Source organism: Leptospira ellinghausenii (genome assembly GCF_003114815.1).
Lineage (GTDB): Bacteria > Spirochaetota > Leptospiria > Leptospirales > Leptospiraceae > Leptospira_A > Leptospira_A ellinghausenii.
In genome coordinates this window covers 1-57,671 of record NZ_BFAZ01000003.1, presented here as the reverse complement: position 1 = coordinate 57,671, position 57,671 = coordinate 1, and the positions used below count along the sequence as shown (strand labels likewise).

The window sequence follows — 57,671 nt, the reverse complement described above, 5'->3', positions numbered from 1 at the left end:
TTCCTTAAAAATCTTGTAAGCAATAGAGAGTCCAAGTCCAACACCTTTTCCTGGTTCTTTCGTAGTAAAAAAAGGAGTTTCAATCTGGTGTATGTGTTCTTTTCGAATTCCAATCCCTGTATCCTTTACTTCTATCAGAATAGAAGACCTCTGATATTTGACTGAAACTTCCAATTCACCTCCACTTTCTTCCATGGCTTGGATAGAATTAGTGAGTAAATTAAGGAAAGCTTGGTATATTTTTCCAGAATTGCCTAAAATGTATAACGTTTTGTTTTCAAAGTGTTTTTTTACGTTTATCTTATCTCGCAGATTATGGGATAAAATGGCTAAACAATTTTCTAACATCTCTTCCAAATTAATAACCTCATCGGAAGAATCTACACTTCGAGTGTATTGATTCAAACCTTTAACAATTTTGGTAGTTCGATCAACTCCTACCTTGATTGATTCGAGAAACATCATTGTTTTCTCAGATTTTAATGAGGAATTTTCGATTTCATCTTTTAATCCGTAATAACCTCCAACAATGAAATTCAAAGGATTATTGATTTCATGAGCAATTCCTGCTGAAAGTAATCCTAAAACTTGCCAATTTTTCAGCTTCTATGAGCTGATTTTGTCTATCACTCAATTCCAAAAGTGTTTTTTCTAGTCTGTAAGTACGCTCTTTCACTAACACTTCTAACTCTTCATTATACCTTTCTAATTTACTTTCGTATTCCAAACGCTCTAATTCCGCGGCAATTCTTCCAGAAAAGATTTTAAATAGGGTAAGTGTTTGCTCTTTTTCTAAAATTTCATTCTCATAAAGTGCAACGATTAATCCAATATTCTCTTTCTTGGAATTAAATAGAGGAGAGCCTATATAACCTTCAATGTTCATCTCAACTAACAGTTGATCATTGGGGAATAGTTTTTGTACTTGATTCGGATAATAACAGATTGTTGTATCATAGACATTGGCACACGGAGTCCCTTCTAATGAATATTCTATATTTTCTACAATTTTTCCACGAACACATAGAGAAATGGTTTTTGACTCATATTTCGATTTATCGAAAAGAGCTATAAAAACACTTTCTGCATTAACAACGGAACAAAGTTTCTCTGTAAGACGATTTAGATACTCGTTACCATAGGTATTGGATACAGCTTCTATAATTTCGGATAATATCTCACCCTTTAACATATAAATCTAAAGATAAAAAATCAAATTACAACTTCACTAAAGAACTTCATTATTCCTGCAAAGATTGGTTTTCTTTTGGTTCACTCACCAATGGTAATTTTGTTTGGTTCACATCGAGTAGTGGACCCAATTCGAAAATATTGGAATAACCATACGCTTTTAGAGAATTGTAAGTAGATAAATTTAAGGAAGCCGCTGGGCTCTTTGCTGCAAACGCTTGTTCGTTGCCTTCAAAATTATTATTACAATAAATTAGAATTTTGGATTTTGGTTCTGGGATCACAGTAGCCAAACTGTCTTTGGTAAATTCGGTAAAAGGTAAATTCACTGCACCTTTGATATGCAATAACCGAAACCGATTTTCGCTCCTGGCATCAAGGACTACAACTCCATCTTCAGACATCATTTTCAAAAACTGATCCTCAGTTAGGCGGTGGTTTTCACGTTCTGTTTCAGATCGGTTGACAATTTTTTTGAATTCACCATAGTCGATAAGCCGATTCGGAATGGGTTTTAGTTTTGGTTGTTTTTTCTGTTTTTCAACGGGTTTTGCCAGAAGTGAAACTGTGATCAGTAGGAGAGAAACAATGATGGTTCGATTCATAACTTTACCCATTTCCAAAATCGCTTTCAGTATAACTTCTATTTCTATCAGAACTCAAACCTTTTTTCGACTTGCCAGGGGAATTTAAAGAAATTGAGTGAAAGGTATGAGTACATTACGCGCTGTTATCAAAACCAATAAAGGTGAAATCCGAATCGATCTTACTCCTGACAAAACACCGAATACGGTTGCCAACTTTGTGAATTTAGCACAAAGGAAATTCTATGATGGATTAAAATTCCACCGTGTCATTGCTGATTTTATGATCCAAGGTGGTTGTCCACAGGGAACTGGAACGGGTGGCCCTGGGTATAAATTCCGTGATGAATTTGATTCCAGTTTAAAACACAACAAACCAGGAATCCTTTCTATGGCAAATGCAGGTCCAGGAACCAATGGAAGTCAATTTTTTATCACACATGTTCCGACACCTTGGCTTGATGGAAAACATTCAGTGTTTGGTTCCGTGGTTGATGCCTCTGACCAAGAAGTTGTGAATTCCATCCAACAAGGGGATAAGATTGAATCCATTACGATTGAAGGAGATGTTTCTTCTGTATTGGAAGTGGCAAAACCGTATTTGGATGAGTGGAACCAAATCTTAGATTCTAAAAAATAAAGGTTGTTTTCGTTTCTATTTTCTTTAGTCTAAAGATTATGAAAGAGAAACGGAAACCAAACCCAATCGTCCCAATCAAATTGGCTTCACGTACAATATTTAACCTGAAGCCAACAAAAATCAAACCATCGAAAAAAATCTATTCCCGAAAAGGTAAAACCGACCATTCGGGAATTCTTTTTTTCATATCATTCTTTTTCTAACCAACTTACATTCGTTCCATTTCACTCCAAGAATCCAAATCCAATTCGTCTTCTTTTCCTAAATCAACAAACATCAATCGTTCTAATTCTGAATTCCTTTGTTTGGCAAGGCTAATGTACTGGACTCGGTCTTTACGTAAGTCAAATAGTTCATGGAAGGTTTCATCATCATGTGCTAAGAATAAATTTTTAGCACGTTCCGCTGCATAGGCTCTAGTTCCCAGTATTTTTAAAACATCTCCACCCAGTTTCACAGCGGTTTCTCTCGTTTCGCGGTAAATGAAGGAAAGTCCCATTTCTTTTAAGTCATAGGCTTCCTCGCGATCCCCAGCTCTCGCAACAATTTGTAGATTTGGATAATGGTGTTTTACATTGCGGATGAGTTCGTGTTGTTTTTCAGGATGGTCAAGTGCAGCAATTAAAACTTTTGCATGTTCTAAACCAGCACTCTCCAAAAGTTCAATGCGTGTTGCATCTCCAAAAAATACCTTAAATCCAAATCGACCAAGCATCTCTACTCGATCAGCATCATAATCTAAAATTGTAATCCCAATCCCATTTGATCGTAAAAACCTACCTACCATATTTCCAAATCGACCAAATCCACAAATAATCACTGGATTTTCTTCTTTTTCTAAGGTTTGTGTTGTTTGTTTTTTAGGAGCCTTCGATTGTAAGGCTTCAAAAATTGTTTTTTCGTATAACAAAAGTAATATGGGTGTAAATGCCATGCTGAGTGCCACACAAGCAACAAGGATTACAATTGTGTCCTTATCAAAAATTCCCAAACCTTCGGAGTAACCAAATAAAACAAATGAAAATTCTCCTACTTGTGATAATGCCAATGCCATGTATAAATTTTGGTCCAAGGGAAGTTTAAACAAAAAGCCAAGTAGGAGTAACACGAGAGCTTTTAGAAAGATAATACCAACAACAATGCCAACAATTTTCATCGGGTGTTGGAATACGACAGGAAGTTCCATGGAAGCACCCACACTTAAAAAAAACAAACCAAGTAGCAAACCTTTAAAAGGTTCTATATTACTTTCCAATTCATGACGAAATTCGCTACTCGCAAGTACGACTCCCGCAAGGAATGTTCCAAGTGCTGCAGAAACCCCCACAGAAGTCATTAGGACTGAGATGGCAATCACAAGTAACAAACTTGCACCCGTAAAAATCTCACGGCTTCCAGACTTGGCGATCAATCGAAAAATGGGACTTAAGATATACCTACCGATTAAGATAATCCCAATCACTACAAAAAGTACAACGAGTGTTTTTTGGTAACCAGGTAAATGGTCTACAAGAGAATGTCCATGATCGTTTGTGATCACATCTCCTTCACTTAACATAGGGAAGATAGCAAGTATCGGAATCACTGCCATGTCTTGGAAGAGAAGGATCGAAAACGAAGCTTGCCCTGAAATGGATTTCATCAATCCTTTCTCTTTTAATGTTTGTAAAACAATTGCTGTAGAGGATAGAGATAAGATGAATCCAAGTGCAATCGAGGATTTCCAGGAAAATTGGAAACCTATGGAAAATAAAAACACAAAAACAGTAGTCAATACTAGCTGAAGACCACCTAAGCCGAGTAACCAGAACTTCAACCTCCATAACAGGTTTAATTCCAATTCTAAACCAATTGCAAATAACATCATCACAACACCAAATTCTGCAAAATGCAAAAGGTCTTTTCCCTCCGTTCCCACAAAGCCAAAAACAAATGGTCCAATGACAATTCCTGCTACTAGATAGCCAAGGACCGAACCAAGTCCCAATCGATTGGCAATGGGAACCATAATGATGGCACTTGTAAGATAAATGATTGCTTGAATGAAAAAATTGACCTCACCCATGTTTTGCCTCTAATAATGAAAGAATGAAATTTCGATAACGAAGGGATTCTTTTTGGAAATCTCCTTCTTTTAATTGGAATGTACCTTGGACTAAAAAAGGAGATTGGTAATCCATCTTACAGAGCTCCGCTGTCCTTCGAAAAGGCAAAAGAAAATCCTCAATACGATGTTTATGAAAGCCGTCTTCCTTATATGCATTTTCGGATCCACCTGTGGTAATGGTTTGGATCCATTTTTTACCATTCAATGAATTTCCATTTTTACCATAGGCCCAACCATCTTCTAAAACAAAATCGATCCATTGTTTCATGAGTGGTGGGCAACTGTACCAATAAAAGGGATGTTGGAAGAGTATTACATCATGTTCCAAAAGAATCTTTTGTTCCAACTTGACATCAATCGTAAAATTAGGATATATTTCATATAAGTCTCGTAAGGTGATATTATCGGAGATGGGTATGGAATCTAATAACATTTGATTTGCTTTCGATTTTTCCAAAAATGGATGGAACAACTGGATCAATATTTTTGGCATTTGGATTAAGTCATCAAATAAGAAGTTTGGATGCAAACATTAAAAATATGATTTCAATTGACCAATTCCAAAAAAATACTAAATTCGTCTGTAGTGGGAAATTTATTTCTAATCCTCTTTTTTTCTACCTTTGTATCAGAAGACTTAACCTGTATCACCTCTGGTTTACTTGCGAAAGAAGGAAAACTTCAATTAGTACATGCAATCATTGTGACTGGACTCGGAATCTTTGTAGGTGATTTACTTCTTTATTTGGTGGGATTCTTTTTTGGATCGTATTTAAAATTATGGAAACTCATACAAAACTGGGAATCTAAAATTAGTTCACAAACTCTTTACAAACATTGGCAATCAAAGTTTAGTCTTTCGGTGATGATTTCTCGTTTTTTACCGGGTACTAGGTTACCCCTTTACCTATTAAGTGGGTATTTTAAAATGCCATTTCTCGTTTTTGTATGGAGTAGTTTTTTTGCTGTTTTGGTTTGGACCACTCTATTCGTATCCTTGGTATTTTATTATGGAAAATGGATCAGTGAGTATTATTTCAACCAATCTAATTTATGGACGAGTATTGGAATTGGACTTAGTTTTTATGGGTTCTATCTTTTTTTCCAAACGATTCTCATTCCCGAAAAGAGAAAAAATTTTTTACTCCAATGGAGTAAATTATCTCAATTGGAATTTTGGCCAAGTTCTCTCTTTTATCTTCCACTCCTACCTTATGTCATCTATTTGGCCGTTCGTTATAGAGGAATACGATATCTCACAGCGACAAATCCAGGGATCATCGCCTCAGGGATCGCTGGTGAATCGAAATACGATATCTTAAACCTCATTCCAAACAAGTACATAGCCAAATCATATTTGGTCTCTTCTAGCATAGAAGATCCAGAAAGATTGATCAAACAGTGGCTTACCAAAAACAAAATCAAGTTTCCAATTATCGCAAAACCAGACAAAGGCGAAAGAGGCTTTTTGGTACAAAAAATCCATACTATGAGTGAACTCAAACAAGTTTTACACAACTATCCTATCGATTGGTTATTACAAGAATGGATCGAAGGACCATTTGAAGTAGGGATTTTTTACTGCAGGTATCCCAATGATTCACGAGGAATGATTTTTTCTGTGACTGACAAAGTGTTTCCTGAAATCATTGGAGATGGAATTTCAACATTAGAATCATTGATCGAAAATCATCCCAGATTCCGTTTCCAAATGGAAACTCATAAAAAACACAATTTTGGAAAATTACAGCAAATCATACCACTTGGAGAAAAACAAAGGATTGGTTCCATTGGAAACCATATCCAAGGTTGTATGTTCCAGGACGGAGGTTATCTCCTCACAAATAAACTAAAAACAGAATTGATCAAAATAGGAGACAGGACAAAAGGATTCTATTTCGGTAGGTTTGATATACGGTTTCATGATGTAAAAAAATTCCAAGAAGGAAAAGGATTTAAAATCATTGAACTGAATGGAGTGACAAGCGAATCTACCAATTTATATGATCCCAAGTTTTCAATCAGACAAAGTTATTCCATTTTATGGAATCAATGGAGATTCATCTTTGAGATTGGGTACCAAAACTACAAAAAAGGAATTCATTTTTACCCATATGGAAAATTGTTCCAATTGATTAGAAATCACAACGAGTACCGAAAAAAATTCAGTCGATTGGAAAAAAGTCCCTAAGATAAGGAATTTTATTTCTCTCATAGTACACAACATACAGAGACAATAGGAATACAACAAGGGCTAAAATAAAAAGTAATCCACCATCATTGTGGACAACAATGCCCAAAAACACTAAATGAGATAAAATTGCACCTAACATTAGATTTGATGCCAATAGCGCGCCTAACCAAACCAAACGTGGGAACAATAGGAGTATAATACAAATGGTTTCTAAAATCGCCAAACCGATTCTCCCCCACGGTTCCATCGCAAGAACAGTAAAGATGTACTTAGATTCTTCTGAACCAGTAAATTTAAAATATAAAGTTTGTCCTATGATCAGAACAATCAATGTTCTAGCGATATAAAAACTATAAGGATGGAATAGAATTAATTTCATAAGGAGACCTCTTTGAATACAATTGATTTGATTTCAGAAAACCTTGTCCAAGGGATAAAATGACTCCCTCCCGAAAGAAGATACACTTTTGATCCACCTTTGTATGATTCATGATTCAAAAATCTTGTGTGTTCCCAAGGGACTAGCCCATCCGAATCGCCGTGGATCATGACAACCGGAACCTGAGATTGTCTCAATTCAAGTCCCAAACCGATTAAGTCTTGTTTTAATTGGAACATTTCTTCGTTACTTCGCACCCAAGACTTGGGCAAAATCCATTCAACGATAGCACTCTTTGCAAGATGATTATAAAATCTAAGTTCTTCATATATGGGATCCATTGGTGCCGAGATTAAAAAAACCTTTCCATTCTTTTTTAAATTTTCACTTAGTAAGAGGAAGGACTTCATAGAAACGGGTCCTCCATAAGAATGTCCAACAATGATAATGGAAGTCACTGCCAGTTTTTGGTTCTCTATAAACGATTGGATCATTTCCGAAATAACTTTACCTTGGGCATTCAGACTGGCAATAAATTCCTCTTGTTCTGATAAGCCAAATCCAAGCCGATCAGGAGACAACATACAAAAATGAGTTTGGAAATCCTTATCTTCCAAATAAGGCAAAAAATCGGAACCATTTCCAGGAGACCCATGAACAAAGACCATTAATTTTGACTTCGATTGGCAATCATTCGATAGAGTAAATATGTTTCCTTCTTTCGTTTGAATTGTAAATTTCTCGATCTTCTCCTTTCCTTCTAGATGCGGAACACATTGGAGAAACATTACCTGGATCCAAATTACCATTTGGATCCATTTTTTAGAATCCGCCAGGAGCAAAGGGATTCGGTTATGATTCAACTTCATTTGTATAAAACAAAGCACCCGTTTTATAAAGCCTTTGGAATAATTCGTTGGGAAGTTTGGAGTCGATGGGACTTGCATATTCAGGTAAAAATCCCTTCACCAAATACATTTCAATGTCTGCTTTGTTTTTGATCGAAACAAAACCTCTTGGTTCACATTCGAAGATTTTTTGGACTTCTTCATAAACGGAACGCGAAATATTCACTTCGGCAACAACACCACTACTCTCGAGCCTACTTGCTGTATTTACTGTATCACCCCAAACATCATAGACAAACTTATCACTACCGACTACACCTGCAACAAGTGGTCCAATATGGATTCCCAATCGGATTTCCCAAAAAACTCTACCATGCAATTGATGGATTTCTTTTTGTTCTGCCATATATGACTGGAACCCAAGACCACATAACACTGCATCTACGGCATTCGTAGTATTTTCGTTTGGAATTCCACCAACTGCCATATAAGCATCACCTATGGTTTTGATTTTTTCCATTCGATTTTCTTTACAGATACGATCAAAAGCACGAAAGATTTGGTCGAGTTCGTGGACTAAAACTTCAGCATTCATAGTCTCTGCAATTTTGGTAAACCCAACCATATCACAAAATAGTACGGAAGTTTTTTCGAACCGTTTTGGTACAACTCTTGCTTCTCTTTTTAATTCATCGGCAATGGGTTCTGGAAGGATATTGAGAAGTAAGGCTTCTGATTTTTTTCTCTCTATATTCAAATTACGACTTAGGATAAATATCAAAATCCCAGTCAGAATTTGTACGAATAAATAATTTCCACCAGCATCCATATACCGATCCATTTCAGTGGCATACCCTGTGACCCAATCTTTGTGAAAGTATTCCACTGTATAGAGAGAAGCAGAGACACCAATATAAATAGAATAAACAATCCATATATTATGATTCCGAATGAGGATCAGTGCAATCACAAGCGATGGAATCAAATAATAATGATTCCCACCAATGGATCCGCCATTAAAAAACCACATCGATGCAAGATAAAACAAAATCGTTAAGTTAAAAGGCCAATACAAAATGAAGTAGATACTTTTGACTCGGCTTAAGTAGTACATGACAAGCATGAGAAACCCAGAACCCACATTCAGACAGATGAGAATCAAATAATTCTCTAAGTACAAAACGCCAAAAACTCCCAGTAAATTTAATACTCCATTTACAAGGGATACTGTATTAAATAACCGATGTTCGAGTGAGTGTTTTTTTGGGTCTCCGAGTAAAAGGTATATCCATTTCATTGTAATTGATCAGTATCACCTTAAAAACAAAACGGATTCAACCTTTTTTCAAAATGATTCTTTTTGATTTTTAAGATTTCCAATGATTGTCTGCATAAAATTGTAGTTAAATGATTTTTGGAGACTTCCAATAAGACCTGCAATGGAAGAATGTTCATTCGATGGAAAAAATGAAGAGTGAATGTTGACATTTGTTGGAAACTGTATACTATGAATCACTGATGAAAGTGGACGCAAAAAAAGCTCTGGCAACCTTAGATAAGGCGAGAGAAGAAAAAGAAAAAGGATCCTATGAAACAGCTCTAACTCTTTATCGAGAATACTTATCCATGGTAGATCCTTCCTTCACTCATGGGGTCTGGAATACAATGGCAGAAATCTTATTTGAGAATAAAGATTATGAAAAAGCTCTTTCTCACTGTAATCGTGCATTGGAACTAATGAAAGACTTTATCCCTGCACTAGAATTACGTGCGAAAATACAAAATGCCTTAGGAAATACAACTGCAATGAAAAATGACTTAAACACCATTAACAAACTCAATGCAATAGAACAGGCAAAGTGGGATGACCCCAATCACTATTATCATTATAAGTGAAACAATAAAAAAGCCCCTCCTCAAAGTTTCCTTCGAGAAGAGGCAACCGTCTTAAGGCAACTCTTGCCTTCTACAACTTAAGCGTTATTCAAAAGTCGTAGTACAGAATTTGGTCTGAGGCTGGCTTGCGCTAGCATTGCCGTACCGCTTTGCACGAGAATTTGTTTCGTCGTGAGCGCTACCATTTCCTCAGCCATATCTGCGTCCCTAATCCTTGATTCGGATGCTTGCATATTTTCGTATGCACCCATGAGGCCTTTTGCAGTACTTTCGAGCCTATTTTGATAAGCTCCCATATCTGCTCTCTGCTTCATGATCTTGTTCAAGGCGAAGTCCGCTTTTGCAATCGCTTCGTCTGCTTTTCCAGGTGTAGAGAGTGCAATTTTAATTGCCCCTTCTGACATCTTAAGAGCTTTCGAAGTCATAGTTCCAATGTAGAAACGCTCTCTTTGCTTTGCGTTTGCTCCCATGTGAAACCACATCGATGCTTTCGTTGACTTTCGAGCGAAGTCTCCTTCAAACAGTTTCATTTTATTGAACTCTGCTTGGGAAGCAATTCGATCGATCTCATCCACCAGCGCAGATACTTCTACCTGCACGAGTTGCCTGTCCTCAGGTGTGTAGATTCCGTTCGAAGTCTGGATCGCCAAGGTTCGGATTCGTTGGATGATTTCAGCCGACTGGTCAAGGTAACCCTCTGCAGTCTGGATGAAACTAAGTCCATCTTCCGTATTCCTTTCTGCCTGACGTAAACCACGAATTTGTGTTCGTAGTTTTTCCGAAACAGCAAGACCAGAAGCATCATCACCGGCAAGGTTAATCCTTTGCCCAGTGGAGAGGTTCCTCATGGTCTTATCTACATCCCATTGTGTAAACTTGAGAGCACGATGTGATTGGATCGCACTCATGTTGTGATTGATAATCATTGGCCTACACTCCTTTGTGTATAACCAAGAACGGTTTCTTTTTCGTTCTTAGCCGGACAATCCCTGTCCGGTGTCAAGGATGAGCTTTCATTTTGCCACCTGGCAGGGGAAAGCCGGCTGATTATCTAATTACAACTCTTCAGTTACACTAACCACTCACCTCGTTAACGTGAATTAACGAAGGAGAGAAAGAACTCCTTGTGGACGAACATTCGCCTGAGCTAACATAGCAGTTCCAGATTGAACTAAAATCTGGTTCTTTGTGAAAGCCACAGTTTCTTCTGCCATATCCGCATCACGGATCCTAGACTCGGAAGCTTGGGTATTCTCATAAGCGTTCATGAGCCCTTTTGCAGCATGCTCAAGACGGTTAAAGTAAGCACCTAAGTTTGCTCTTTGTTTGCTAATACGTGTTAACGCAGCATCCAAAGTTCCGATCGCATCATTTGACTTATCAGCAGTTGATAAAGATAAGAGTTCTCCACTTTGACCTTTCAGATTAAGTGCACGTGCAGTCATTGTAGCAATGAACACTCTTTCTCTTTGGTGCATGTTTGGTCCAATATGGAACCACATGGAAGTTGCTCTAGATCCTCGAGCAAAATCACCTTGAAGCAAATTCATTTTATTGAATTCAGCTTGAGAAGCAATTCTGTCCACTTCGTCGATAAGTTGTGAAACTTCGACTTGGATCATTTGTCGATCTTCTTCAGTATAAATACCGTTAGACGATTGAATTGCAAGAGTTCGAATTCTTTGAATGATATCATTCGATTCTTGCAAAAAGCCTTCCGTTGTTTGGATAAGGCTCATACCGTCTTCGGTATTTCTTTCTGCTTGTCTAAGACCATTCACTTGCGTTCTCATTTTTTCCGAAACGGCAAGGCCTGATGCATCATCACCTGCTCGGTTGATTCGCATACCAGAGGATAGTTTTTCCATATTCTTGGAAACTTCCTCGTTTTGGAACTTGAGGACGCGATGTGAGTTGATCGCGGCTAAATTGTGGTTTATGATCATTGGTTTCCTCCTTGAAACTTGATCTGGCAAACAAGAGAATCCCTTCTCTCGCTTTTTTTGTGTCTGGCTTTCAGGCCCCATTGGTGCCTAAAATCTCTATTTATTCCCTTAGTATGTCGGTACTTGGATAGAAGAAATTAATTCGAAGAAATTGGATAGTTTTTGGAGGATTTTGAGATTAATTGCCTATTTTTGGCAATTTTTGGTTACTTTAGCGTTTTATTTTTTTTTTAAAAAAAATCTATTTTTCCCAATACGATCATCGGTATTTCTCCATTTTCCATGAGCAAATTTTGAAAAATGGAGAAAATCCAAAGGGAAACCCCTAAATTAACGAGAGGCGAGAGGAGAAATGGTTTCCCATTGGTAAACGGGATTGAGGTTTCCTGAAAATTTATGTTCGATGGTTTTGACTTCTTTAAAGTTTTCAAAAAGACTTGCATTTAACGCACGTAAGGTTTGATCCATTGCTTGGATCCTTCGTTTATTTAAAACCTCTTCGGATTCTTTGGGACCAGTTTCCGTACTACCAGTGTAATAAGTGATGGTGTCAACGGGTGCATTGGAATTTTCTTCGTCGGCATCGGCCGAATCATCTTCTGATTTGGTGCGAGGTAATCGGTATTTTTCCATGATGGACTCCAATCGATTTGTATTCCAATCAATTACCAATTTTTGATTTTGATCAAGAAACCAAGATTGTTTGATCGCAAACCGAATGTCCAAAAGTTTTTTAGGGGAAAAAAGTTTCCCATCTTTTGCCAATGCTTCCACCGAATCAAAATAAGGTGGTGCACCAACCTCACCTACAATTTGGTAAATGAGAGCAGATGGTTCCTCTTGTTTTAACACCTTTCTGTGGATTGGGATTTGTTCCCCTTCTCCATTGGAAATATAGACAATGATGGATTCCCTATGGTCTAAAGAAGGATAGGAATACAACTTGAAAGGAACGAGCAATCGGAATGGATTTTGTTCTGCTAAGATGAAAAAACTAAAAAACAAAAGTAAACTAAACCATGAACCAAATAAAAAAATAAAATCACGAGTGAGTTTGGTTTCGCCTGTTCCAATTTTATAAAACCGAATGGAAACGATTTTTAAAAATTCCCAATAGTTCTTAAGTAACTCTTTAATCTTTTGCAGATGCGTATTCATGAATTCCTTTAATGACACTCCGAGCAATTTTCTTTTGGAAGGTTTTATCTCGCAGTTTTTTACTTTCTTCAGGGTTTGTGAGATACCCCATTTCCACAAGTACAGCAGGCATAAGGCTTCCTCGCAAGACGGAAAAATCTGCCTTTTTCACTCCTCTAGCCGGAATTTCAGGGCTAAGGGCTTTTTCGTATTGGTTTGCGACTGAATCTGCCAATTTTTTAGAACGCCTTTGGGTCACACTTGATAACATTTGGGACTGGATTTGCGAAACCACAGGATTTTTGTGTTTTCCAATATACCGATTTTCGATGAGAGCAGTTTCCCTTGCGTTTTCTGTACTCGGACTTTGAGAGAGGTAATACACTTCGAACCCAGCAGCTTTTTCGGAAAGAGAAGCATTACAATGGAAACTGATAAAAATCACATCTCTTGTATCAGACAATACACGATTGGCAAATTTTGAACGGTCTTCGAGTTCCACAAATCGATCGTCTTTACGCACCATCTCCACTCGAATTTCAGGGTAATACTTCCGTAAGTACAGATAGGTATAACGAGCAACACCAAGGCTTACTTCTTTTTCAACATACCCAGTCGTATCCGAAGTACCAGGGTCCTTTCCCCCATGCCCTGCATCAATGATGATGGCTTTTACACCTAAGTTTCGTTTGGGGATGGTTTCCTTTGGCACAAGGACAATGAGTTCTGATTCTTTGAATTGGTAACGCACATCATATGCAATCAAATTGAGTAAAATTGTTTCCACTAAATCAAGAGGAAGGTAAACTTCCTCCTCCTTCTTTAAAATGGCTTTTGGGATTTTATAAATTTTACCATCCAAGGTGTAAAAACTACTGCCAATGCGAAATTGGATATTCCCTTGTGGTGTGTAAATGGAACCTACATTGGTGTATTTCTTTAGTTTGGTAGAAAGTTCAGGTAAAATGGTTTTTAAATCTGAAAAACCTACATAATTCCCTTTCCCGTAAAGCGGAAGTTTTGTGACTTCAGCATTTACGAGACATGGGAAAACAATCAGTAAAAGAAGGATTAATCTTTTTTGAAAAATGAAAGGATTCGTTTCCAAATCGATTGTTTCTGTTTTTTGGATTGTTTCACTTCGTTGATATCGAAGAGATTCCGTCTTGGGTCATTCTTTTGAAAAGATTTCCCCTGTTGGTTTTTCTTATGCCCGGGTTTGCCCTTACCATCTTTGGGATGGTGGCCATGTTTGAATTCATGGTGGGTCATCTTCGCTGGGTGTTTGTGATCACTTGGGTGTGCATGACTATGGCCATCTGGATGGGACATCTTCGCTGGTGGGTGTCCACCCGATTTTCCTTTATGGCGATTTCTGTCACCTGACCTATGTTCGCCTCTCTCTCCACCATGTTCTCTGCGATCCCCTCGTCCGGACTGTTCTCCCCGTCTTGGTTTTCCACCCTTTCCGCCACGTTCTCGGTCTTGGTATTTTTTTTCACCAGGAATCACTTCGTCGGCAAACACAGGAGTGAATTCACCTGTTGGGAATTCTAAATACTCTTCTCTGATTTCCGCCACTGGGATTTTCGAATTGAGATACTTTTCAATGCGTTCGAGTTCTGTATAATCTGTTTCGGAACAAAGGCCAATCGATTGTCCTTTTCTCCCTGCACGAGCTGTACGGCCAATTCGGTGCACATAGTTTTCCGCATCTTGTGGGAGGTCATAATTATAAACCACATCGATGTTTTCGATGTCAATTCCTCGAGAAGCAACATCTGTTGCGATGAGGTATTTGTACTTACCTGCCTTAAAATCACGAAGGAGACGAATTCGTTTTTTCTGGTCGAGTTCCGAAGAAAGTCCTGTGGCAGTGATTCCGTATCTTCGTAGTACAGAAACAATTTTGGGGATATTCATTTTGTAGTTGGTAAAAATGATCCCAAGACCTTCGATTGGATAGTTTAACAAGGAATTGACGAGGTATGGAAGTTTTTCTTCTCTCCCCAAGTGCAAAAGAGTTTGGTCGATCCTTTCTGTAATGACTTTCTCAGGATTGATGTGAACTTCGATCGGTTCGTTCAAATAACGGCTTGCAAGTCGTACCACTTCGTAACTGAGAGTGGCACTAAAGAGAAGTGACTGTTTTCTGTTTTTACATTTATGGAAGATGTATTTGAGGTCTTGCACAAAGCCCATATCGAACATTCTGTCCGCTTCATCGAGGATCACCACTTTGATGTTTTCCAAAGAGAGACCATGGTTTTTCACAAAGTCAATGAGTCGACCAGGAGTTGCCACGATGATACAAGCTTTGTTTCCAAGAGCTTGTTCTTGCGATTTGTAATCAGTTCCTCCGATGATGGTAGCCACACCGAAGTCGGTAAACTCGAGTAATTTTTTTGCTTCTTCTGCGATTTGGATCGTGAGTTCTCTTGTGGGTGCGAGGACAAGTGCATACGGAAGTGCTTCCTCTTCCTCTGCAGAGAGAAGTCTATGCAAAGTGGGAAGTAAAAAGGCCATCGTTTTTCCGGTTCCGGTTTGGGCAAGACCAGTGAGGTCATGTCCTTCCATGGCGAACGGGATGGATTTGGCTTGGATGGGTGTGAGCTCTGTGTAGCCGATTTTGTCTAAGGCTTTCTTTAGAGACTCGTGGAAAGGTAATTCATTAAATTTCATATTGGATTTCAGTGTGTTCTTTTTCTGGCAATCAGTTCGATGGTATCACCATAGGCAAATTGGTTTGCGTACAGCCGATACAGCCATTCAGGGAGTTTGCCTCGGAGGCCTAAATCCCGGTAGGAGTGATACGACATAGGTCTAACATAGTTCACGTCAAAGCCAAGGATTGACAAGAGTTTTTTCAAGGAGTGGACTGAGTAGTCAAAAAAGTGGTCAGAGGGATGGGTCATAAACCATTCCTTGGGATTGGTCTCAAAACTTGGCCCAAAACTAGAAGGAACTGCCAAATACAAAAACCCACCAGGTTTCAGCCATGTCTGCAACCGCCTCCAAATCCCTTCGATGTCATCAATGTGTTCAATCACAAAAAAGGCGGATACCACAGAGTAGGATTCTTTCCATGCCCCCTCTTCTATCGAAAGAACAGATGAGCTTTCGACATCGAGACCAAGAGTGTTTCTCGAATATTCCACCTCTTTAGGAGAGAGTTCGAGGCCCTTTGTTTGGTATCCGGCAATCCTTGCTTCGTCTAAAAAAAATCCAGCGGCCGAACCAATCTCGAGCAGTGTTTGGTTTTGAAACGGTGTCCTTTCACTAGGGTCAACTTTTGATACTCCAGAGAGGGGAACTAACTTTGCCAAGTTTGCGAGCCTGCGTTTTGCCATGGAACGAAGATTGGGTTCATCTTCGTAATAGGACTTTTTGTATTGGGACTTGTATTCTTCCATAAAATAGCTGTCCCCGTACTCTCTTTGTTTTGCGGGAATATATCGCAAAACACCCGTATGGCGACAGATTTCGTAATATTCTGGGAATTTACGATGAGGGATAAAATCAAACAAACTCAATAAAAAGTTCTCTTTTTGGATTCCAAAGATTTTTCATACTGAGCTCGAGCGGCTCGTTTGTTTTCATAGGCTTCTGACAAACTGGGATTTAAATCAATCGCGGTTTGGAAACTGGAAAGTGCTCGTTTGAATTCTCCGTTTTTAAAATAACAAACACCTAAATAATTATGTGCTTTGGAGGAAATGGTTGGAGTGACATCAGACCGAGTGATGACCGTTAACTCTTCAATCGCTTTCTCTCTGTCCACAAGGGATCCCGAATCAATGAGGATTTTGGCTAGTACTAACCTTGATTCCATATCCTCAGGATCGATGTGAGTGGCACGAAAGGCTTCTTCTTTGGCTCGTTTCGAAAGGCCAGAGTTCCCACTACTTGCATAACTTAATGCAAGTTTTCTGTGAGCGAGTTTGATTTCTTTTGGGTCTTTTGCATTTTCCAAAACAAAGACTAACATCTTTTCGGCGGCAGGGTAATTTTTGGTTTGGATGTATACATCGGCCAGTTTCAGTCTTGCTTCATAGAGTTCTGGTTTCCAAGCAATGGCTTCTTCGTATTCGGAAATGGCTTCGTTATAAAAACGGTTTTCTAAATAATAATCGGCGATGGCAAGTCTTGAGGGAACATGATTCGGATCCAGGGCTTGGGATTTTCGTAAGGACTCAATCGCCATGGTTGGTTTTCCCGCATGTAAATAGGAAAGGCCCAAATTATAATACGCTGATTGGTTTTTAGGATTGAGAGAGAGTGCCCCTTCAAAGGCCGCGATACTCTCTGAATAACGCTCCATTTCATCTAAGATGATTCCTAAATTCACATACGCCGTTTCCGAATAGGTATCTCCCGGGGTGAGGCGGATGATCCTACGGAATAGACTTTCTGCCTCAACGAGTTCCCCTTTTTTATAGTAGAGCTCGGCAAGAGCAAATAACGAGTCGACATCCGATGGTTTTAAGAGTAACGCTTTTTTTAATGCAGTGATCGCCATATTGGTTTGTCCCATGGACAAAAACGCATCGGCAATATAACGATAGACTTCAGGTTCGTTCGCATTGGAATCGAGTGCTTTTTGGAAGTATTTGGCCGCCTCTTCTGGGACTTTTTTCTTTAAATACACCAAACCTAAGTTATAGTAGGCTTTGGCATCTCCCGTTTTCAGGCGAATCACTTCTCGGAAATAATACTCTGCACGGTCATAGTCTTCTCTTTGGTAAAAGATAGTTCCAAGGTGGCCATAGGACAAAACAGCTGTTTGGGAATTGGGAGCTGTTTGTACCACTTTTTGGAACTCAGCGATCGCTTCGGCAATATTCCCTTGTTTCAAATAACTGATAGCAAGATTGTAAGTGAGGGTGACATCACTTGGTGCCAAGGCTTGCCCCTCTTTATAGGCTTCAATGGCGCTTGTCGGGTCCCCAATTTCTTGGAACAGATTTCCTTGTAAGAGAGCGACACGGTAGTCGTTAGGTGCAATTTCTTTGGCACGCTCGGCAGCACGCCTTGCTTCTTCAAATTTTCCTGCGTGTTTGAACGCTAAGGACAAATTATAAAAGGCAAAATAGTTTTTGGAATCGTATTGGATGGCTTTTTCCAAACGTTCGATGGCATTGATGTAACGCCCTGCTTCATCATACATCACCCCAAGAACTGTGAGGGCAATGGATTTGTCTTCGTCACTGCCAGGGGAATTGAGAAACTCTTCGCAAACAGTGCCCACTCGGTTCACATAACGGTTGTGATAGGCATTGAGACAAGCTGCAAGTTTTGGATTCACCGAATCATCCGGAAGATAAGGTTTATCCACAAGTAGATTCAGTGCTTTTTTATCTGTAGGTAAATCTTTTAGAACCTTGGCAATTTCTTCTGGATTTTGTTTTTTTTGCAAATACCAATAGTAGGCTGCTGTTAAAAACCCGAGGATGAGTAAAACAAGAAACGACCAAAACAAAAACGATAAAACTGGTCGCCTTACGGTTGTTTCTGATTCGTAAGTCGTTTCTTTTTCTTTTCCCAGGTTCCTTAAATATGGATCTTCCTGGTAATAACTTGGCTTGGAGGTTTGTTCCTCAATGCGAAAGCGGTTTTTTTGGATAGGATCCATTTCTTTTGTTAGTGGGACTCTTTTGTTAAGATCTCCTTCTTATAGAAGGCATCGAGTAGTCCGTTGATGAATTGTGCAGATTCGTCCGTTTCAAATTCCTTTGTGAGTTCCACCGCTTCATTGATGACAACAGGTGCTGCAAGGAAAGGTTCCTTTTGCAAACTTAGAATTGATAAACGTAAAATACAACGATTGACAACGGAAATACGCGAAAGTTCCCAATTCTCCGAATACTTCTTAATTAGAGTATCGATCGCTTTTCGATTTTCGACCACTCCTTTCACAAGAAAGACAGCATAATCCTTTTCTTCTCGGGTGATTTTTTTGTCGTACCAATCAAATTTCATGGCACGATCGGGGTCTGTTCCCACTAAGTCAATTTGGTAGAGGCACATGAGGGCAAGGCTACGCCCACGGTGTCTAGAACTCATCCGATCTCTTTGAAAAGATTTGCCATTTCAATGGCTGTAGTGGCCGCTTCGTATCCTTTGTTTCCCGCTTTGGTCCCTGCTCGTTCAATCGCTTGTTCGATGGATTCTGTGGTGATGACACCAAAGATCACAGGAACCGAGCCGTCCGCGGCAGATCCCACTTTTGCTGCTTCCCCAGACACTAAGTCATAGTGAGAAGTGGCTCCACGGATCACAGCACCGAGGCAAACGATGGCAGAGAATTGGTACTTTTTCGATTGTAAGACTCGTTTGACAGTTTGCGGGAGCTCAAATGCTCCTGGAACATAGATGACGGTCACATCAGAGTCTTGGACTCCATGTTGTCTGTAAGCGTCTTTTGCCCCTTTTAAGAGGGACTCGGTAATGAATTCATTGAACTTTGAAACGATGACACAATGTTTTTGTCCGTTTCCGATTCGTGTGCCTTCCAATAAAGCTGTCATGTATCCAAGTTCCAAAACTGGGGTTATTTCGCAAGACGAATGACGAGGGTAATTTTGCCATCCGGATTTTCCACGACTTCAAAACCATCTCGTTCCAGTGCCTTTTTGGCTCGGTAAATAGCCAAATTCACAACATTGGTTTTGTCTTCCGTTTGTTTTTGTGGTTCCCGTTTCATAGGCCCCCCTCTTACTCTTTAAGTTCGGAGTCGGACATAGTGAATCTTAAATACCAATGACTTTACAAGCGAGAATTGTTTTCCTCTTATGTCATATAGGATGAAAATGAAGAAAAAGAAATCTGTTAAGAAGGCCAAAAAGAGAAAACCGGTTGTGTACACCGAAAAGGATTTTATCGTAAAACCGTCTTCAGTTCCCAATATTGGTATGGGACTTTTCACCAAACAAACATTATACAAAGGTGATACCGTTGGTTATTACATGGGTAAAATCATTACCGATGAACAAGCGGAATCGAATAAATATGTAGATTCAAAATACCTACTTTGGATCTGTAAGGATTGGTGGATTTACGGGGAAGGACGAGAGTCAAATTACACTCGTTATATCAATCACTCTTCCAAACCCAATGCTGAACTCATTACCTCTGTTCGTTGGAAAACTGCTAGGTTTAAGGTCTTAAAAACCATCAAAGAAGGCGAAGAGATCTTTTTTGATTATGGAAAGGATTATTGGGATAATGTAGATTTCAAACCGAAGTGATTCGGTTTTTCACTTGGTAGAAAGAATTAAAACCCGCAAAACAGTTTTTATTTTGCGGGGGAATCTATTTTCGATTTTGTTTTATAAAATGCCTTGGCCGAATCCAGAAGGTTTTCGAGTCACCTCGGCTTTATCAGCTCGTTCCAGAGTTTCCACATAACGAATGACCGAATCATCCATACGGAATACTCCTTCCTGGGTTTCGCGGTGGTTCCATTGGCAGAACACAACATTTGCCAATACGAACAGTGCGACGAGAACTAAGGGAAAACGGTAAAAATTCGTCATACATACCCTCCGATCTCTTCCAGTTTCCAAAACCTAGTTTTTCTAGGCAATTTCTTTTAGAATGATTCTAGCGAAAATCTTCGGGTCTGATGTCCGGGAAGGCATTATTTTCGGCTTCGGCAGCCTCCAAAACGGTCAGGTCAATGGGACCTGTGAGCATGGCCTCGAGAGTGAGAAACAAATTGGTGTGCACATTGGTACGACGGACTGCATACTCCACCATAGTTCCCGTTTTCATGATAAAGGCCCAGTCACTGCTTTGTAAGAGGAGGAGTTCCCTTCCCATTTGTTTTAAGATGCGGATTTGTGTTTCTGTTCCCGATCCAAATTCATGAACTCGTTTGTGCATCCGAATGCTTAGGTCATGGATGAGGGGATAAATCCAATCATTGGTATCATTCAACCAAACATCGCCATACCCATTTTCCCCCCAACTCGACATCTTCATTTCCACAGATTGTACCCTTGGTAAGTCCCTTGCCGCTTCCATAGGATGGGAAAGTATGATGGTGTTTTGGTTGAAGTGGATTTTTTTGAATAAAAATTCGATGAACTGTGGGCCTTCATACCACCAGTGACCATATAACTCTGCGTCATACGGAGAAACGACCACTGACGGTTGTTTGTTTGTCGCATACAAATGTTCTGCTTGTTTGATTCGATTGCGTAAAAAATCTTCAGCATGGTTTCCCGCAGCTTCCATCGCCCAGTCAGGGTGGTAGTATCCTTTGTCCCCCGTTTTTCCTGTGATGCGGTAGTATTTGATACTGGTATTGATGCGGATCCCATTCGAATGTAAGTAAGGAGAGATATCTTCCCAAGGAAGGTCGTGACCGATATCACGGTAGTATTCGCGGTAACGGAAGTCCCCTGGGTATCCATCAATCGAACTCCAAACTTGTTTGCTACTCTCGGGGTCTCTGCCAAACGCAAACACTCCATACCCCACCTCCACGGGAGCATACACTCCAAACTTGGGCCTTGGGCTTGCATGGGTAATGCCATGTGTGTCCACAAAAAAATAACGAAAACCCTCGCGGTCGAGTTCCTCTTCTAACGATTCTGTGTAACCACATTCCGAAAGCCAAATCCCTTTTGGATCCCTACCCCAAATCCTACGAAAGGTCCTACGTCCATTTTTCAACTGGGAACGAAACACCGACTTTTCCGAATCATAAAATGGTAAAAAGGCGTGAGTGGCAGGGCTTGTCATCGCTTCGAGTTCACCCGATTCGATAAACGGCAAAAACAATTTTGTCAAATCTCCGTTTGCCTCTTCGAAGATGGATTCCGTGTCTAAAAAATGTTCCAGATACCGTGTTGCTAAATAGTGTAAATGCGGATCCGATTTTGTTCGTTTGGTTTCATGATTTGCAAGTGAGATTAAGTTTTTGATGTACTTACGAAATTGATTTTGCAAGTACGGGTCAACTAACATTTGTGAGAGAGTCGGTGTAAACGACATGGTAATCCGAAAGCGAACTGATTCTTTTTTTAAATTTCGAAACACACGAATCAGAGGGATATAGGTTTCGAGGATGGCTTCGTTTAACCAATTTTCTTCAATAAAAGGAGTGTCATAACCAGGGTGTCTAACAAATGGTAGGTGGGCATGCAATACAAAAACCAAATGCCCCTTGATCGAATGATGCATCAAAGAATTCCCTTTCCTGAACCCGACCCATTGGCAAAGGGAAAATTTTCATTTGGCAACGAATCTTGGTTAGCCTGCTTGTTTCTTGGGTTTACATAATATCCACTTGCATTGGTTTCTCGAAAGTAAAATTCGCCACTCGGACTTTCTGTTACAAGTCCTGCACTGATCCATTCGGGGTGGATCCATTCTTTGTCCAATCGAAAGGACTCAGTGCCCAGTGGTAAGTCTTTCCCTGTGGAATGTAAGGAAGAAATTTCCTTTTCTAAATAAGAAACAAAAATGGTGCATTGGATCATTTTTACAGGAAACATAAACTTTAAATAGTAAGATTCTGTAAAGGGAGGAAGGTCGTACCATTCCACACGGTCACTCCCAAAAACGTTTTTGTATTCTACTTTCAAACGAAACTTTAAAACATCGGTAGTTTGCACTTGCAATTCCTGAGTGATGCGTTTTAAGGTGGTTTCTGAAAATTTCCAAAATACAAAGGCTTCTTTGGGGGATCGAACAAGAACCTTAATTAAATCTTCTGTTGGATAACTAGGATGTTTTGTATATTTGGAATCATTGTAAATTTTAGGAAGATTGTTTGGTGGCAAAGATCGTGTTTCACTCGGTGGTTTTACGAGTTCTTTTTTAGGAAGTAGCTTGGATTCATCTTTTGCCTTAGGTTTTGCAAGAGATGCCGATTTTTTTTTGGCCACTTTTTTTTTGGCGGCTTTCTCTTTCTTTTCTTCCTCTGCCATGCATACAAGGAGTATGCCTCGAAACACTCACCTTCAATTCTTTTTTATTTGACGTTAGCTTTTTTTCCAAAATACAATCATTCCATACCAAATTGGGACAAACTATGAAAATCAATTATACTTGGAAACACTTAGACCGATCCGAAGCTGCTGAAAAATATGCAGACGAAAAACTAGAACGAGTGACAAAATTCGTACAAAAAGTTGTCTCTTGTGAAGTTTCCTTTGAAGCCATCCACGGAGAAATCAACGCTAACCTCAAGTTACACGCTGATGGAAATAATTTTAACGCACACAACCAAGACAAAGACATTTATGTTTGTATCGATGGTTTAGAAGACAAAATCATCTCCCAAACAAGCAAACACCACGACAAAAAAAGCCAACACTAATCTCTAATGATCCAGAAGTCGGAAGAAGCACTCACCTATCTTGGAAATGGTGAGTTTCAAACAGCTAAATCTATCTTTTCTGTACTTCTGGATCGTGATCCCGAGGACATAGCTACCATCAGTGGATTTTATATCGCTAGTTTTTGGGACCACAGACTCGATCTCATTTTAAAAACAAGGGAAGGAAAGGAACGGGGTAAATTACTCCTCCAACTTTTTTCTGATTTTGAATCGGAGGTGCGAAAACGAGGGTTTCAAAACACCGACAGTTTTATTGTCACACAAGATTGTATTTTAAAAGAAGCAAGAGACCATCTCAAACTTGCCTACCAATGGGAAGGATCTAATGCTCTCGACAAAGAGTTGCTAGGTGACCTCGCCCGTAGTCTCATCAAAATCCAAGACTATTCGATGGCCATTGAAGTACTTTTATATGGTGGGAATAAACAATCTCCTGTTCTTTTGTATTATCTTGCAGAATCCCAGGTGATGACTGGAAAAGAAAAAGAAGGTATCGATAATTACCGCATTGCCTTTTTAAATGACCCGCAACTCTTTCCTTATACCATTGTACGCTGGCCACCGTTACTCAACCTCATTGAAAAAGCAAAATCCTTTAGCCAAAATGAGGAAGAAATGAAAGAACTGGTGCCTGTGTTTGCATGGAGAGAAGGACTCTTTGTCACTGGTGACAAAAAAGAAGAAGCCACCATTCAGATTTGGTTTAGTGAATTAAAACGCCTAACAGAGAGTAAAAAAAGGAGTGGAGGGAATTTCCGATTGGAAGCAAGGATTGAACAATTTGCCCTTGCCATCCTCAAAAGTGCAGACGACATCCGTTCACGGGATGCCGTTTTGTTTGCTAAAAACTTAGTTTAATCTTAGTTTCTAATTTATCTTTCTATGGATTCAATGAGGAGGTGGAGTTCTTCCGCCGCAGCATCCCTTCCTGTTTTTTCATAGTATAGCTCTAGTTCGCGAAGTCCATACACAGAACCTGGTGCCGAACGTAAATGATCGAGTAACACTCGTTTTTGGTAAGATTCACTTAAATCAATGCTTGTTGGTTCGTATTGGTAATTGTTTTGTTCAATCACAACACCAGCAGAATCATTTTTTGTGAATGAGGTTTCCGATTGGGAACGGTTCAAGAGAACAAATACCAAACTCACTGCCATCACAGCAGAAAAAGAATACTGCACGGTTCGGTTTTCAATGAGATCCCGGAAGGAGAAGGAGGTTTTTTCTGTGGGACGATCGATGGAAACTGATTCTAAGAGATTCAACAATCGGACATCAAAGTCATTTGACATTCGAGGCAGGATGGTATCTTCCTTTTCCTTGATGTGTTGGAAAAGAGAACAAATCTTATTCTCTAAAACCACTGAATCCGTGTCTTCTGGAAAGAGACCTGGGTATTGTGCGCGAAACCAATCTTTTAAATTCATAAACCTATTTTTCAAAGAACCCTTCTCCTTTTTCATCTTTCTGGATGAGGTGCTTTAAAAACTCCTTCGCCTTAAAGAGACGACTCTTAACCGTTCCTACATTACATTCCATAATCTCAGCAATTTCGTTATAGGAAAGGTTTTCAAAATAACGAAGTTCGAGGACTTGTTTGTAGGAATCTTCTAAGAGTGCAATCTTACTCATTAGATAACTTGATTCCTCAGAAAGTTCCAATTTTTTTTCATATCCGACACGGGAATCCACAAATTGGTTATCACCTGAGTCATCCATGGGTTTTTCACGCCCACGTTTCTTCTTGGCAAGTAGATCCTTGGACTTATTCACCACAATGCGGTAGAGCCAAGTGTAGACACCTGCCTCAGCACGGAAGTTTTGAATGGATTTGTAACCTGAAATGAGAGCATCTTGGACAATGTCTTCGGCGTCATCGCCGTCTTTGACCATGGAAACTGCTTTTCGGAAAAGTCTCTCTCGGAATGGAGAGACGAGTGTCATATAGGCAGTCGGGTCCCCTGCTTTGATTTTTTGGAGGAGGATTTTTTCCTTCTCACGCAGGGTCATGTTTTTGCCTTCTAAGGGTCTTGGCATCAGAACCTAGAATTTCGAAAGCGATAAATCAATCAATGTTTTTCGGATTCGTTTGGCAGTTTAGATCCTGTGGAACATGGTCTCTAAGTCTTTTCGTGTCAGTTTGATGAGGGTAGGTCTGCCGTGAGGGCAAAGGGAGGGATTTTCGCAGTACGATAGCCTTTGTAAGAGTTCCCCAATAATGGGGTCTGATACTTGGTCCCCTTTTTTAATGGCTGACCGACAGGCCACACATTTGGCCATCTCATCATACAACTCTTTCTCTTCTGGGTCTTTGGACTTGAACCGCTCCCAAAGGTCGAGGATGGTTTCTGTTTCTTTCCCGGGATCGATGTAAGATGGGACCTCTCGGATGAGAATTGTACCTCCCGAAAAAGGTTCGAGGGTGATCCCAAGTTCACTAAACCTTTGTTTTTCAGCGATCATCTCTTCGGCTTCTTCTTTTGTGAGCTCGAGACGGATGGGAGTGAGTAGGCTTTGGGATTTATAAGCTTTGGATTTGAGATCCCGTAAGACTTCCTCATAACGGATCCGTTCGTGGGCCGTGTGTTGGTCAATGATATAGAGTCCATCTTCGGCTTCCGCCAGGATAAAGGTTTCAAAAATCACACCGAAGTGTTTTTTCGGAACAAACAAATGGTGTTTGGATAAGTTTTCACCTAACAAATGTAAGTTTGTCCCAGCCCCAATCCCTTCCAGAGAAAATCCAGACCTTCCTTCGATAGAACTCGGACCTAAAAGCGGACTTCCTTCGGTTTGTGTCCCCCAATAAGGTGAGGTCCCACTGCCCAATCCACCTTCACCAAACGAAGAATCACTCCTAGCCTTGTCATAGGGAATGGGCATCGATAACCTTCGGCGCATTTCTAAAAATTCCACGGGAGTGGAAGTGCGTAACACCTCAGTGATTCCTTGGAAGAGAATCCCTGTAATGGTTTCTTCCGATAAAAACCGAACTTCTTTTTTTTGTGGGTGAACGTTCACATCCACAAACTCACGAGGAAGGTCAAAAAACAAAAATGCATAGGGAAAGGCACCACTAGGTAATAACTCTCCATAACAACGTTTTAAAATCTGAGCAGAAAATTTGAGTTCCACCGAACGGTTGTTCACGAAAAAGAACTGACCCGTCCTTGATGATTTATAAAAATCCGGATGGGAGATAAACCCTCGTAAGGTCATTCCATTCCGACTTGTATGGACAGGCAAAAGATGGTCACGGAGATTTTCACCATACACAGAAAGGATTCGTTCCAAAGGTTCTTCCTTTTGGACAAAAAAAACTTCCTTCCCATTTTGTACGTACCGAAAGCTAATACTCGGTTCTCCTAGTGCCATTGTCTGCACTCGAGTTCTATTTTTTTTCTCCTCCCCTGATTCGGTTTTTAGAAATTTCCGTCTAACGGGTGTATTATAGAACAAATCTTTAATTTCAATTTTTGTCCCTTGGAAAAAAGGGATCTCTTCTTCGGAAACAATTTTCCCCTCTTCTACCACCACACGGTTTGCGGTGCGGTTTCCTTCGGTACCCGATTCAATCACAAGCCTTGCCACAGAAGCGATGGAGGCAAGTGCCTCCCCCCGAAACCCAAAGGTAAATAGGTGTTCTAAGTCATGGAAGTTTTGGATTTTACTTGTGGCATACCGTTTGATGGCAAGAGGTAGATCCTCTTTTGTGATCCCATGTCCATCGTCGGAAACAAGGATACGGCCAAGGCCCGCACTTTCCGTTGCGATTTCAATTTTGGAAGCTCCTGCATCGATGGAATTTTCGATGAGTTCTTTTAAGATGGAATGTGTGGATTCAATGACTTCTCCCGCTGCAATTTGGTTGATGAGGTCGGGAGAAAGGGAATGGATGATGCCCATATAGGGCAAGCTTGGGAGGGGAAACCTCCCTTTCTATTACATTTTAGTGGGACTTACAAGAAGAACAAGTGCCAGAAACCACAATGTCAATGTGGTCTGCCACAAATCCCATCGCTTTCCAGTCTGTACTTTCGTCCAGTTTGAGTGCAGGAACGTCGAGGATGGTTCCACAAGAATGGCAAATCAAATGGGAATGGTCGTCAAGGAAGGCATCATAACGAACAGATTCCGATTCAATATTGAGTTTGTTCACGAGTTTATGGCCTACTAAATACTCGAGTGAGTTGTAAACAGTGGCAAAACTGATTTTATCTGCTTTGTCCCTGACCGACTCAAATACCATTTTTGCGGTAGGATGGTCGTGTCTTTCTTTCAGGTCTTGTAGAATCAATTCTCTGTGTTTTGTCAGTGCTTTCATAGGAAATCCCTTTCCCTAATCAGACTCTTAAAAATAGTGTGGGGTCAATTGGAATTTCGATTTTAGAATCCTTCCAGAAATTGATATTTGTCAATACGGAGCCATTATGCCAGTAGCCACAGACCAATTTAAATCTTCTCTTTCCCATTGGGCATCAGGAGTATCCGTCATTACCTATGCGTCAAAGACCATAAAAGGGGGAGTGACTGTTTCCAGTTTTTCTTCTGTTTCCTTAGAACCACCGTTAGTTTTGTTTTGTCTCGCGAAACATTCCAAGGCGAAAGAAGCCATCGAAACGGCTGGAAACTTTGCGGTGAATATTCTTTCTTCCGAACAAAAACAAATTTCCGCTGATTTTGCTTCTGGTTCTCTGGACAAAGCGGTTGTTTTGGAAGGCCTAAAACCAGGAACTCTTTCCACCGGAGCTCCCATCTTAGAGGGTTCCTTAGCTTCTTTGGATTGCCTGGTGCACCAAATCATCGATGCAGGTGACCACTGGATTTTCCTCGGACTTGTGGAAGCTGTGGCCACAAAGGAAGGTTCACCCCTTCTCTATTTCAATCGCAATTATAGAGAACTCATTTAAGGATATACCATGGAAAAAGAGAAAGTCAGTCTGGAAGAAGCAAAGGAACACGGACTTACCGAAACTGAATTTGTTGAAATTCAAAAAATCTTAGGAAGAATTCCCAATTCAACAGAACTTGGAATTTTTTCCGCCATGTGGTCGGAACACTGCTCTTATAAAAATTCTATCTTAAAACTAAAAACCCTTCCCACCAAATCAGACAAACTCCTCGCACAAGCTGGGGAAGAAAACGCGGGAGCCATGGACATCGGGGATGGACTTGCAGTTGTTTTTAAAATTGAAAGTCACAACCACCCTACGGCCGTTGAACCATACCAAGGTGCTGCAACGGGTGTTGGTGGGATCATGCGTGATATTTTTACGATGGGCGCTCGCCCCATCACTTCCCTCAACTCACTTCGGTTTGGTGATCCTAAAGAACCTCGCAATAAATACTTACTCACTCGTGCCGTAAAAGGGATTGGTGATTATGGTAACTCTCTCGGAATCGCAGTGGGTGGAGGGGAACTTTTTATCCACCCTACCTTTACCAAAAACCCACTTGTCAATGCAATGACTGTGGGAATCGCCAAACACGATGAAATGGCTTCTGCCTCGACCAAAGGCCAAGTGGGAAACAAAGTGTACATTGTTGGTGCCACAACTGGCCGCGACGGGATCCATGGTGCAAGTTTCGCCTCCAAAGACCTCACCAAAGAATCAGAAGAAAAACGTTCTGCAGTACAGGTGGGTGATCCGTTTATGGAAAAACTTCTAATGGAAGCATCCCTCGAAGCCATCCAAAAGAAACTCCTTGTGGGAATCCAAGATATGGGTGCAGCAGGGATTTCTTGTGCTACATCTGAGATGAGTGCCAAAGGGAAAACGGGAATGGATGTGGATCTAGACAAAGTCCCACTCCGCGAACAAGATATGAATGCATATGAAATCATGTTATCGGAATCCCAAGAACGTATGCTTGTGATCCCTGAAGTGGGCAAAGAAGGAGAACTTGTTTCCATCTTCCACAAATGGGGGTTAAATGCTGTTGAGATCGGAACTGTCACGGGTGATGGAATCTTACGCATCCGTAAAAACGGAAAACTCAAAGCTGAAATCCCAGCGGAATCACTTGTACTCGGAGGTGGCGCCCCAAGGTATGTGAGGGAAGAAAAAAGACCGTCTTACTTAGATGAGGTGATAAAATTTGATCCAAATAAAATCCCTGATCTAAAACCAGACACAGTCCCTCAAGCTCTCAATAGCCTACTTTCTTCTCTAAACATCAGTTCCAGAAGGCCACTGTATGAACAATACGACACAGAAGTGGGTCTTGTGAAAGTGGTAGAACCTGGTGAAGACGGTGGTCTTGTTCGTATCCCTGGAACCAATAAAGGAATCGCTGTTGCAACAGACTGTAACTCACGTTATACGTATTTAAACCCATACGAAGGGGCGCAAATTGCAGTTTGTGAATCAGCAAGAAACGTTGCCGCGACTGGTGCTGAACCTTATGGAGTGACAAACAACCTCAACTTTGGAAATCCATACATCCCAGAAAACTATTACGTGTTCAGTGAATGTGTGAGAGGCCTTGGGGATGCATGTCGTTTTCTTGGACTCCCTGTTACGGGTGGAAACGTTTCCTTTTACAACGAATCCCCTGAAGGACCTGTGTTCCCAACACCTACCATAGGTATGGTGGGAGTGATCGACGATGTATCCAAGGGACTACGCACTTACCCCAAAACAAACGAAGTGGTGAAGTATGCACTTGTTGGTGATTTTTTACCTACGATTTCTGCCTCTGAGTATTTGTATAGATCCCAAGGTCTTGATACAGGCGCCATTCCGAAAATTTCGTTAGCAAAAGAAAAACAAACCATTGATGCCCTGATCCAATGTCGCAAACAAGGACTTTTGACGTCCGCCAAAGACTTGTCACTCGGTGGTCTCCTTGTAGCGCTCGCAAAGATTGTGATTGTTGGGAAAAAAGGAATCGAAGCCAATTTAAATGAATTACAAACAAAAATCCCAAGGTTAGATACTTTGTGTTTTGGTGAAACAGGTGCAAGTTTTATCGTGAGTTATCTACCAAATGATGAATCAAAAGTGAAAGAATCGTTTGAAAAAAATGGTTTGTCATTTTATTCCTTGGGAACATCAAGTTCCAAAAATTCCCTTTCCGTCAAAGGAGAGGGTTTCCATTGGGAATGGACTACAAAATCGCTAGAAGTAGAATTTGAAAGTGGATTAAAATCCTATTTCGAATAGACAAGTTTCAAATTGCAGGAAGGATATGCCAGATGCGTGTTCTTCCTGTTTGGTTCCTTTTTCTCATTTTCACAATCCAATGTACAAGTCTTGCGAAACGCCAAGACTATGAAGATTCCCTTCGTTCTTACAAAAAAGCATCAATTGACAATGCACTCACAACATTACCTCGAAACGAACGAAAAGGTTTTATTGCCATATTAGAAAAAGCTCATCTTTCCTTTCTTTCTGGAGGAAAAGAATTCCGTGACTTGGAATCTCTCGCGGAAGCAAGTAAAGAACGCTTACGATTTAGTGCTTCTAGAACTCTAAAATCATTTTTTTATATGGAATCAGAAGATGGATATTATGCATCAGAAGCTGAAATTATTTACTTACACATCTTACTTGGACTCTACTATTCACGAGTCGAACAATATGAAAATGCCAAAATCCAAGCAAGGTATGCAGGCAATTTGTTAAGTGGAGAATGGAGCGCAGAAGGCCAGTTTGATGACCCCACTTTACGGCTTTTACTTGCTACTCTATGGCTTTCAACGGGTGCAAGAGAAGAAGCGATGGTAGATTTTCGGAGAGCCACTCAAATGAAACCACAATCTTCATCCATTCGTTCGTTTGCAAACGAGATGGTTCCAATAGACGGTGAGTTTATCTTTGTCTTTGGTGGTCCAGGTGCTGAACCAGAAATGGACCCTTCTGCCAATCTCAATTTTATCCGTGGTCTAAGGAATCTGAAGTTTACAACTTCTGGAAAACAAAGTTCCCTCCTACTTGTCGACAAATCCAAATCCATCCAATTGAGTTTAGAAAAAGGAACATTAGGATGGTACGAACGCCATCTCATCCGCGACAATGAAATCGCAGAACTCGTCCAAGATTCTAAATATTTCCAATTGATGTCTGCTACAGCGATTAAGGAAGGAACAAAAGGGACACTTAAGATCACAGGTTCCATCCTTGCTGGTGCCACCATAATTGCTTTAGGAGCAGGTATGGTATATGTTGGTTCAGAAGTTAGTTCGGGTGATGTTGTGGCATTTGGTCTCATTACCATGGTGGCCGGGTTTCAGCTTGGTCGTGAATGGATTGGCAGGTCCATCCACCAAACCAAAGAAAATATCAAAGAAGACTTGGATGTATCCAATGAATACAGATATGTCCGTTTTTTCCCTGAATATGTTTGGATTGGTAAATCAAAAACAAAACTTAATGAACCAATCCTTACTTCAAACCAAGGACCCGTTACCTACCACCTTACGCCCGCTATGGGAAAAATCAAAGTTAGGTTTGGATTTGTACCTGATGTTCAGAACCCATAACCTTCTACTCGGCTTTTTTTAAGAAAGTTGGTTTGTTCACTCCAAACGATTTGATTTGTTTCCAAACTCACAAGAAAAAGAGTCACAGTAATGTATTGAATTTTTGTTCCTGATTCAAAATTAACCACCTCATTGATTTCACCTTTGATTTGGTGGGATGGTGACTTAAATTTTCCAACTGCCAAACGAGAATCAGATGAAACCATTCCTGTTTTTCCAAATGCCATTTCCTTGGTTGCATCTTCACGAACAGAAGTATCAACAAAAGGAATTTTATCTTTTGTAAGTTGGTTTAGAATTTCATTGGTAATGAGTTTTGTATCAATATGTTCCGACGTACTATTTTGTAATTTTCTCCATTCCAAAAAACCAGTCTTCATTTCTGTTTTATAATATACTGATAAGGAATGACTCATACTTTTTACAGTTTCTTTTACTTCCACAACGCCCCATTGTTTGGTGGCCTTAGCGTTTTCTGGTTTTTGGTAAGATGCCCCAGTTGAACAGCTAACAAGAATAAACGAAACGAAAAAAATCAAAAATTTCTGATGCATAGGTGTTAGTGTGGGATAGGAATTGGAGTTTGGCAAGAAGTTTGCGGTGGTATCCCCGCCCGATTTTGGGTGGGGAACTGGACCCGCCACCCAATGAGTCTTCTCTACCATGAAGTCCCATTTTTCACAATTGTTTCCCTTCATTTTCCTGTTTTTTTGAAAATTTGTTCATCTTTTGGCCGGCGTATGGTTTTGGCGCCTCATTCGATCCACCACCAAACCATTCTCGTGAAAGGACCAGGCTACTCCGGGGTGCGCGTTCGCTCCCGTCTGCCTAGGGCAGACCAAGCCCTCCATATCCTTGGCGCAAACTCAATTTCCAAACTTTTGTTTCCAAGTTTCGAAGAAATATTGTCTTGAAAGTTTTACTTCCAGTGGCATACTTCAGCATTAATATATGGGCAAATTCATCGTTCGTTTCAGTTTATTCCTCATCCTACTCGCGATTCTGTTTGCGGGTTATACTTGGCTTACACTCACTTGGAGTTATTCGGAAGGGGACCGTGCCGGTTACATCCAAAAACTCTCCAAAAAGGGTTGGGTTTGTAAAACTTGGGAAGGTGAAATGGCACTTGTGACCATGCCAGGCACGATGACTGAAAAATTTTATTTCAGTATCCGTGATGAATCGATTGCCGAACAATTGAATGGTTCTATTGGCAAACGTGTGGTATTACAATACGAAGAACACATTGGTGTTCCTTTCAGCTGTTTTGCCGAAACCAGGTATTTTGTAACGGGTGTAAAAACTGTTGGAGAAGTTCCACCTCTCTAAGTTTCCTCACACAAACGACCACCAAACGTGCATTCATCGATGTTGGTCGTTTTTCATTTTTCTTTTTACATCCAATGTTTATTTTCATGTTTCCATTCCACCTTCTACTCGATTACTTCCCTTCAAACATTTGATTTTCATTGAGTCCACTTGGATTCGCTCTGGTTTCAGAACTGATCTTAGCTATTTTTTTTGGATTATGTCTCTTTAAATCCTGTCCTTCGGATTTTTACAGGGAGTGAAAAAAGATAAGGAGGAAAATTTCACTTTACATATTTTTACTATACATATAAGTAGTATCATGGATCTCGCGGAACAAACCCACTACTCTTCCACAAATATCTACGAACCCATCCAAAACTGGAACCAAAAGGATTTGGGACTTCTGACGGGAGAAAGGGGGATGTACAAACTTGCCCACTATTGGCAATACGCACTGGTTTGTTCTGGTTTCCAGGTGTTTAACTTGGATTGTGCCATCCGATTTAATCCCTTCACCATCACAGAAGAAACAAGAAAACAAAACCTCGCACCAGAACCTTTTTTAGAACAAATTCAGATCCAAAGGGCCTTCACCCCTTACCAAATACTAGACGCTCTGCAACATATTTTGAAAGAAAAAAGAGAAAACACCATCTATTTCTTGTTAGCCCCTTGTAAACAATTTTTGGATGGAGACGTAAAAGATGACGAAGGAATTTATTTATTAAATTTGATGCTTGGTTTTATTGAAAAATTTCCAACAGAAAATGTCCCTCTCCTTATCATTGAATCATGGACCTATTCTCATAAAAATTTTAAAATTTTTTTCCCAAAACTTTTACGGGCTTCTCAAACCCTATGGGAACTCAAAACAGAAAAAGGACTCTCAAGGATCCGCACAAGAAAGACATCTATCACTGGAGCATAAAATGGGCAGAACCATTTCCCCTTATTCACGTCAAATGTTACAAATCGAAGAAAACTTATCTGATTTCAGAAGAGCACTCAGGAAAGTGGACCAAGAGATTTATGATGATCTCATTCGAATAGCCAAATTACAGGTGCAAGCTGGTGTGATGGCGTCACTCCCCTATCCAATCGATTCCATGCTTTTATCGATGATGATTGAATTAAAAAAAGAGTTAAATGAATTAAAAAGGAAAATTCCGGAAGAAACTAAACTATAGCGAATATTAATTCCCAAAACATACTTCTGAAATAAATTAAAGTCCAACTCAAAATGGAAACTTACAATGGTTATCTATTTGATATCTATCATTCAGAACAAAAAATTTACATTTGGATCAAATCTGACTCAGGTGAATTAAAACTATTTGTTGATGAATACTTTCCCGTCATTTATGCAAATGCTTCCCCCACTATTTTAAAAAAACTAGTCAAACGATTTTATGAATTAGATGCCTTAGCAGAAATTCCAAACTTCACAGAAAAAACACTGTTTTACCAAAACAAAACAATACCCGTTTTAAAACTTGTCATATCGAAACCACAACTCCTTCCTAAAATCACAAACAAACTTTTTAACCTGTATGGTAAATATGATATCTACCATTCCGATATTGAAATCACAACAGGGTACATGGTAGATAAAAATATTTATCCTCTTTGTTATGTTACGATAGAGTATGAAGTTTCTAAAAATAGATTAAATCAAATCAAAATCATTAAATCCCTCACCGAAATAAATGAGTTAGACTATGAAGTTCCAGAACTACGTGCAATTTCTCTTTACCTAGAAAAAAGCCATAGACACCCCTTCAGTGAAAATAACTTAATCATCGAAACTTCCAATGAAAACTACAATATCCCCACGGGCAATGGAATCACACTCATCAAAAAACTAAACGAAATCTTTCTAAAACACAATCCAGACATTGTTTTATCATCTTTTGGTGACCAAGTCATTTTTCCCTATTTATTCAAAACAGCCCAAGAAAACCACCTAACCACTGAATTCGATAGAGATAAAACAAGTTTGATTAGGCGTTCCATCCAAACACAGGGAACAAGTTTCAACACTTACGGCACCATTGTATACAGAGCACCTTCCTATCCATTGTTTGGTAGATGGCATATTGATTCCAGAAATAGTTTTGTATACAAAGAAGCAGAACTAATCGGAATCATTGAACTTTCTCGTATTTCTAGATTACCTGTTCAAAAAATGGCAAGAGCTTCCACGGGAAAAGCACTCACTTACATTGAAGTTGATGTTGCCCTTCGTAAGAACTACCTTGTGCCATGGCAAAAAAGTGCTCTTGAATCAGAAAAATCTGCCTTACAGTTGTTAAATGCTGACAAAGGAGGGCTGGTTTTCCAAGCTGATATATCAAATGGATTTGTATTAGAAAACGTAGCCCAACTCGATTTTTCCCAAATGTATCCGAGTATCATGGTAACTCATAACATCTCACCTGAAACCATCAACTGTCTTTGTTGCGAAAACTCAACCGACATAGAAAAGGTTCCTTCACTTGGTTATCGAATTTGTTCGAAAAGGAAAGGCATCGTTTCGGAAGCATTGGCTCACATAGTCCAAAGACGAAATCACTATAAAGAACAAAAAAAAAACAATCATCCCAATGCCATTAATATCCAATCTAAACAATCAAGTTTAAAATGGATGTTAGTAACCTCTTTCGGTTATTTAGGTTACCGAAACGCAAAATTTGGAAAACTCGAAAGCCATGAAGCCGTCACAGCTTTTGGCCGAGAAAAACTGATCACCGCCAAAGAAGTATCAGAAGAATATGATTACAAGGTTGTACATGGAATCACAGATAGTATCTTCATTCAGAAAAAGGATCATAGTCCCATTACTAAAGAAGACCTAACATTCCTTTGTTTAGAAATTGAAAAACGTACAAAAATTCGAATGGAAGTAGAAGGGATTTATTCTTGGTTATGTTTTCCACCTTCTACACAAGATGAAAAACTACCAGTAGCAAACCGTTATATGGGAAGATTTACCAATGGTCAATTCAAAGGCAGGGGAATCATCACAAGAAGGAAAGACTTTCCAAAATTAATTCGTGATGCGCAAAACCAAATGATCCAATGGATGTGCCAATTCAAAACAATTGATGAAATGCAAAAAAAAGAATCTGAAATCATGAAAATCTTTTATCATCACGACAACAAACTTGTAACAGGCGACCTTAACTGGAAAGACTTGGTAATCCAAAAATCGACTTCAAAAGAACCAGAAGATTATACCGTTGATGCACCTAGTACCATAGCCGTTAAAGACCTACTTAGTATGGGTGTTCGTGTCCAAGCTGGTGAAAAAATCAAATACATTGTAATCAACCAAAAATCTGAAAAAAAAGGAGAGAGGTATCTAACTTTAGAACGAATGGAAAAAAAACTAAATCATAATGAAAAAATGAATTCCACCAGAAAAGAAACCAAAATGGAGCCTCTCCCAAGAATCAATCCTGAAATAAATCGATTCAAGAACCAAAAACACCAAGAAGATGAGAATGTAAGAAATCCTACTTCCCAAACAAAAGAAAAGAAAAACAGGATAAGCGAAAATACTACAATCTTACATTCAAATGGAATTGATCAGTTTCTAAGCAATCCACAAAACAACTCTACAAATTGGATTCCAAATCTAAAAAAAATGACCAACCAAACACCAAAATATGATGAAAAATACTACAGAAATCTATTAGTGAAATGTTTCAAAGAAATTTGGATCGGAATCTCCACTTTCAAAAACTTTGATATTCTAATTAGCGAAGAAAGCTTTTTGCCCTTCTCATTTCAAAAAGATGAAAATTATACCAAAACCATCAATAAAGCAAACTCCATTTTTATTGCATAAATCACAAAATTTTTTAATAAAATAACTAAAAGATTTTCTTGTTAAATGAGAAAAATCACCGCCAAACAAAAAAATATTTGAACTCAAAATATTCGAATCAAGAATCAGATTCACTTTTTACTCAATGGGACTGAGGGGGCGAAGCTATGCCAATCCCTAAACCAAAACGCAGACAAGCGGCTTATTATGTCCCATTAAAAGGTAAGCGCTAATTCTATACAAAATTAGTACCAAAAATACAATGCGAATAATACAATAACTATGATTGTTAAACGAAATACAAAAATCACACAAAGAAATAAAGCTAACCACTAAAGCGCTTTATAAACAATAAAAAACTTTAAACGCATCACAGAGATCATTCGTTAATTGCAATGTCCAAAAAGTGATTTAGAAGTTTCTGTTTAAATTTTCGCTGTTTGTGAAATTTCATGTTCTTTGTCATGCTGTGAGAAAGCCGAGTTTGATTTTGAATGGTTATTTGAAGAGATTTTATTAAAGTCTTTATCTTGTTTTCGTCTTTCTCATTATTCAATTACTTTGCTTTTTTCACTCACAGTTCTGTTTTAATATGCTCTGTTTGGGATATTTCAGCGAAAATTAATCAAAGACAAAGAGTCGACTTTATTTATCTCTTACCAATATTTTTGGACTTGATTCTTTCTTATTTTTATCTTTTCTATAACTTGGACACTGCAATTAACATACGCTAACCGCTGCGCTTCGGGACTTGCGCCCTCGCTTGGCCTTCGGCACATAGGCTTTCTGTCACTCGTTTGCATACGCAAACTACGTGCCAGTCCCTAACGCCTCTGCGAGGCTCAGGGTCAGCCTACGTCTGTTAGCTAGTTCGTTATACGAAATCACGAAAAAAATATGAAATACAAAGCCATTAATAAATTGATAAACAAAATTGAAGAAAGTTCTGATTTAAAGTCTGAAGAATCACTTAAAAAGTATTTTGATACACGAAAAAAAAATATTTCAGTTTTAGGCTTCGACATCTACCATTATAGCCAATATAAAAATCAAGATCAAGATATCATTCCATTCCTATTTGATGATCTTCTTAGAGAAAGTAGCATTTTTGCGGCTACATTTGATTCTTTTATTTTTCAAAAGGAAAAGAAGGAAATCTACACAAAATTAATTTCTACCGGTGATGGTGGATTCTTAACGTTTGAAAATCCATTAAACGCATTAATATTTTTACTTTATTTCAATATTCAACTTAAGTATTTTAATTCATTTCACCGCATGGAAAAAATAAGAAAAATGTTAGGACCTATTTCTATTAGGTATGCTATAACTACAGATTCTATTTTTGGATATGATCATAACATTTTTGGACCCGCTATAATAAACAATGCAAGAATAATGAGTGGTGATAAATTAAATAGATTAATTATAGATAAAAAAACACATGAATGGTTTGAAAAAAATCTATTTGGCCTAGAAAATCTACCAAATATCGATATACCCTATCTTAAAAATAAAAACTTATATAAAAAATATAATGATTTAACAAAAAATTGTTGGTATATAACTCACAATATCAATGAGAGAAACCCAAAAATTATCAATGTTGATGTATTAAAAATCGGAGAATCGGAAATAAAAAAGACTAAATTGGATACTTATAATGTTATAGTAACATATAAAGCGAAGGCTTTCAAAAAATATGACATTCAAGATACGGAAGAATTTAATAACATCACTTTAAATCTAGGTAACTATAACACTACTGGTCTATAATTCGTGACTTCGTATAACAACGGGGAAACGCTGCGCTTCGGCACTTACGGCCTCGCTTGGTCTGCGACACATTCCCTTTCTGTCACTCGTTTGCATTCGCAAACTCCGTGCCAGTCCCTAACGTCCCGTTGGGACTCAGGGTCAGGGAACGTCGTCTCCCCTAGTTCGTTATGCGCAATAATTTCAAAAAAATATAATGATTAAAAAAATTAGATTACTTGCTTTACCAATTGTTCTCTTATTTGCTTCGCCAGTATTTCCAAATGATGTTGAAAGAAAAAAATATCACTTCCTCATTTCCCCTTGGATTATTAACACTACTTTTGATAAACCATCAAGAGAAACAGAAAGTTCCGTTAATTTACAATTTCTATACGGATTTACTAATAATTTCTACCTTGGAGTAACTTATTGAATTGGAAAAAATAGTGAAAAAAGTCTAGAATCTATTCCTACTAGCTCTTATTCTACAACTAGATTATACCAATTTTCTACTTCAAAAAATTCTGAAACTTTTACTTTGAATTTACATTATTTCCTTTGGAAATTCATTTATACTAGTTTCAACATTGGAATTGAAAAAGGATTTTCAGTCGAAAGAAACAATTTTGCAATCATTCGAGCTAACAATATTACTCCCCAACCATTTTCAATGAAAACAATCTTCGATGATAGAGTCTTTAGTTCTCTCGGAATTGGATTTAGGCATGAAGTAAGTAGCTCCATTTTGATTGCTTTCGAATATCAACGTGGATACATTGAAGCTGGTAAAATTAACCAACATTTTACTTACAATCCTGATTACTATGGTAGTAACTTACCTTATATGCTCGAAAATTATCTTTTTGATAACTTTTTTAATGATAGATCATTAAGAAATTCCATTTATCAGCAATTTTATCTATCAGCGGGATTGGCAATTTGATTCTATTAAAGAAATTACTGCGCATAACAGCACCTTAACGCTTCGCTTCGGGACTTCGCCCTCGCTCGGTCTGCGACACATAGGCTTTCTGTCACTCGTTTGCATCCGCAAACTACGTGCCAGTCCCTAACGTCCCGTTCCGGGACTCAGGGTCAGCCTACGTCGTTAAGGCTAGTTCGTTAATTGCAATGTCCAAAAAGTGATTTAGAAGTTTCTGTTTAAATTTTCGCTGTTTGTGAAATTTCATGTTCTATGTCATGCTCTGAGAAAGCCGAGTTTGATTTTGAATCTTTATTTAAAGAGATTTTATTAAAGCTTTCATTCTGTTTACGTCTTTCTCATTATTCTAATACTTTGTTTATTTTACTCACAGTTCTGTTTTAATATGCTCTGTTTGGGATATTTCAGCGAAAATTAATCAAAGACAAAGAGTCGACTTTATTTATCTCTTACCAACATTTTTGGCCTTGATTCTTTCTTAATTTTATCTTTTCTATATCTTGGACACTGCAATTAACATACGCTAACCGCTGCGCTTCGGGACTTGCGCCCTCGCTTGTCCTTCGGCACATAGGCTTTCTGTCACTCGTTTGCATACGCAAACTACGTGCCAGTCCCTAACGCCTCTGCGAGGCTCAGGGTCAGCCTACGTCTGTTAGCTAGTTCGTTATACGCTATTGCAAAAGGAATAAAATGGAAAATCTGAAAATAGAATACATATTATATACATTAACATTTACAACCTTAATATATATAGTATTTAAGTTATCAAAACAATCTACAAAGCAAAACGAAACTAAAATTCCAATTCCGAATCCTTTTCGAATTCGTGGAAAAATTGAATTATCTGAATTACAAAAACTTTTGACAGAAATTAATGATATTATTTTCAAAATAGAAAAAAATACAGACGAGGATCCAAAGAAATTTTGGTTAAGAATAAATGAATTAATAACAACTATACCAATACTTTCTCCTTATGATAAACCTCCATTAATCAATTTTGATGAAGAAGTAAAATCAGAAGACTTAAAACTATTCAAAATATACCTTAATTCTAAAAAGGAACTAATAAGTGATCGTATACGTTTAATTGAAAAGAAAGGCGAAAATAAGACCGTTGATATTAACGGCGAAGGAAGCCTCTATTCTCTAGAATTAATCCTTAAATATTTTAATAATCATATATCAAGATTGGAAGATGAGATCAATAATCTAAAATTCTACTCTTACATTTCCGTACTATTCGGGAACATACTATTTATTTTTGGAATTATTGTGATATTTACTAATTCAAGTAATCTTATTAATTATATGGAAAATGGAAAAATTTTTGAATATCAATATTTTGACAATTCACTCTATGTATTTACACGCTATTTCTTACCTTTCATATCAAAAGGTATTCTAGTTTTAATATTAGAATATTTGTCTTACTTTTTTCTCAAATCTTTCTTTGAAAGTAGAAAACAGGAAAAATATTATTACGATAAAATAACAGAAGCAAATTTCAAAATGTACGCCTTACTTGCAACTTATTATACAGAAAATGAATCAATATTCCAAGAAGTCTTAAAAGAATTAATAACTTCAGAAAATACAATGAAAAATAAGGAAATTGCCTAATTACCATTTGCAACAGCGTATAACAGCACCTTCCCGCTACGCTTCGGCACAAGGCCTCGCTCGGGCTGCACCAAATTGTCCTCCTGTCACTCGCTCGCATACGCAAGCTACGTGCCAGTCCCTAACGTCCCGTCCGGGACTCAGGGTCGGACAACTTCGGGAAGGCTAGTTCGTTATACGACATTTTCAAAATAAATCTAAAAAAAATATATATGAAAAATAAAAATAAATTCTTAATAATAGCGCTACTCTCATTTAGCTGCGTTAGTTATCAAAATTTCAATGATTATAATAATGAAAACAGTAAATACAATTCTAATTCTAAACAATTAGTTCTAAATTTTAACAACTTTGAAAATTATCCACTTCTTCTTGATATCTATTTCTATAAAATGAACTGGAAGAGTGATACAGAATTCGATTGTTCGGATTTATTTCAGGAATTACATATTAATCAACCCAAAGATTTAATAATTCCTATAGTTGGTGATACTTCTCTATGCGCTCAAATAACTTTAAAATATAACACCCTTAGACCTTTTCAAAAAAATGAATCTGCTATTTTAAACTTAAATTTATTTAATAGAAAAGACTGTCTAAAATTAGATTATAAGTCTGATCTTTACCCTCAGAACTTAGAATGCAAATATTTAGATTTCTCTAAAAATTCGACCAAAATTATTTTTAATAATATAATTTATCAAAAAATAGACATAGATAAAACTTTTCTCACTTATGGACTTACTTTCTTGTCTCTTGTCGCGCAAACGCCAACTAGTTATCTTGCACCTATTCCTATGTCTATTTCTGGATACAAGACTGTTAAAAATTCAATTCACTTTGTAATTGAAGAAATATAATTTGTAAAAATTATGCAAAAACACTACAAATTGAAAACGTCGTATAACAGCGACTTACCGCTTCGCTTCGGCACAAGGCCTCGCTCGGGCTACGCCAAATCCTCCTCCTGGCATTCGCCTTGCTTACGCAAGCTACATGCCAGTCCCTAACGTCCCGTCACCGGGACTCAGGGTCGGAGGACTTCGGTAAGTCTAGTTCGTTATACGCCATTTGTTAAAATATATGGAAAAATACAAAATAAATGAAAAAGATACCAAATTTATACATAATCTTTTTCCAACTCCTACACAGAGATGGAATGAATTAATCAAACTTTTTACATTCCATGTAGAAAAGGATTTTGGTTATTATTACCTTGCATCAGTGTGTGCACGAGATATTGCTGACACATTACAATCTTGTTACCATTCTTATTTTGAAGCTATAAAGGAATATTTAATTGAAAAAAAATCTAAATTGAATGGAGAAAATTATGAAAGAGCCGCTATTCACAAAATGCGGTATTTCCTTGATTATGCGATAATTGCCCTTATAACAACGCAGAACCATCTTTCATCTGGATATTGGCATCTATATTTTAAAGAAAATCAACCATTAGAATTTAAATACAAATCGCCTAAAGACATTTCAAAAGAAATCAATGTTTTAGATTCAAAAAGTTCATTTTACAATTATATTATTACAATCAATAAAAAACCGGAGTTTATAAATTTAAACGAATTTAGAAATACATGGCTACATAGAGGAATTCCAATAATAAATGGAGAATATCGATTTAAGAGAAAAAAACTATGGGAAGAAAATTTTCATGAAGGTCAAATTGGCTTATATAAACAGAAAGAAGGAATGTATATGGTTGAATACACAGAGCAATCAGATAATACAGTAAAGAATTTAATAAGAAGATCTTCGAATTTATATAAATTTACTCTCGAAAACATAAATACATTTATTGCTGAAATGGAAAAAGAAAAATCTAAAATTTACCAATAAAAACAAACGGCGTATAACAGCGGGGAAGAATCGCCACATCCGTGTGGCGTTTGTAAGAAATCTTTAAAAAATAGAAACTTGACAAATATACAAATCTTGTATATTATGGAAAATTATGAATCAGACAGTTAATATCTCTTTCGAAAAAGCACTTTTAAAGGAAATTGATAAAATTGCAAAAAGAGAACATAGATCCAGATCTGAACTGATTCGTGAGGCAGCAAGGACTTACATTGAGAAAAAATCTAAGTGGCAAGCTATCTTCGATTACGGTACAAAGTCAGTAGAAAAATCAAATCTTACAGAAGCTGACATTTTTGGAGAAATTAAAGCTGTTAGAAAAAATAGAAAAGCTTCTTAATGCTTAAAGTTCTCTTAGATACAAACATTTACATTTCTGCGATTTTATTTAATGGAAAACCTAAACTAGTTCTACAAGATTTAATAGATGAAGTTTTTGTTGGATATATTTCAAATGAAATTCTCGATGAAATTGAAGAAACTTTAGCTAAACCTAAGTTTAAAATTCCGAATGATTTTATTCAGTTTACTATTGAAGAAATAAGAAATGTGACCACTATTATTAAAAATAAACCTTTAAAGGATTATTTAAATTTAAGAGACAGGGATGATTTTCATATTTTAGAAACTGCTTTTTCAGCAAAGGTGGATTTCATCATTACTGGAGATAAAGACCTTCTTACTCTCGAAAAAATTAAGGGTATAAAAATCATTACGCCTGATGAATATTTAAAAATCAAAGAGGAAGTTAGCTAAGATTGCGACATCCGTGTCGCTTCCCCGCAACGTCGCATAACAGCAACTTTCCGCTTCGCTTCGGCACAAGGCCTCGCTCGGCCTGCGGCAAATTGTCCTCCTGGCATTCGCCTTGCGTCCGCAAGCTGCATGCCAGTCCCTAACGTCCCGTTGGGACTCAGGGTCGGACAACTTCGGAAAGCCTAGTTCGTTATACGCCATAAAAAATGAATAAAAATATTTTTAACGAAGAAGAACTAAATTCCATAATTGATTCATTTAATTTAGAACTAGATAAACTACTTAAACATGATTATGGTAAATCGGAAGAGATTGAATTTTTAGCCACCCACCTGTATATTGAACAAATTACTTATTATGCAATCGGTGCAATTGATAACAAATTAGAAAAACTAAACACATTGAAACTTAGCTTTAGCAAAATAATTCAATTGCTCGAATTGATTTCCGAAGATATTCCATTCATTAAACGCTATATTCCTTTGATAAAGGAGTTAAATAATATTAGAAATGAAATAGCTCACAAGATTGGCTATTCTAAAGAGAAAACTTCAAATTTTATCGAGAAACTCTCAAAATTCAGATATTCTTCATTTAAAAACCCTAAAAATCTTATCAAAAAACAAACTGATTACTTAAAATTATTTAAAATCGACTATGCTTATAACGTCGTTGTTTTCACTGTAACCTCCGAAAAACTTCATAAAAAAATTGAAGATATGGACAAAATTTTAAAAAATCCATTCAAAGATGTTGAAATATTATAAATTTAAACATTCTTTACAAAAAGATAGCCCTCTTCAAAATTTTTTGATTAATAGTTCACATACTTTAAAGAAAATTATCTATTATTTATTTTCTGACTCAAAATTCACCTTCCAAAAATAAACTTTTAAAAGATGATGGGATAAAGATTCTTCATAACAATTTTTTACGGCGTATAACAGCGGGGAAACGCTGCGCTTCGGCACGAGGCCTCGCTTGGGCTGCGCCACATTCCCTTTCTGGCATTCGCCTTGCTTGCGCAAGCTACATGCCAGTCCCTAACGTCCCGTTCCGGGACTCAGGGTCAGGGAACGTCGTCTCCCCTAGTTCGTTATGCGAAATAAACCAAAATAAATCCAAAATGAAAAAGAAAATTATTATATATATTTTAATTTTTGTAAACGTGAACTGTTTGTCTCGTACTGCAACTCGGTTAAAAGAAACTCCTTTAAAAACATTCGAGAATGATTTCTCTTTAATTAAAATTAAAGTACAGAATCCTGAAAATCATAAATTGAATATCCAGTTCTATATTCAGGATAAAGAATCTTTCGACAAAAATGACTCACAATTCTTGCCTATTTATTACTTTGACGAATCATTTAAAGACAATGAAATTTCTTTTTCTATTCCAAAAGGAAGTTATTATGGATTTCTGCAAATTACATCGAAAAAAAATATTCCTTTATACAAAAGTATCTCAGGTTCAAATATACTATATTTCGGAATTAACAAGGATCTAAAAAGAAATAAAATCGATTACAAGATATGTGAAAAAAAAATGCCGAACGGGTCTCGATTTTCCGAAATAAGCAATTGCAATTTCCTTAATTTCGAAAAGGAAGAAATTTCTATTAATTATTCCTTAGGAAACCAACTTGAATTTAATCTATCAGATTCTATACTAAAAACCTGGTTTAGTTTTTCTTACGCTTTTCTGCAAGGACCTCAACATTATCCTTATGCTCTATTTTTAATAATTCAAGTTCCATTTGGATTCTATTCAGAAAATTTACTCATTTCATTAGATAATTTAAACAACTTTTAATTATTTACTTTGTCCGAACACTTGGTTTACTTCGCATAACAGCGACTTACCGCTTCGCTTCGGGACAAGCCCTCGCTCGGCCTACGGCAAATTCCCTTTCTGGCATTCGCCTTGCTTACGCAAGCTACATGCCAGTCCCTAACGTCCCGTTGGGACTCAGGGTCAGGGAACTTCGGTAAGTCTAGTTCGTTATACGTAATTCGAAAGAATATATTTAGAATCAACAATTATGTGGAAAGAAATAAAAAACGAAGAAGATATCAATAACGTAATGATGCTATTTAAAAACTTTCACGATAGCTGCATTCGAGACATTTACATTTCTACAAGTGATTATGTAGATAATGACCTAAATATGCATTTTGATAATGTATCAACAGCCTCTATAATTTTTCAAAATCAATCTAAAAACTACTCGGTGTTAGAATTAAAATTTGAAGGGATAAACGATTTTAATTATAAACCAATGAATCATCCTTACAACGGAGTTATATATGACTCAATAATGAAATTAGAAAATGAATTATTCTATTGGGCTGATTCTAAAGACTGGGAAATAGAAGATATTGATTCAATTTGGTTTAGCGGTAAGAAATTGTTCTATAGATTTAGGAACGATATTTTAGGAAATATTAAAAGATTGGAAGTAAACTAAGTAAGCTATGCTTCAAAAAATAAAAAAAAGGAAATCAAACTCTTAATAAACGCAAAATCGAAACTAAATTTAGTTTCCCTATAAAATTTCAAAAAAGTAAGTCTTTTTTTAAATGAGGAAAACATAAGTTTCAGGAAAAAGCTAATAATTCAAAATAATGGTAAAATTAATATTGGAAATCTATAACTTCCGAACTACGTATAACAGCATGTTACCGCTTCGCTTCGGCACAAGGCCTCGCTCGGGCTACGCCAAATTCCCCTTCTGGCATTCGCCTTGCGTTCGCAAGCTACATGCCAGTCCCTAACGTCCCTTCGGGACTCAGGGTCGGGGAACTTCGGTAACACTAGTTCGTTATGCGAAATTTGTTGCTTCAATTGAATTTTTTAAAAAAGTTGTCAAGGTGCGTACCCTTTATTTATTTGCCGGTCCAAATGGAGCAGGAAAAACCACAACCGCATTAAAACACATAGAAAAGGATAAAGAAATCACTTTCGTAAATGCTGACATAATAGCCCAAGAATTAGATCCGAATGATGTGGAAAAGCAAGCAATCAAGGCAGGTAGAATTATGCTAAGGAAATTAGACAATCTACTTGATAGCGAAGAAGGTAATATTGCCTTCGAATCAACTCTTTCTTCGCGCTCATTTGTTAATTTTATAGCTGAAGCAAAAAATAAAGGGTTCCAATTCGTACTTTTATTCATTTCGCTTAAAAATTCCGATTTGGCTTGTGCTCGAGTTCGCCAGAGAGTTGAAAATGGTGGGCATAATATCCCTGAAGAAACGATAAGAAGGAGATTTAAAAAAGGAAGGGAAAATCTAAAAAAATTGTATATACCTCTTGCAGATTCCTATTTAATCTACGATAATTCAGGTAGGGAGCCAATCTTGGTCTCAGAGTGCTTCAATAAATCTGAAAATATTATTAAAAACGAACACCTTTACAATTCGATCTTCAATGAAAAGGAAGAACAATGAATAATTTCCAACTACAAGAATCAGTAACAATTTTAAATAAATTAAAGGAAAGCATTCAGGAAGGGGTAGCACAGGCTATACATACTCACCAACTTTCAAATCAAAAAATTGTTTTTTTACAAAACCAAAGAATCAGAACTGTCGCCTATAAAGTTGAAATGTATAAAAGTAAGGATGGATTTTACAGCTATCGCGTAATATCAAGTGATCGAGAAATTATAGAAAAGGGAAAAAAATACAAAACTCGTTCAGAATGTTTGCGAGCTATTCGAAATTCAAGAAGACAATCCAGGAAAAGCAATTTTCGTAGAATTCCATTTAAAACAAACTTCGCATAACAGCAACTAACCGCTGCGCTTCGGGACTTACGCCCTCGCTTGGTCTGCGACACATAGGCTTTCTGTCACTCGCTTGCATACGCAAGCTCCGTGCCAGTCCCTAACGTCCCGTCCGGGACTCAGGGTCAGCCTACGTCGGTTAGTCTAGTTCGTTATACGACATTAATTAAAAATTTTCTCGGAGAAAATAAATGGAAAAGCCTACCAAAAAAATTAAAGTAATAGGTATTCTCTGTATTTTATTAGCAACAAATACGAGTATCTATAGCTCAGAAATTAAGAATATTTTTGAACAATTGAATTTAAAAGCAGATGATGTTATAAATATCCAAGCCGAAAAGCTGTATGAACTGAAAAAAGTAATTAATATTTCAAATATGAAACTGAGTCGGAAACAGATAGACCTTTTAAAAAAGCTAAAAGAGATAAAGGGAATTATAGCATACAATACAGATTTCTCTGATACAGGAGTAGAATTTCTTACAAATTACAAATATCTCATCGCCTTGGATTTAGAATCTTCCAAATTCAATAAAAATGAAATTAGTAAACTTTCAAATATAAATTCTTTAAGAAATCTTTCACTCAAAAACCTTAACTTAAATGATAATGATATCAATTTCTTAAAGGATTTTAAAACTTTAGAAATTCTAATTTTAGATGACAACCCTATTACCGATTCGCTATTATCACAATTAAATTCAACTAAATTAATTGAATTATTTATAAGTAGAACAAAATCAAAGTGTTTGTTTTTAGATAAAAATTTAAGTCTTAAAAACTTAGAAATTCTCTATTTCAACGAAACTCCTATTGAAAAGAATAATCAACCGAACTTCTCTAATCTACAAAAATTAAAGATTATTTCTTTTTATGGAACAAGTATAGATGATAATTCTATTAGAGCACTTGAAAAAAATAAAAAATTAAAATACATAAATTTTAGTGGATCTAATGTTTCAGCTAAAGGACTAGAATCAATTTTACATAAAACAACACTCAAGGATTTATCATACAAAAATTCAAAAATATCGGAATCAGATTTTCAGAACCTTCAAAAGAAATATAGGGTTAAAGAAACTGAAATTTCCCACGATTGTTGTGAATCATTCATTTACCAGAAATTTTCGCTATTGAATAATTAACGTCGTATAACTACCGCTTGCCACTTCGCTTCGGGACTTCGCCCTCGCTCGGCCTACGGCAAATTCCCCTCCGTCACGTCTCTTGCCTTTGCAAGATACGCGCCGACGCTAACGCCTGCCCTGCAGGCTCAGCTCCGGGGAACTTCGGCAAGCTAGTTACGTTATACGATATTTGCAAAATTTAATTTCTAGAAAAAAAAATATGAAGTAACAAATAAAATAATGTCTATTAACTGGGAAAATATCATATCTTCAATTATAGGATCAGGAATAATTCTTGGTTTATTAAAACTTTTTTTCACACAATACATAGGAAATTTGTTTAATTACTCTCTGGAAGATCATAAACACAAACTTAGTGCTACCCTTGAAGAAATTAAACACCAATTCGAAACAGACCTAGTTCAAAAAAGAATCTATATTGAGAAAAAAAACATTGTCTATTCTGAATTATATTCACAACTTCTAGATAGTTACTCAAATATCAGAAGTCTATATGGACTAACTAGAAGCTTAACATTCGAAGAATATTCAAGGAAAGATATAGAAAATTTTCTTCAAAAAAGAAATATAGTAGATGGTAAAATAAAAGAAATTATTGCAACTTTTGATGAGAATAGAGAAATTTCAATCGATAAAATGAAAAAATATTTACGAATGCTAGATTTCCAAGAAGCAAGGTCAACATGGAATTCATTTCATTCTTACTATTTAAAAAATGAACTCTATTTAAGTTCAAGTATCAATAAATCTGTTTTTGAATTAAAGAAAAGAATTCATAATCTGTTGCTACTTTATGAACAAGCAAATAATTTTCCCGGTTCCTTAAGCTGGACAACCGATATCGCTCCACTTGAGAATGAAATCGATTCGGAAATTGAAGTAGTATTAAACAACTTTAAAACTGAACTACAAACTATAAATTAAGTATTAAAATATTGCAAACATCGTATAACAGCGACTAACCGCTTCACTTCGGGACTTACGCCCTCGTTCGGTCTCCGACACATAGGCTTTTGTCACTCCTCTTGCTTACGCAAGCGTCGTGCCAATCCCTAACGTCCCGTTCCGGGACTCAGGGCCAGCCTACGTCGGTTAGTCTAGTTCGTTATGCGTAATGTCTCAGAAACATTGAAATTCAAAATCCAAATGATAAAGAATAAACTTCCTTTTCTCTTTTTAATTTTCTTAAATTTCAATTGTTTACATATAGTGCCTAAAAAAGAACTCAATTATATTTTCTTGAATAACTTACAGCCTATATACAAAAACACCATTATTATATATAAATACGATTATCTTAATTTATATAGCTCAAATCCCTATATAAATACTCAAGATTTTTCAAATCGAATGGAGGAAAGTATCCGAAAAGCCTTTGAAACAAAATTTCGATTCGAAAATTTAGCTATTGTTGATTCTGAATCTGAAGTAATTGATAAAATTTATACCTTAACCAAAAATCAAAACGTTATTTATTTAAATATTACAACGAATATAAATTCGAATAATGATTATTCTATCAAATTCCTGAAATTTTTAAATACTATATCATTTGGGACAATTCCATATTGGAAACATATTAACTTTGATATCAAAATTAACTCCATGATATTTCATACATCTAATGAATATTCTTTTCAATATTCATTTATAGAATGCGGTGGATGGCTTACATTGCCATTCATAATATTCTATGAAAACTATTGGGAATTAAGAAATAAATATCATAATTCTTCTTTTCCTGCACTAGAATACATGTTATCTGACTCATTATCTAAAATTCCATCAAAACAATGAGACACTACGCATAACAGCGCCTTACCGCTTCGCTTCGGCACAAGGCCTCGCTCGGCCTTCGGCAAATTGTCCTCCTGGCATTCGCCTTGCCTTCGCAAGCTACATGCCAGTCCCTAACGTCCCGTTGGGACTCAGGGTCGGACAACTTCGGTAAGTCTAGTTCGTTACACGAAATTGGTTTAAATCTAATCATTAAAAATGAAAATTCAATATGCCTCAGATTTACATTTAGAGTTTCCTGAAAACAGAAAATTCCTATCAGAAAACAACATTATACCAAATGCTGAAATTCTAGTTCTGGCTGGTGATATAATTTCAGATAATAATCGAAAGAATGCTGATACATTTTTTGAAAATTGGACAAAGCAATTCAAGTTTGTTATTCATGTCCCAGGAAATCATGAATTCTATTCTGGAGAAGTATTATATTCTTATCCAAATTACTATAAAGAGATATCGAAAAATTATTTTAAAATAAACAATAAGACTATCGAAATTGAAAACGTTAGATTAATCTGTTCCACGCTATGGACAAATATTCCTATAAATCTTAAAAATGAATTCGAGACAAAAAGTAACGATTACCAACTAATCAAATACTCTAAAAAACAAATTGAAAAAAGATTAATCACCATTGAAGATACGAATCTTTTTCATGATATTTCTGTTAAATTTATTGAAAGTGAACTCGCAAAGCCATTCCAGGGAAAAACAATTTTGGTTACTCATCAACTGCCAAGCTTTGAATTAATCCTAAATTCTGATAAGAATGAACTAATTAATCACTATTGTGCAACAAACTTAGAAAACATTTATGCTAATAACAATATTGATTTTTGGATTTTTGGCCATTACCACAGAACTGTTAACAAAAAGTTGTTAAATACTACATTTGTTTCTAATCCTCTCGGATACATGAATGAAGACCAAAAAAATAACTTTTCTAAGTCTGCTATTATAGAAGTTTAATCATCAAAAAACCAACTTCGTGTAACAGCACCTTAACGCTTCGCTTCGGGACTAACGCCCTCGCTCGGTCTGCGACACATAGGCTTCTGGCACTCCCCTTGCCTGCGCAAGTGTCGTGGCCAGTCCCTAACGTCCCGTAGGGACTCAGGGTCAGCCTACGTCGTTAAGGCTAGTTCGTTATGCGCAATAGCTAAAATTAAACTACAGGAAAACTATGAAACAGAAAACAAAATTGTTATTAATATCATCTCTCTTACTTTTTATATGTTCAAAATGCTCTTTAATGAATGCTTCCGTTGCATATGAATATGAAAATCCTATTTATAACCCTGCACCTTCTCGGAATATATCTATTTCTTTTACAAAATCAGATGACCATCCTGATGCATTTAAAGATGGCATGTTCATCGAAGGAATGAAAAAAACAGGATTGGGTATTGACGGGGGACATGTTTTTACTAGACCAAAGGGTCCTGAAATCATAAAAAATGCTTTCATTACTGAACTAAAAAACTTAGGTTTCCAAGTCTTTGACGAGTCTAGAACAAATATACCAGAAATTCAAATTCAAGTGAATCAATTTTTCATGGAACCGGAAATTGGAATCTTCTTTATTGATATTATTTCTGTTATTGATATTAATGTTCACGTAATCCATAAAAACAAAATCTACAAACGAAGATTTAAATCTATCGGTGAAGTAATGAATATTCAGTGTTACGATATATTATATCCTATTGCTCTTGATAGAAGTTTAAAAAATCTTACTAAAAAAACTCTACCTGAAATTGTAGATTTAATTAATCAAATACAAATGGAGAACAATGCATTATGAAATTTGTTATTTTTAGTTTACTATTTTTTTCACTACAAAATTGCCTCTATAATTTGAAACATATAAGCAGAACCGATAAGACTGAAAGCAATTGGACGATAGAAGAGAAAAAAACAACAAAAAGTAAATAACGCTACTGCGCATAACAGCGTCTTCCCGCTACGTTTCGGCACAAGGCCTCACTCGGCCTACGGCAAATTCCCTTCCGGCACGCTTCTTGACCAGCAAGAAGACGCGCCGACGCCAACACCTACTTCGTAGGCTCGGCTACAGGGAACTTCGGGAAGACTAGTTCGTTATGCGAAAGTCTGCATACTTATGAAACAATACAAAATTCCAATAGAATCAACAGAATTGCCAAATTGGAAATTCTATTGTAATGAAACTTCATACGGAGTTTATCATTGTTTTGGTCTACGAAATTCAGGAAATGAAGTATCTTGCTATGGAGAAGATTATAATGGAACTTTTTTAAAATGCGTCGAATTTGCCAAATCAGTAGAAGAAAATTTAAAAAACAATTCTGACTTTTAACTAAAAATCTTTTTTAAAAATATATTCTTAATAAATGAATTATTTCAATTCAAGAAAAAAAGAAATTGAATTCCAAAAATTAAATCGCAATAAACTGCAAAAAGAATTTTTTCCATTAGGATACAATATTATCTACGATAATTCTAAATACAATAAATCAAATACGAATAGATGGATATTCAAAATAACCTTCAAAGGCAATACCACAGTAGAAATTTTTAATGAGAATTGGCGTGATTATACTTAATTCTTTCGAATTAAAAAAGACAATATTAAGCAAAACTTTATTCGCATTTCTGAAAATAGCAATCTGAATGAAGAACTTAAAAATCTGAAAACTTAATTTTAACGAAGGAAAAACAAATATTATAAATTGTTAAAATTTGAATGAATTAAATTTACCAGTTTTACAATGCAGACCTTCGCATAACAGCGACTAACCGCTGCGCTTCGGGACTTCGCCCTCGCTTGGTCTGCGACACATAGGCTTTCTGTCACTCGTTTGCATCCGCAAACTGCGTGCCAGTCCCTAACGTCCCGCTGGGACTCAGGGTCAGCCTACGTCGGTTAGTCTAGTTCGTTATACGATAGTTGCAAAATATACCTAAAAAAGGAAATAGAATGATGAAATTCTTTGTAGAAATTGAATTTAAAAGTAATGAGGAGTTATACTGGTTTCCATTTTTTATAGAAACACTTTCTGAAAGCGATGCTGACGATTTTATTGAACGACATGTAGCGAGTTTAAGTGAAAAATATATAGTTACATATTTTGGTAAAGAATTGTTTATCGAAGGAATCAACTCAGAACGACTCAATAAATATAGAAATACTGCTTTTAAAGGTAAACCGAACTATATTCAAATCAAAGGTTGGATCCTTTTAAATTCAAAGGATAAATCAGTCGAAACTATACCCGAAATGACTTTTAGTGAAGCATTAAAATTAGAAATTTGGGATACTGGAAAAGCTAAAGCCCAGGAAATTAAAAGAAATATTTTTCCAGTTCAAAAAATTACTTTAGATAACAAAAAAGAAATAGAAAATTCAGAAGTAATAGTTATAAATATATTCTTAAAATAAATAAATGATTGAATTTATAAACCAAAATTCAGATGTTATTTCTGCATTATCATCTTTACTCTTATTGTTTGTGACAATAATCTATGTAGTCATCAATAGCTTGATGCATTCAGAAATGGTAAAAAGTAGAGAATTAATGTTAAAACCAGATTTATCATTACGATTCGAAAGAATAAAATCAGGTTTCATGAAAATCGTTATAGAAAACAATTCATCTAATGACATCTATAATCTAACATTCGTAGAATACCCTGAAGAAATGACGGGTATAGTCGGCAACCCTCAACCTGGATTTATTAAAGACGGCATTAAATATATGGCTTCAAAACAAATCTACGAATCATTTTACATAAATTACCCTTATTTGGTAACTAGAAAACTCCATAATAAAATCATAAAATTCAAGATGAACTATTCAAATTCTTCAGGAAAAATCTATACTAAAGAAATAGAAATAAACCTTAGTTTGTTTTATGATAATACAAGCTTTGAAAATTAATAGAAATATATAATTGCAACCATCGTATAACAGCGACTTACCGCTTCGCTTCGGGACAAGCCCTCGCTCGGCCTCCGGCAAATTCCCTTTCTGGCATTCGCCTTGCTTACGCAAGCTACATGCCAGTCCCTAACGTCCCGTCGGGACTCAGGGTCAGGGAACTTCGGTAAGTCTAGTTCGTTATGCGCAAAAGCTTAAATATATTTTAAAACAAAATGAAAAATCTTATTAAGGTAACATTTCTTTTTCTAATCTTCACTTTTCCAGTATTACCCGAAAGTTTCATTCAGAAACAGGAGAGATTTAGAGCTGAAACAAAATATTCTACGTTTATTGGAACAAATTATCTCGCTAATTCATTATTAGGCGCATTTCTAAGTGTAACTTACACATTAAATAGTTCTTTTGAAATCGGCGGATCTATTCAATTTTCAAAATCAAATAATTTTGATGAAATTGGTGTATTTCCGATAGCAGGTTACAAAACTTACACAAAGAATACTGAAAATTCAGGAAAAATATTTTTAAATTATTTTATTCTTGATTCACCTTTCTTTTTTAATTTATCAATTGGATATTTGCCAAACGTGACTTCAGGGCTTAAATACATGTTCTATGAAAATAAACAAAACGCAGAACCTGTTTTTAATTTCAATAAATCAGAATTTTCATTAGAACCTACTTTTTATATTTCTCCTGGATTAGGTTATAAATTAATCTTTGATGGTGACTATTTCTTTTACTTCTCCGTAGGCTCTATGTATTTCAATAAAAGGGAAGTCTCAAAAAACTATAGTATGTTAGCATCTAGTTACCAAAATATAAATCAAGAAATTCTAGTTTATTCACAAACTGATCTTTTCCGAAATCAAATAATGAATTCAGTTTTCAAGAATTATGATACTAGAATCGAAACATATAATGAATTTGGTTTTGGCTTAATTTTTAAGTAAGCTTCAGCGCATAACAGCGGGGAAACGCTGCGCTTCGGCACTAGGCCTCGCTTGGGCTGCGCCACATTCCCTTTCTGGCATTCGCCTTGCTTGCGCAAGCTACATGCCAGTCCCTAACGTCCCGTAGGGACTCAGGGTCAGGGAACGTCGTCTCCCCTAGTTCGTTATACGTAATGGTGTAAAAATATTTTAAAAGGAAATATGAAAAGAAAATTAATAGTTATTTTAATTCTTATTCTTTTAGCATTTCAAATTAATGCTGAGGATAATAAAATCGAAAACAAACCTAGTTCAAAAACTGAATTCGGTTTTAAGGCCATGAAATTCGACTTCATTCCATACGAATATTCATATTTAAAAATCAACAATGCATCTAAAAAACCATTGGAAGGTAATTCTGGAACTATCTACCCATTCTTTATCAAATATAATGATTTGAGTAAAAACTATGGTTTTGAATTTGATATTTTAAGTTACAACATTGCTAATTCTAACTATGATATAGTTTCTGCAAATCGAATTGGATTTAATAATGCAAATATTCAATTCGGAAACATAGGAAGAAACGAATTCAATTTCAATTTCTTCTACTATTACAATCAAAATAATCCTACAATTTTTTACTTTGGTATTGGAATTAAAAAAATTGATAGATTATCCCAAGACAGAAGCACTGCCTTCTCATATGAAGAAAAAGTAAACTCAATTGGGCTAAAAATCCCACTTAGAAGTTCTTTCGATCTCAACGAAAACATAAAACTTAATTTAGCTTTTGATCCTTATTATACTTTAGGAAATAGAAATTATCGAGATGAAAGAGCATATAATTATCGTGGAAATGACGGATTCACTTATCCTTACATACGTGTTCTCCTAGAAGACAAAAACACGATTGCTCAAATTCATGGTTTCGACTTTGAAGCTTCTCTAGCTTACTCATTTTTAAGTAATTATAAAATATCTTTAGGATATATTTATAATAAATCTCACTTATCTTTAAAAAATAATAGTGATAAAATGTTTGTTTTTGATGGTTTTGGAAATAATGTATCGATTGACAATGTTGTAAACTCAACGAGAACTGATACTTTCACAAGTATTTATCTAAGCTTATCTTATACCTTCTAATACACCACTACGTATAACAGCAGGGAAACGCTTCGCTTCGGCACGAGGCCTCGCTTGGGCTGCGCCACATTCCTCTCCGTCACGCCTTCTTGCGATCGCAAGAAGCGCGCCGACGCTAACGCCTACTACGTAGGCTCAGCTACGAGGAACGTCGTCTCCCCTAGTTCGTTATGCGTAATGCCATAAAATATACTAATTAAAAACAATTTATTTGTTATGAATATTCAATCAAGTTTTGATCACTTTCTTATTTATTCCAAAAACTTAGAAAATGATTTCGAAAAGTTTAAGAGAAAATTTGATTTTCCAATAATATATCCCGTAACAAATTATGGAAGCTTCAAAAGTGCAATGTTCTCATGTCGAAATTCAATAATTGAATTAGTAAATTTTGACAATCCTACAATACCGGATTCTTTAAAAAATAATAGTCTTTGGTTTTCGGGATTTGCACTAATTTCAAGTGCATCTATCGAAAATATAAAAAAAGATCTTCAAAATTTAAACCTTAGTGTTTCAGACATTATTATCCAATATGTAAAAAATAAAGAAGGGGATTCGATTCCTATTTCAAAAATTCTTTTAGTTAACAACTTAATTCAGAATCTACAAATATTTTTTATTGAATATCTAAATAGTTTTCTCTTAAAAAAATTCGAAGAAGTTTCTAAAACTTCAAAATGGGAAATAGTAAACTTCAAAATCAATGAAGAACTAAAAGAAAGAATAAAAAATCAATTAATTCAAATAGGTTTTACTTCTTCTAAAGATTTAATATTTTCGGACATGAGAAAAATTCAATTTTCATTTGAAAAATCCAATTCTGAAATCCCAAGGATTAATTCTTTTAATATAAAATCAGAGAAAGAAATAATTAATTTAGTAGAATTTTTTGAAGTATAATGGCACTACGCATAACAGCGGGGAAACGCTCCGCTTCGGCACAAGGCCTCGCTTGGCCTGTGGCACATTCCTCTCCGTCACGCTTCTCGCTCCGCAAGAAGACGCGCCGACGCTAACGCCTGCATTCGCAGGCTCAGCTACGAGGAACGTCGTCTCCCCTAGTTCGTTATGCGTAATG

61 protein-coding genes (1 of these 61 running past the window's edge) are annotated in these 57,671 nt (G+C 36.9%); 35 read left to right on the top strand and 26 right to left on the bottom strand.

Annotation, left to right across the window (positions count from 1 at the left end; genetic code table 11):
* The 3 genes in view from DI076_RS20265 to DI076_RS02525 are tightly spaced (at most 49 nt apart) and all read right to left on the bottom strand, a layout consistent with a single transcriptional unit that may run on beyond the window.
* Window positions 1–540: the 5' portion of a sensor histidine kinase gene (locus DI076_RS20265; protein WP_245918229.1), read on the bottom strand. 90 nt of this gene lie to the left of the window's left edge; the window shows 540 of its 630 coding nt (coding positions 1–540); it begins with the start codon at window positions 538–540; its stop codon lies beyond the left edge, outside the window.
* Window positions 541–553: 13 nt separating this feature from the next.
* On the bottom strand, window positions 554–1,192 hold the full coding sequence (locus DI076_RS20260; RefSeq protein ID WP_245918228.1) for a hypothetical protein: 639 nt from the start codon (window positions 1,190–1,192) through the stop codon (window positions 554–556).
* 49 nt (window positions 1,193–1,241) lie between these two features.
* On the bottom strand, window positions 1,242–1,796 hold the full coding sequence (locus DI076_RS02525) for a rhodanese-like domain-containing protein (protein ID WP_108958472.1): 555 nt from the start codon (window positions 1,794–1,796) through the stop codon (window positions 1,242–1,244).
* 106 nt (window positions 1,797–1,902) lie between these two features.
* On the opposite strand from DI076_RS02525, the gene DI076_RS02520 reads away from it, so the two are divergent.
* On the top strand, window positions 1,903–2,415 hold the full coding sequence (locus DI076_RS02520; protein ID WP_108958471.1) for a peptidylprolyl isomerase: 513 nt from the start codon (window positions 1,903–1,905) through the stop codon (window positions 2,413–2,415).
* A gap of 208 nt (window positions 2,416–2,623) precedes the next feature.
* Here the strand turns inward: DI076_RS02520 and DI076_RS02515 are convergent, their stop codons facing one another.
* Window positions 2,624–4,480: a monovalent cation:proton antiporter-2 (CPA2) family protein gene (locus DI076_RS02515; RefSeq protein ID WP_108958470.1), complete on the bottom strand. Its 1,857-nt coding sequence runs from the start codon at window positions 4,478–4,480 to the stop codon at window positions 2,624–2,626.
* A complete protein-coding gene (locus tag DI076_RS02510; protein WP_245918225.1) occupies window positions 4,473–5,051 on the bottom strand; it encodes an NAD(P)H-dependent oxidoreductase in 579 nt (192 codons plus the stop codon). Before DI076_RS02510 ends, DI076_RS02515 begins: the two co-directional genes overlap by 8 nt.
* A gap of 57 nt (window positions 5,052–5,108) precedes the next feature.
* Between DI076_RS02510 and DI076_RS02505 the strand changes: the two genes are divergently transcribed.
* Window positions 5,109–6,713, top strand: coding sequence for a DedA family protein (locus tag DI076_RS02505; RefSeq protein WP_108958666.1), 1,605 nt, complete (start codon window positions 5,109–5,111; stop codon window positions 6,711–6,713).
* On the opposite strand, the gene DI076_RS02500 is transcribed toward DI076_RS02505, so the two are convergent.
* The 3 genes from DI076_RS02500 to DI076_RS02490 all read right to left on the bottom strand — a co-directional run bounded on the left by DI076_RS02500 (window position 6,688) and on the right by DI076_RS02490 (window position 9,240).
* The gene (locus DI076_RS02500; RefSeq protein WP_108958469.1) at window positions 6,688–7,095 is read right to left on the bottom strand and encodes a DoxX family protein; all 408 of its coding nucleotides are present in this window, start codon (window positions 7,093–7,095) and stop codon (window positions 6,688–6,690) included. The two genes, DI076_RS02505 and DI076_RS02500, sit on opposite strands and share 26 nt — an antisense overlap.
* The gene (locus DI076_RS02495; protein ID WP_282432599.1) at window positions 7,092–7,883 is read right to left on the bottom strand and encodes an alpha/beta fold hydrolase; all 792 of its coding nucleotides are present in this window, start codon (window positions 7,881–7,883) and stop codon (window positions 7,092–7,094) included. The genes DI076_RS02500 and DI076_RS02495 overlap by 4 nt, the downstream gene beginning before the upstream one ends.
* Window positions 7,884–7,947: 64 nt before the next feature.
* The gene (locus DI076_RS02490; protein WP_108958467.1) at window positions 7,948–9,240 is read right to left on the bottom strand and encodes an adenylate/guanylate cyclase domain-containing protein; all 1,293 of its coding nucleotides are present in this window, start codon (window positions 9,238–9,240) and stop codon (window positions 7,948–7,950) included.
* Window positions 9,241–9,431: 191 nt separating this feature from the next.
* Between DI076_RS02490 and DI076_RS02485 the strand changes: the two genes are divergently transcribed.
* On the top strand, window positions 9,432–9,839 hold the full coding sequence (locus DI076_RS02485) for a tetratricopeptide repeat protein (protein ID WP_245918222.1): 408 nt from the start codon (window positions 9,432–9,434) through the stop codon (window positions 9,837–9,839).
* Window positions 9,840–9,916: 77 nt separating this feature from the next.
* Here the strand turns inward: DI076_RS02485 and DI076_RS02480 are convergent, their stop codons facing one another.
* From DI076_RS02480 to DI076_RS20130, 10 genes are all read right to left on the bottom strand, one after another.
* Entirely contained in the window at window positions 9,917–10,765 is an 849-nt protein-coding gene (locus tag DI076_RS02480; RefSeq protein ID WP_100727265.1) for a flagellin N-terminal helical domain-containing protein, read from the bottom strand.
* 174 nt (window positions 10,766–10,939) lie between these two features.
* Entirely contained in the window at window positions 10,940–11,785 is an 846-nt protein-coding gene (locus DI076_RS02475) for a flagellin N-terminal helical domain-containing protein (protein WP_108958665.1), read from the bottom strand.
* Between the two features lie 330 nt (window positions 11,786–12,115).
* Window positions 12,116–12,943, bottom strand: a complete 828-nt coding sequence (locus DI076_RS02470) for an LIC_10740 family protein (protein ID WP_108958465.1) — start codon at window positions 12,941–12,943, stop codon at window positions 12,116–12,118.
* Window positions 12,918–14,030 (bottom strand): N-acetylmuramoyl-L-alanine amidase family protein, encoded by a 1,113-nt coding sequence (locus DI076_RS02465; RefSeq protein WP_174705005.1) that lies wholly within the window; start codon window positions 14,028–14,030, stop codon window positions 12,918–12,920. The genes DI076_RS02470 and DI076_RS02465 overlap by 26 nt, the downstream gene beginning before the upstream one ends.
* Entirely contained in the window at window positions 13,994–15,604 is a 1,611-nt protein-coding gene (locus DI076_RS02460) for a DEAD/DEAH box helicase (protein WP_108958464.1), read from the bottom strand. The genes DI076_RS02465 and DI076_RS02460 overlap by 37 nt, the downstream gene beginning before the upstream one ends.
* Window positions 15,605–15,612: 8 nt before the next feature.
* Entirely contained in the window at window positions 15,613–16,455 is an 843-nt protein-coding gene (locus tag DI076_RS02455) for a class I SAM-dependent methyltransferase (RefSeq protein ID WP_108958463.1), read from the bottom strand.
* Window positions 16,452–18,554 carry a tetratricopeptide repeat protein gene (locus DI076_RS02450; protein WP_108958462.1) on the bottom strand — a complete coding sequence of 701 codons (2,103 nt, stop codon included), beginning with the start codon at window positions 18,552–18,554 and terminating at the stop codon, window positions 16,452–16,454. Before DI076_RS02450 ends, DI076_RS02455 begins: the two co-directional genes overlap by 4 nt.
* Window positions 18,555–18,562: 8 nt before the next feature.
* Window positions 18,563–18,985, bottom strand: coding sequence for a transcription antitermination factor NusB (nusB, locus tag DI076_RS02445; RefSeq protein ID WP_100719589.1), 423 nt, complete (start codon window positions 18,983–18,985; stop codon window positions 18,563–18,565).
* The gene (gene ribH / locus DI076_RS02440; protein WP_108958461.1) at window positions 18,982–19,449 is read right to left on the bottom strand and encodes a 6,7-dimethyl-8-ribityllumazine synthase; all 468 of its coding nucleotides are present in this window, start codon (window positions 19,447–19,449) and stop codon (window positions 18,982–18,984) included. Before ribH ends, nusB begins: the two co-directional genes overlap by 4 nt.
* A gap of 23 nt (window positions 19,450–19,472) precedes the next feature.
* A complete protein-coding gene (locus tag DI076_RS20130; protein WP_167396496.1) occupies window positions 19,473–19,625 on the bottom strand; it encodes a hypothetical protein in 153 nt (50 codons plus the stop codon).
* A gap of 100 nt (window positions 19,626–19,725) precedes the next feature.
* Between DI076_RS20130 and DI076_RS02435 the strand changes: the two genes are divergently transcribed.
* On the top strand, window positions 19,726–20,169 hold the full coding sequence (locus tag DI076_RS02435) for an SET domain-containing protein (RefSeq protein ID WP_174705010.1): 444 nt from the start codon (window positions 19,726–19,728) through the stop codon (window positions 20,167–20,169).
* A gap of 81 nt (window positions 20,170–20,250) precedes the next feature.
* Here DI076_RS02435 and DI076_RS02430 read toward each other — a convergent pair whose 3' ends face one another.
* From DI076_RS02430 to DI076_RS02420, 3 genes are all read right to left on the bottom strand, one after another.
* Window positions 20,251–20,457, bottom strand: a complete 207-nt coding sequence (locus DI076_RS02430) for a hypothetical protein (RefSeq protein WP_108958460.1) — start codon at window positions 20,455–20,457, stop codon at window positions 20,251–20,253.
* 67 nt (window positions 20,458–20,524) lie between these two features.
* Window positions 20,525–22,111 (bottom strand): glycoside hydrolase family 57 protein, encoded by a 1,587-nt coding sequence (locus DI076_RS02425; RefSeq protein WP_108958459.1) that lies wholly within the window; start codon window positions 22,109–22,111, stop codon window positions 20,525–20,527.
* A complete protein-coding gene (locus DI076_RS02420; RefSeq protein WP_108958458.1) occupies window positions 22,111–22,860 on the bottom strand; it encodes a hypothetical protein in 750 nt (249 codons plus the stop codon). The genes DI076_RS02425 and DI076_RS02420 overlap by 1 nt, the downstream gene beginning before the upstream one ends.
* A gap of 104 nt (window positions 22,861–22,964) precedes the next feature.
* On the opposite strand from DI076_RS02420, the gene hpf reads away from it, so the two are divergent.
* Together hpf and DI076_RS02410 are read left to right on the top strand one after the other, a co-directional pair.
* Window positions 22,965–23,252: a ribosome hibernation-promoting factor, HPF/YfiA family gene (gene hpf, locus DI076_RS02415; protein ID WP_100719583.1), complete on the top strand. Its 288-nt coding sequence runs from the start codon at window positions 22,965–22,967 to the stop codon at window positions 23,250–23,252.
* A gap of 6 nt (window positions 23,253–23,258) precedes the next feature.
* On the top strand, window positions 23,259–24,131 hold the full coding sequence (locus DI076_RS02410) for a hypothetical protein (protein WP_108958457.1): 873 nt from the start codon (window positions 23,259–23,261) through the stop codon (window positions 24,129–24,131).
* 14 nt (window positions 24,132–24,145) lie between these two features.
* Here the strand turns inward: DI076_RS02410 and DI076_RS02405 are convergent, their stop codons facing one another.
* From DI076_RS02405 to DI076_RS02390, 4 genes are read right to left on the bottom strand one after another with little or no spacing between them, the layout of a single operon-like run.
* Complete coding sequence (locus tag DI076_RS02405; protein WP_108958663.1) at window positions 24,146–24,700, bottom strand: LIMLP_12425 family protein; 555 nt, start codon at window positions 24,698–24,700, stop codon at window positions 24,146–24,148.
* Between the two features lie 4 nt (window positions 24,701–24,704).
* Window positions 24,705–25,310, bottom strand: coding sequence for an RNA polymerase sigma factor (locus DI076_RS02400; protein WP_233440819.1), 606 nt, complete (start codon window positions 25,308–25,310; stop codon window positions 24,705–24,707).
* Window positions 25,311–25,370: 60 nt separating this feature from the next.
* Window positions 25,371–27,179, bottom strand: a complete 1,809-nt coding sequence (mutL, locus tag DI076_RS02395; RefSeq protein ID WP_108958456.1) for a DNA mismatch repair endonuclease MutL — start codon at window positions 27,177–27,179, stop codon at window positions 25,371–25,373.
* A 43-nt stretch (window positions 27,180–27,222) separates the two neighbouring features.
* Complete coding sequence (locus DI076_RS02390) at window positions 27,223–27,597, bottom strand: Fur family transcriptional regulator (protein WP_100727276.1); 375 nt, start codon at window positions 27,595–27,597, stop codon at window positions 27,223–27,225.
* Window positions 27,598–27,703: 106 nt separating this feature from the next.
* Here DI076_RS02390 and DI076_RS02385 point away from each other — a divergent pair, with 106 nt between their 5' ends.
* The 3 genes from DI076_RS02385 to DI076_RS02375 are packed head-to-tail and all read left to right on the top strand — an operon-like array spanning window position 27,704 to window position 31,758.
* On the top strand, window positions 27,704–28,183 hold the full coding sequence (locus DI076_RS02385; RefSeq protein WP_108958455.1) for a flavin reductase family protein: 480 nt from the start codon (window positions 27,704–27,706) through the stop codon (window positions 28,181–28,183).
* A 9-nt stretch (window positions 28,184–28,192) separates the two neighbouring features.
* Entirely contained in the window at window positions 28,193–30,439 is a 2,247-nt protein-coding gene (purL, locus tag DI076_RS02380) for a phosphoribosylformylglycinamidine synthase subunit PurL (RefSeq protein ID WP_108958454.1), read from the top strand.
* Between the two features lie 32 nt (window positions 30,440–30,471).
* Entirely contained in the window at window positions 30,472–31,758 is a 1,287-nt protein-coding gene (locus tag DI076_RS02375; protein WP_108958453.1) for a hypothetical protein, read from the top strand.
* Here DI076_RS02375 and DI076_RS02370 read toward each other — a convergent pair.
* The gene (locus DI076_RS02370; protein WP_245918220.1) at window positions 31,746–32,423 is read right to left on the bottom strand and encodes a penicillin-binding protein activator LpoB; all 678 of its coding nucleotides are present in this window, start codon (window positions 32,421–32,423) and stop codon (window positions 31,746–31,748) included. The genes DI076_RS02375 and DI076_RS02370 overlap by 13 nt on opposite strands.
* 286 nt (window positions 32,424–32,709) lie before the next feature.
* Between DI076_RS02370 and DI076_RS02360 the strand changes: the two genes are divergently transcribed.
* The 26 genes from DI076_RS02360 (at window position 32,710) to DI076_RS02225 (ending at window position 57,493) form a co-directional block, all read left to right on the top strand.
* Window positions 32,710–33,087, top strand: coding sequence for a DUF8785 domain-containing protein (locus DI076_RS02360; RefSeq protein WP_108958451.1), 378 nt, complete (start codon window positions 32,710–32,712; stop codon window positions 33,085–33,087).
* Between the two features lie 301 nt (window positions 33,088–33,388).
* Window positions 33,389–33,997 (top strand): hypothetical protein, encoded by a 609-nt coding sequence (locus tag DI076_RS02355; protein ID WP_108958661.1) that lies wholly within the window; start codon window positions 33,389–33,391, stop codon window positions 33,995–33,997.
* A 1-nt stretch (window position 33,998) separates the two neighbouring features.
* Window positions 33,999–34,256 carry a DUF8156 family protein gene (locus DI076_RS02350; protein WP_108958450.1) on the top strand — a complete coding sequence of 86 codons (258 nt, stop codon included), beginning with the start codon at window positions 33,999–34,001 and terminating at the stop codon, window positions 34,254–34,256.
* A gap of 53 nt (window positions 34,257–34,309) precedes the next feature.
* Window positions 34,310–36,919 carry a DNA polymerase domain-containing protein gene (locus DI076_RS02345; protein WP_108958449.1) on the top strand — a complete coding sequence of 870 codons (2,610 nt, stop codon included), beginning with the start codon at window positions 34,310–34,312 and terminating at the stop codon, window positions 36,917–36,919.
* An 876-nt stretch (window positions 36,920–37,795) separates the two neighbouring features.
* Complete coding sequence (locus DI076_RS02340) at window positions 37,796–38,674, top strand: hypothetical protein (RefSeq protein ID WP_108958448.1); 879 nt, start codon at window positions 37,796–37,798, stop codon at window positions 38,672–38,674.
* 520 nt (window positions 38,675–39,194) lie between these two features.
* The gene (locus tag DI076_RS20255) at window positions 39,195–39,599 is read left to right on the top strand and encodes a hypothetical protein (protein ID WP_245918218.1); all 405 of its coding nucleotides are present in this window, start codon (window positions 39,195–39,197) and stop codon (window positions 39,597–39,599) included.
* A 693-nt stretch (window positions 39,600–40,292) separates the two neighbouring features.
* Window positions 40,293–41,225 carry a hypothetical protein gene (locus DI076_RS02330; protein WP_108958447.1) on the top strand — a complete coding sequence of 311 codons (933 nt, stop codon included), beginning with the start codon at window positions 40,293–40,295 and terminating at the stop codon, window positions 41,223–41,225.
* 212 nt (window positions 41,226–41,437) lie between these two features.
* Window positions 41,438–42,085, top strand: coding sequence for a hypothetical protein (locus DI076_RS02325; protein ID WP_108958446.1), 648 nt, complete (start codon window positions 41,438–41,440; stop codon window positions 42,083–42,085).
* Window positions 42,086–42,308: 223 nt separating this feature from the next.
* Window positions 42,309–43,079 (top strand): hypothetical protein, encoded by a 771-nt coding sequence (locus DI076_RS02320; protein WP_108958445.1) that lies wholly within the window; start codon window positions 42,309–42,311, stop codon window positions 43,077–43,079.
* A gap of 115 nt (window positions 43,080–43,194) precedes the next feature.
* Window positions 43,195–43,440: a CopG family ribbon-helix-helix protein gene (locus tag DI076_RS02315; RefSeq protein ID WP_108958444.1), complete on the top strand. Its 246-nt coding sequence runs from the start codon at window positions 43,195–43,197 to the stop codon at window positions 43,438–43,440.
* The gene (locus tag DI076_RS02310) at window positions 43,440–43,856 is read left to right on the top strand and encodes a putative toxin-antitoxin system toxin component, PIN family (protein WP_108958443.1); all 417 of its coding nucleotides are present in this window, start codon (window positions 43,440–43,442) and stop codon (window positions 43,854–43,856) included. The genes DI076_RS02315 and DI076_RS02310 overlap by 1 nt, the downstream gene beginning before the upstream one ends.
* Before the next feature lie 206 nt (window positions 43,857–44,062).
* A complete protein-coding gene (locus DI076_RS02305) occupies window positions 44,063–44,623 on the top strand; it encodes a hypothetical protein (protein ID WP_108958442.1) in 561 nt (186 codons plus the stop codon).
* 410 nt (window positions 44,624–45,033) lie between these two features.
* Window positions 45,034–45,669 (top strand): hypothetical protein, encoded by a 636-nt coding sequence (locus DI076_RS02300; protein ID WP_135358373.1) that lies wholly within the window; start codon window positions 45,034–45,036, stop codon window positions 45,667–45,669.
* Window positions 45,670–45,898: 229 nt separating this feature from the next.
* Window positions 45,899–46,324: a hypothetical protein gene (locus DI076_RS02295; protein ID WP_108958440.1), complete on the top strand. Its 426-nt coding sequence runs from the start codon at window positions 45,899–45,901 to the stop codon at window positions 46,322–46,324.
* A 403-nt stretch (window positions 46,325–46,727) separates the two neighbouring features.
* On the top strand, window positions 46,728–47,306 hold the full coding sequence (locus DI076_RS02290) for an ATPase (protein WP_167396495.1): 579 nt from the start codon (window positions 46,728–46,730) through the stop codon (window positions 47,304–47,306).
* Window positions 47,303–47,644, top strand: coding sequence for a YegP family protein (locus DI076_RS02285; protein ID WP_108958438.1), 342 nt, complete (start codon window positions 47,303–47,305; stop codon window positions 47,642–47,644). The genes DI076_RS02290 and DI076_RS02285 overlap by 4 nt, the downstream gene beginning before the upstream one ends.
* 191 nt (window positions 47,645–47,835) lie before the next feature.
* A complete protein-coding gene (locus DI076_RS02280) occupies window positions 47,836–48,789 on the top strand; it encodes a hypothetical protein (RefSeq protein WP_108958437.1) in 954 nt (317 codons plus the stop codon).
* Window positions 48,790–49,011: 222 nt separating this feature from the next.
* Window positions 49,012–49,716, top strand: coding sequence for a hypothetical protein (locus DI076_RS02275; protein ID WP_108958436.1), 705 nt, complete (start codon window positions 49,012–49,014; stop codon window positions 49,714–49,716).
* 315 nt (window positions 49,717–50,031) lie between these two features.
* A complete protein-coding gene (locus DI076_RS02270) occupies window positions 50,032–50,589 on the top strand; it encodes a hypothetical protein (protein ID WP_135358372.1) in 558 nt (185 codons plus the stop codon).
* 198 nt (window positions 50,590–50,787) lie between these two features.
* Window positions 50,788–51,558 carry a metallophosphoesterase gene (locus tag DI076_RS02265; protein ID WP_108958434.1) on the top strand — a complete coding sequence of 257 codons (771 nt, stop codon included), beginning with the start codon at window positions 50,788–50,790 and terminating at the stop codon, window positions 51,556–51,558.
* A 214-nt stretch (window positions 51,559–51,772) separates the two neighbouring features.
* Window positions 51,773–52,393, top strand: a complete 621-nt coding sequence (locus DI076_RS02260) for a YajG family lipoprotein (protein ID WP_108958433.1) — start codon at window positions 51,773–51,775, stop codon at window positions 52,391–52,393.
* Between the two features lie 1,155 nt (window positions 52,394–53,548).
* The gene (locus DI076_RS02245; protein ID WP_108958430.1) at window positions 53,549–54,010 is read left to right on the top strand and encodes a hypothetical protein; all 462 of its coding nucleotides are present in this window, start codon (window positions 53,549–53,551) and stop codon (window positions 54,008–54,010) included.
* A 4-nt stretch (window positions 54,011–54,014) separates the two neighbouring features.
* On the top strand, window positions 54,015–54,509 hold the full coding sequence (locus DI076_RS02240; protein ID WP_108958429.1) for a DUF8453 domain-containing protein: 495 nt from the start codon (window positions 54,015–54,017) through the stop codon (window positions 54,507–54,509).
* 215 nt (window positions 54,510–54,724) lie between these two features.
* Window positions 54,725–55,462 carry a hypothetical protein gene (locus DI076_RS02235; RefSeq protein ID WP_108958428.1) on the top strand — a complete coding sequence of 246 codons (738 nt, stop codon included), beginning with the start codon at window positions 54,725–54,727 and terminating at the stop codon, window positions 55,460–55,462.
* Window positions 55,463–55,663: 201 nt separating this feature from the next.
* Window positions 55,664–56,590 (top strand): hypothetical protein, encoded by a 927-nt coding sequence (locus DI076_RS02230; RefSeq protein WP_108958427.1) that lies wholly within the window; start codon window positions 55,664–55,666, stop codon window positions 56,588–56,590.
* 216 nt (window positions 56,591–56,806) lie between these two features.
* On the top strand, window positions 56,807–57,493 hold the full coding sequence (locus DI076_RS02225) for a hypothetical protein (RefSeq protein ID WP_108958426.1): 687 nt from the start codon (window positions 56,807–56,809) through the stop codon (window positions 57,491–57,493).
* Window positions 57,494–57,671 lie beyond the last annotated feature (178 nt).

What these genes read in the sequence shown, in the direction of transcription:
- DI076_RS02305 (WP_108958442.1), top strand. Translation starts at nt 44,063, where the DNA reads ATGAATAAAAATATTTTTAACGAAGAAGAACTAAATTCCATAATTGAT.
- DI076_RS02520 (WP_108958471.1), top strand. Translation starts at nt 1,903, where the DNA reads ATGAGTACATTACGCGCTGTTATCAAAACCAATAAAGGTGAAATCCGA.
- DI076_RS20260 (WP_245918228.1), bottom strand. Translation starts at nt 1,192, where the DNA reads ATGTTAAAGGGTGAGATATTATCCGAAATTATAGAAGCTGTATCCAAT.
- DI076_RS02340 (WP_108958448.1), top strand. Translation starts at nt 37,796, where the DNA reads ATGAAATACAAAGCCATTAATAAATTGATAAACAAAATTGAAGAAAGT.
- DI076_RS02240 (WP_108958429.1), top strand. Translation starts at nt 54,015, where the DNA reads ATGATTGAATTTATAAACCAAAATTCAGATGTTATTTCTGCATTATCA.
- DI076_RS02295 (WP_108958440.1), top strand. Translation starts at nt 45,899, where the DNA reads ATGTGGAAAGAAATAAAAAACGAAGAAGATATCAATAACGTAATGATG.
- hpf (WP_100719583.1), top strand. Translation starts at nt 22,965, where the DNA reads ATGAAAATCAATTATACTTGGAAACACTTAGACCGATCCGAAGCTGCT.
- DI076_RS02315 (WP_108958444.1), top strand. Translation starts at nt 43,195, where the DNA reads ATGAATCAGACAGTTAATATCTCTTTCGAAAAAGCACTTTTAAAGGAA.
- DI076_RS02275 (WP_108958436.1), top strand. Translation starts at nt 49,012, where the DNA reads ATGTCTATTAACTGGGAAAATATCATATCTTCAATTATAGGATCAGGA.
- DI076_RS20130 (WP_167396496.1), bottom strand. Translation starts at nt 19,625, where the DNA reads ATGAAACGGGAACCACAAAAACAAACGGAAGACAAAACCAATGTTGTG.
- DI076_RS02285 (WP_108958438.1), top strand. Translation starts at nt 47,303, where the DNA reads ATGAATAATTTCCAACTACAAGAATCAGTAACAATTTTAAATAAATTA.
- mutL (WP_108958456.1), bottom strand. Translation starts at nt 27,179, where the DNA reads ATGGGCATCATCCATTCCCTTTCTCCCGACCTCATCAACCAAATTGCA.
- DI076_RS02385 (WP_108958455.1), top strand. Translation starts at nt 27,704, where the DNA reads ATGCCAGTAGCCACAGACCAATTTAAATCTTCTCTTTCCCATTGGGCA.
- DI076_RS02325 (WP_108958446.1), top strand. Translation starts at nt 41,438, where the DNA reads ATGAAAAATAAAAATAAATTCTTAATAATAGCGCTACTCTCATTTAGC.
- nusB (WP_100719589.1), bottom strand. Translation starts at nt 18,985, where the DNA reads ATGAGTTCTAGACACCGTGGGCGTAGCCTTGCCCTCATGTGCCTCTAC.
- DI076_RS02450 (WP_108958462.1), bottom strand. Translation starts at nt 18,554, where the DNA reads ATGGATCCTATCCAAAAAAACCGCTTTCGCATTGAGGAACAAACCTCC.
- DI076_RS02260 (WP_108958433.1), top strand. Translation starts at nt 51,773, where the DNA reads ATGAAACAGAAAACAAAATTGTTATTAATATCATCTCTCTTACTTTTT.
- DI076_RS02230 (WP_108958427.1), top strand. Translation starts at nt 55,664, where the DNA reads ATGAAAAGAAAATTAATAGTTATTTTAATTCTTATTCTTTTAGCATTT.
- DI076_RS02500 (WP_108958469.1), bottom strand. Translation starts at nt 7,095, where the DNA reads ATGAAATTAATTCTATTCCATCCTTATAGTTTTTATATCGCTAGAACA.
- DI076_RS02330 (WP_108958447.1), top strand. Translation starts at nt 40,293, where the DNA reads ATGGAAAATCTGAAAATAGAATACATATTATATACATTAACATTTACA.
- DI076_RS02410 (WP_108958457.1), top strand. Translation starts at nt 23,259, where the DNA reads ATGATCCAGAAGTCGGAAGAAGCACTCACCTATCTTGGAAATGGTGAG.
- DI076_RS02480 (WP_100727265.1), bottom strand. Translation starts at nt 10,765, where the DNA reads ATGATTATCAATCACAACATGAGTGCGATCCAATCACATCGTGCTCTC.
- DI076_RS02320 (WP_108958445.1), top strand. Translation starts at nt 42,309, where the DNA reads ATGGAAAAATACAAAATAAATGAAAAAGATACCAAATTTATACATAAT.
- DI076_RS02400 (WP_233440819.1), bottom strand. Translation starts at nt 25,310, where the DNA reads ATGCCAAGACCCTTAGAAGGCAAAAACATGACCCTGCGTGAGAAGGAA.
- DI076_RS02525 (WP_108958472.1), bottom strand. Translation starts at nt 1,796, where the DNA reads ATGAATCGAACCATCATTGTTTCTCTCCTACTGATCACAGTTTCACTT.
- DI076_RS02235 (WP_108958428.1), top strand. Translation starts at nt 54,725, where the DNA reads ATGAAAAATCTTATTAAGGTAACATTTCTTTTTCTAATCTTCACTTTT.
- DI076_RS02280 (WP_108958437.1), top strand. Translation starts at nt 47,836, where the DNA reads ATGGAAAAGCCTACCAAAAAAATTAAAGTAATAGGTATTCTCTGTATT.
- DI076_RS02350 (WP_108958450.1), top strand. Translation starts at nt 33,999, where the DNA reads ATGGGCAGAACCATTTCCCCTTATTCACGTCAAATGTTACAAATCGAA.
- DI076_RS02470 (WP_108958465.1), bottom strand. Translation starts at nt 12,943, where the DNA reads ATGAATACGCATCTGCAAAAGATTAAAGAGTTACTTAAGAACTATTGG.
- DI076_RS02420 (WP_108958458.1), bottom strand. Translation starts at nt 22,860, where the DNA reads ATGGCAGAGGAAGAAAAGAAAGAGAAAGCCGCCAAAAAAAAAGTGGCC.
- DI076_RS02370 (WP_245918220.1), bottom strand. Translation starts at nt 32,423, where the DNA reads ATGGTAGAGAAGACTCATTGGGTGGCGGGTCCAGTTCCCCACCCAAAA.
- DI076_RS02310 (WP_108958443.1), top strand. Translation starts at nt 43,440, where the DNA reads ATGCTTAAAGTTCTCTTAGATACAAACATTTACATTTCTGCGATTTTA.
- ribH (WP_108958461.1), bottom strand. Translation starts at nt 19,449, where the DNA reads ATGACAGCTTTATTGGAAGGCACACGAATCGGAAACGGACAAAAACAT.
- DI076_RS02435 (WP_174705010.1), top strand. Translation starts at nt 19,726, where the DNA reads ATGAAAATGAAGAAAAAGAAATCTGTTAAGAAGGCCAAAAAGAGAAAA.
- DI076_RS02225 (WP_108958426.1), top strand. Translation starts at nt 56,807, where the DNA reads ATGAATATTCAATCAAGTTTTGATCACTTTCTTATTTATTCCAAAAAC.
- DI076_RS02425 (WP_108958459.1), bottom strand. Translation starts at nt 22,111, where the DNA reads ATGCATCATTCGATCAAGGGGCATTTGGTTTTTGTATTGCATGCCCAC.
- DI076_RS02490 (WP_108958467.1), bottom strand. Translation starts at nt 9,240, where the DNA reads ATGAAATGGATATACCTTTTACTCGGAGACCCAAAAAAACACTCACTC.
- DI076_RS02430 (WP_108958460.1), bottom strand. Translation starts at nt 20,457, where the DNA reads ATGACGAATTTTTACCGTTTTCCCTTAGTTCTCGTCGCACTGTTCGTA.
- DI076_RS02345 (WP_108958449.1), top strand. Translation starts at nt 34,310, where the DNA reads ATGGAAACTTACAATGGTTATCTATTTGATATCTATCATTCAGAACAA.
- DI076_RS02460 (WP_108958464.1), bottom strand. Translation starts at nt 15,604, where the DNA reads ATGAAATTTAATGAATTACCTTTCCACGAGTCTCTAAAGAAAGCCTTA.
- purL (WP_108958454.1), top strand. Translation starts at nt 28,193, where the DNA reads ATGGAAAAAGAGAAAGTCAGTCTGGAAGAAGCAAAGGAACACGGACTT.
- DI076_RS02375 (WP_108958453.1), top strand. Translation starts at nt 30,472, where the DNA reads ATGCGTGTTCTTCCTGTTTGGTTCCTTTTTCTCATTTTCACAATCCAA.
- DI076_RS02360 (WP_108958451.1), top strand. Translation starts at nt 32,710, where the DNA reads ATGGGCAAATTCATCGTTCGTTTCAGTTTATTCCTCATCCTACTCGCG.
- DI076_RS02495 (WP_282432599.1), bottom strand. Translation starts at nt 7,883, where the DNA reads ATGTTTCTCCAATGTGTTCCGCATCTAGAAGGAAAGGAGAAGATCGAG.
- DI076_RS02475 (WP_108958665.1), bottom strand. Translation starts at nt 11,785, where the DNA reads ATGATCATAAACCACAATTTAGCCGCGATCAACTCACATCGCGTCCTC.
- DI076_RS02390 (WP_100727276.1), bottom strand. Translation starts at nt 27,597, where the DNA reads ATGAAAGCACTGACAAAACACAGAGAATTGATTCTACAAGACCTGAAA.
- DI076_RS02355 (WP_108958661.1), top strand. Translation starts at nt 33,389, where the DNA reads ATGGATCTCGCGGAACAAACCCACTACTCTTCCACAAATATCTACGAA.
- DI076_RS02245 (WP_108958430.1), top strand. Translation starts at nt 53,549, where the DNA reads ATGATGAAATTCTTTGTAGAAATTGAATTTAAAAGTAATGAGGAGTTA.
- DI076_RS02515 (WP_108958470.1), bottom strand. Translation starts at nt 4,480, where the DNA reads ATGGGTGAGGTCAATTTTTTCATTCAAGCAATCATTTATCTTACAAGT.
- DI076_RS02405 (WP_108958663.1), bottom strand. Translation starts at nt 24,700, where the DNA reads ATGAATTTAAAAGATTGGTTTCGCGCACAATACCCAGGTCTCTTTCCA.
- DI076_RS02265 (WP_108958434.1), top strand. Translation starts at nt 50,788, where the DNA reads ATGAAAATTCAATATGCCTCAGATTTACATTTAGAGTTTCCTGAAAAC.